Below are 57,671 nucleotides of genomic sequence, written 5' to 3'. Positions count from 1 at the left end.
AACACCCGGAAGCAGCCTGACCTTCGTTTTATCGATTTTGACAGCATCGGCATCTCTCACACCCTCACTTGATATGATGTGAATTCCGGCTTATGCGGTTGTGGAGTTTGCAGCTGAATAAAATTAATCCAACTCATGCAAAATATGTATCACACTTCATTGAAAAAGGTGAGCTGTTTTGCTGAATAAACTTCGGAAAATACATTTATTCACCCATAAGAAAAGGAAAACACCTAAAAGAAAAAATACAATTCCACCGCTTACACCAACCAGCGCTACTCAGCTTGATTCAAATATATCGTTACAACTGACCAGGATTCAGGAGCAATTTGGACAGAGTTCAGATCTGGTTGTGCAAAAACTGGATTATGTGGATGACAACTCTTTTTACATCGGAATCTGTTATCTAGAGGGTCTGACGGATTCGCAAGCGGTACAGCAGGAAATGAAGAACATCAAAGCGGTCATTGCAAAGATGGAAAAAAATGATTATGTCAGTCAACCCAAACGTTTATTAGAGATGACCAATGGGCGGATTGCAACTGTTCTTGAGGAAGAAATATTGATTAGTCATTTATTTGAGGGCTCTATTGCTGTATTAATCAACGGAGCTGCAGAAGCTTTCACAGTACCGGTCCCAGGCGGTGAACGACGATCTGTTCAGGAACCAACATCGCAGACGGTTATACGCGGTCCCAAAGAAGGGTTTGTTGAGGATATTTCAACGAATATTGCGCTTGTGAGGCGTAAAATTAAATCACCTGACTTACATGTAAAAACGCTCTCTGTTGGAAGAAAGACGAATACGAAGATATCGGTTCTCTATATAAAGGGCACTGCTGAACCTGAGGTTGTTAATGAGATCCTTTCGCGGGTCCAATCCATTGATACGGATAGCATTCTGGAGAGTGGATACATTGAGGAATTTATCCAGGATGGGAGATTTTCTCCCTTCCCTACCATGATTAATACAGAACGCCCGGATGCAATCGCCGGAGGTTTGCTTGAGGGGCTGGTGGCTATATTCGTAGATGGTACTTCATTTGTCCTTATTACTCCTGTGACCTTCTCCAGGTTTTTAACATCCAGTGAGGATTATTATCAAAGATATGATATATCAAGTTTTCTACGATTAGTTAGATTGGCTTCATTTTTAATTGCTTTGTTTCTCCCATCCTTTTTTATTGCGATTACAACGTTTCATGCTGAAATGTTACCTACAACACTTCTGATTACGCTGGCTGCACAACGGGAGTCAACACCATTTCCCACGATAATCGAAGCTTTTTTAATGGAATTAACTTTTGAGGTTATCCGGGAAGCAGGTGTCCGAATGCCCAGAGCTATTGGACCAGCTATATCCATTGTGGGCGCTCTGGTTCTCGGTCAAGCTGCAGTTCAAGCAGGACTAGTATCCGCTGCTATGGTCATTGTGGTCTCCTTTACCGCTATAGCCAATTTTGTACTGCCGTACATTAACATGTCTGCAGCAACGCGTCTACTTCGTTTTTTGTTAATGATCCTGGCAGGTACCTTTGGCTTATTTGGCATTCTGATTGGCGTTACTGCGATCGTTGGTCACTTGGTATCCCTTCAGTCTTTTGGTGTCCCTTACCTGAACCCTACAATAAACAAAAGTAATCTAAAAGATATATTTATTCGAGCACCTTGGTGGAAAATGAAAACACGTCCTGCATTGAATACAACGCAACATACTAGAGAGGGGAGCAGTTATGCTGAACAAGCCAAAAATTCGAAGCCAGATCCCTTATCCTAGCAAGAATAGCATCATGCATAAATGGCTCTTAAGTTTAATTTTAATGATATTCGTTCCCCTACTTACAAGTTGTTGGGACAAATCAGAGTTAAATGAATTGCGGATTACAACTGCAACAGGGGTAGATCTTCTGGATAATGGATGGCAACTATCCTTTCAGACGATTATCCCTTCCTCCATGGCCTCTAACTCAGGCGGCGGTTCTGGATCTTCAGGGCAACCGGGAGTTCACACATTTGCAGTTCAAGGCCCCACAATTGGGGAAGCTAGAAATCTAAGTCAGTTGGAATTGTCCCGGAAAATCTTCGTAGGGCACAATAAGGTTATTGTGATTGGCAAAGAAGCCGCAGAAGGAGGGATTTTACCCATTATTGATGCCTATCTGCGAAACACAGAATCACGTGAAACGGTACTCATGCTTGTAGCTGAAGGTAGAGCGAATAATATCCTTCGAAAGCTGATTCCGCCTGAGAAGCTGCCGGGTAACAGTTACAAAGAAATATTGGACAATGAAAGCCGGATCACATCCATATTTGCTAAAACCTCTGTGTATGATTTCGCACTTAGGCTTTTTTCGGATTCGCCAAGCATTGGAGTTCCGGTCATATCCATTTCGGGGGATAAAACAGAAGAAAATGAAACAAAACTGGAGTCCATGGATGTTTTAAAGGAAACCTCCCCTCGTCTAAAAATAAAGCTAACCAGATTGGCGGTATTTAAAAAGGATCGGGTTGTCGGATGGCTCAATCGCAAGGAGAGCCTCGGGCTCTCGTGGCTCACCAATAAAGTCAATCAAACGGAGATTTCGTTTACCTGCACTGACAGTGAAAAGGTGACTAACGCCTTAAGAATCACCGCCTCCAGTACGAAGCTGCGGCCTTTAAAAGTGGATGGCCGATTCGTAATGACAGGTACGATTGACGTGAGAGGTGTTCTGGATAACTATTTGTGCAAAGATAAATTAAACAGTACTCAAACGATCGAGAAGCTGAACAGAAGTGTTGAGGAGCAAATTCTTAACGATATTAATACAGCCTGGAGCAAGCTTAAAAGTATCAATGCAGATGCGGCCGGCTTCGCAGATCAGATTCATCGTAAATATCCAAAGGAATGGAAGGCGCTTCAGCCTAATTGGGAGCAGGAATTCCAGAACATCGGCCTTCAAGTTAAGGTCAAAGTGAATATAAAACACCCTGGACTCATTCAAAACACCATTAACCAGTCAAAGCCGGAATAAGGAGAACGTATGAAAACCCAAACGAGCGCAACCCAGATAGGCATCACCCTCTTCTTATTTCAATTAGGAAGCACCCCTTTATTTCTGCTGGGTGGAACTGCCAAACAGGATGTCTGGATTTCTATGACTTTGGCTTCAGTGGTCGGCTTATTACTTCTCTGTGTGCATCTTCAGATATACCAATTGGATGCGAAACATGATATATATGAAATACTTATTCACGCATTTGGAAAAATAGTTGGTGGTGGAACCGCCTTAGTATACGTTGTTTACTTCTTTTACGATTCTGTCCGCATTGTGCGTGACTTAGGCGAGCTTGTTAGCGTTACATTACTAAATAGAACTCCAATGCCAGTTGTTCTATTTGCAGAACTAGCGGTAATTGCTTTTGTAACCCAATATGGACCAAGAGTGTTTTTTCGATTTTGTGGTGTGTTTTTATATGTTGTTCTATTGGCGTATCTGGTAATCTTCAGTTTAATTCTGGTATCAGGTTTAATACATTTTGAATTTATGCTTCCTGTGATGGAGAACGGATTTAAACCCATTATTGATCCGGTTCCGGATTTAGTTGCATTCCCATTTGGACAGACCATTCTATTTCTAAGCATGTTTAAATATGCTACATCCCAGCAAAAATTAAAAAAAACGATATTATGGAGCTATACGCTTGTATCTATCCTTGTAATCATCATTAATCAAGTAGTTGTCCTTGTCCTGGGACCGGTATTAGCCACAACCGTAACATACCCGCTATATACTGTTGTACAACTAATCCAAGTTGGCTCTGCGATTGAACGCAGTGATGTTTTATTTACACTCATTTTATTCATTGGGTTAGTTATCAAAATAAGTCTCTATTACATAGCCATATCCATTGGACTTCAACGGGTGCTCAAAATCAAATACAAGGTATGGATAAAAATTCTAATGATACCCCTTCTTTTGGTTTCACTTCGATTCTCTTCATATGTAAGCTTCATGTTTGGAGAACCTCTTTACACAATTACGTTATATAGTTACCTTGTTATACAAATAGCAGTTCCAGTGTGCCTCCTTACTGTAATGTTAATTAAAAGAAAATACAGCTAAAGAAAAGGAACCGTTTTAAATGGCTACGCACATCGTTGAATGGTTAGGTGAAAGCGGTTATTTCGCCATTATTATAAGTGTGGTTTTTAATATATTATTAAGCATTTTTGCTGTCATCCCTAGTGTGTTTCTAACAGGAGCTAACATCACTTTTTTCGGTTTTCTTAACGGTATGATTATTTCCTTTATCGGAGAAGTGCTCGGGGCTATTGTAAGTTTTATTCTTTATCGCAGGGGGTTCATGTACTTAACACAGGCTGTTAAAAATGAGAATAAATATTTGAAGAGACTTCAACAAACCTCCGGCTATGAAGCCTTCTTTCTCATTCTCGCTTTAAGAATACTCCCCTTTGTCCCTTCCGGGCTGGTTAATATCTCAAGCGCCATTAGCCGTGTTAGCTGGTTCACCTTTGGATTAGCAAGCATGCTTGGAAAACTGCCGGCTCTGATTATTGAAGCCTATTCTGTTCAGCAATTGCTGATTCTCAGCAAAGAATACCTCAGTGTGGCTTTGATTTTAGTTAGTATTGTACTAATTCTAATCATTATTAAGGTCAGGAAAGGAAGAAATACTTAGCAGTGGGAAAAGCTATTTGATAGTCCATTATAATTAATATAAACATTAACTAAAAGTAAAGCCGATCCTTTGGGGGATCGGCTTATTTCTGGAGCATCGCTTAAGTCAATCTTGTCTGTTCTCAACTGATTTCATACGGTTTTGATCATCAGACGGCCGGTCGTTGCTGAGTTCCTGGCCTGCTTCTGCCTCGCCATGCCCGCTGACACTACGTGCAAAATTGGTGAACTGTCTTTTTTGCTCATCCATTTCGTGTTTTTTCTTTAGAAGCTCCTTGGGATCCTGAGTTGTCATATCTTATCCTCCTGGAAAATCAGATCATACTGCTGTTTGTTCTTTTGAAGTTTTCCATTATATCCAAATGCTTATTCAAGTAATTAAATGTTATTTCAATGGGTCTGTGCCTGTTCCTCCAGGAGTCGTTTCAGCTTTTGACGTTGATGCTTTTCCCTTTGCCGGCGCTCCTTATCCTCAGCCTGCAGAGCCTTTAGCAGGGAGAAGCACATCCCGATCAGGACAATGGCAAAAGGTAAAGCTGCTACAATCGAGGCGGTCTGAAGGCCGCTTAATCCGCCGCTGATCATCAGGACCACAGCTATGGCGGATTGCAGGATTCCCCAGGTTAATTTCACTCTGGCACTGGGATTGAGCCTGCCGTCTGAGGTCAGCATGCCCAGCACAAAGGTAGCCGAGTCAGCTGAAGTAACAAAAAAGATTATGATCAGAAGCGTAGCAATAAAGGCGATTAGGGTACCTAAGGGCAGCTGCTCCAAAGTGATAAAAAGAGCGGTAGTCGTATCTTCTTTAACGGACAACGCTAAATGGGCAGCATCGAACATTTCCAGGTGAAGACCTGTACCGCCAAATACCGAAAACCAGATAAAACCAAACAGGCTCGGAATGATCATGACGCATATCACAAATTCCTTAATGGTTCTTCCCTTGGAGACTCTTGCAATAAAAGTTCCAACGAAGGGAGCCCAGGCGATCCACCAGGCCCAATAGAATAACGTCCACGCACCAACCCAGGTTCCCCTTGAAAATGGGGTCAGCCTCAAACTCATATTAATGATATTTTGCAGGTAGCTGCCTAACGTGGTTGTAAAGGTATCAAATATAAAAGAAGTCGGACCTGTGGCCCACACGAATAGCATTAACAGCACCGCTATAATTAAATTTGTGTTGCTGAGAATTTTTATGCCTTTGTCGAGACCCGTCGTCGCGGAGATGAGGTACAACACGGTCATTACAGCGATAATGACGATTTGTGCTGTTATCGTGTTAGAAACCCCAAATAAATAATGTAATCCTCCGCTGATCTGAAGAGCACCGAGTCCAAGCGAAGTAGCCACGCCAAATACGGTGCAAATAACCGCCAGAATGTCGATTGCCTTGCCCACCCAGCCGGCAGCCAGCCGTTCTCCGATTAGAGGAATAAAGGTTGAACTTATCAAGCCTTTATAACCTTTGCGGAACTGAAAGTATGCAAGTGCCAATCCGATGACCGTATAAATGGCCCACGGATGAAGCCCCCAGTGAAAAAAGGAATAGCGCATTGAAATCCTTGCTGCTTCTGCCGTACCTCCCTCTACACCCTCCGGGGGAGATAAATAGTGGGACAACGGTTCAGCCACGCCCCAGAATACAAGTCCAATCCCCATACCTGCGCTAAAAAGCATCGACAGCCAGGATAGTGTAGAGTATTCCGGTTCATCATCTTCATCTCCAAGCCGGATGCCGCCAAACCTGCTGAAGGCTAAATAGAACGTAAAGATCAGGAAGAACAGTGTGGCCAGCAAATAAAACCAGCCGAAATTGTGAATGGAGAAATTGTAGGCGATGTTAGCCGTACTTGCCAGCCGGTCAGGGGATACTGCTCCCCATATTGCAAAAATCGCAACAATGGTAATTGCAATCGTGAAAACCATAAAAGATCCTCCAAAGTTGTTAAGTTTAAACAGGTTTTCTTCAGTATGTGTTTTTTCAGCTTGTAATATTTCGTGAAAATAAAAAAGACCGCCTCTCATGAATAGAGACGATCTTCTATACTCCGGTTGTAGATGATCCTTGCATTAACGGCTCACCATATCAGAAAAGCTGTTATCACTTACCACCCGGCGAGCGGTTACATACCGGTCCTTATAATACGATTCTGACAAGCTGCTGATTTTTACTCCCTTACTGCTGGAAGAGTGAGCGAACTTGTTGTCTCCTACATAAATGCCCGCATGGGAAACTCCGGAACCCGTTGTGTTAAAAAACACAAGGTCACCCTCACGCAGATCATCTTTGGCTACAGGAATGCCGGTTTTAGCCTGCGATTGAGAAGTGCGCGGTAGGTCATCCACATTGAACTTCTTAAGTACATATAGAATAAATCCGGAACAATCAAAGCCTGATGTTGTGGTTCCTCCATAAAGATAAGGGGTTCCTACGACCTGATTCACAACACTGTCCAGCGATACCTCGCTTGCGTATGTACCTGGTGCTGCAGAAGCAAATATAAATGAGGCTGCCAACATGGATACGATGACTTTCTTCAGAAACTTGTTCTCCCTTCAATGCCTACGGAGTTAGCTGAGGATTCGGTTAAAGGTTCCCTATATTCCCTTTCGTTCAAGAATAATTCACCCAAAAAAATGGTTCCCCCGTTTTCAACGCTGAAATTCGGCAACTTATTAATATTTTGTAACTATTAACACTTTAATAGATGGCAGGCAGCCTGTCAATCCTTTTAAAATTTAATAGAATAAAGAGTAACGTTTTTGTCATTTCTTCAATTTAATGTTTTTTACAGGCTTTGTAGACCCTCGTAAATACGGCACTCAAACCTACGATAAAAAATATACAGGCTGCCATCTTTATGATCCCGCCTATTTGGATTAAGGGATTGCTCTGAAATGATACTGCGGATATCGTCATGCACGTTAAGCCCATACCGATAAACATAGCCGCTATGAGCCATTGTATTTTTTTCATTTGCCTGCCTCCTGACGTCATGGCTGCCGGTCAAACAGAATTTCGAAACGGGTGCCTTTACCTGACTGACTCGTTACTGAAATCTGACCTCCCTGCAGTTCCACCAGCTTTTTCACTATAGACAGTCCTAAGCCCGTTCCTCCAAATTGACGAGACCTGGACTTCTCTACCCGGTAAAAGCGTTCAAAGATGTACGGGAGCTCATCATTCGGAATGCCAATCCCAGTATCTTCGATGACTAACACAAAAGCACTGCTGTAATAAGATACGGAGACCTCGATTTTTCCTTTTTCGGTATAACGGACTGCATTCTCCAACAGATTGATTAGGATTTGCTCCATCCGTTTTTTGTCTGCACGAATATCCTTGATCATACCTTGTTCATGGTATAGCAAGCCGAGATTTTTTTCTCTTGCCTTGAGCTCTACTTTTCGTATCGCTTGCTGCGTCATTTCGGACATATTCACGGAGTCGAGTTCGAGACTGATCTTGCCTTCTTCCATCTTCGCCAGATCAAACAGATCCTCCACTAAATGCTGCAACCGTAATGCCTCATCATAAATGATTTCCAGGTATTTGTTCTTTTCCTCTTCTGTTTCATAAAGCTCCTGCCGGAGCACCTGAGAATAGCCTTCGAGATAGGTAATCGGCGTACGCAGCTCATGAGAAATATTGGCGAAAAACTCTTGTCTGGTATCCCTGTATCGCTGAAGATCCACTGCAAGATCGTTGATCGCATAAGCCAGGCTGCCTATTTCATCTTTGCTGTTGATGTCGAGCCGTGTTTCCAGATCACCTGCTGCGATTTTTCGGGTAGCCTGCTGCATTTTGAGTAATGGCCGTGATAAATACTGAGCGATAATCCATGTAATGCCAAGTGCCAACAAAAAAGCGCCTATTCCTGACAATATCAAAAGATTACGGACAGCCGATAAGGACTGCTCCATTTTCACGGTAGAAGACATTACATAAAGTGCAGAGGTAGCTACCCCATTCTCATAAATCGGCTGGCCGGATACAAAGTAACGAATTCCCGAAGGTTCGGTATATAAGAAATTGACTTTTTTTCCTGTAAAAATGGTTTCCAGATCGGTGTTGTGAATGATCTTCTGATCGGAAGAATCGTGAGTTCCCGAATGCAGAACGACTTCCCCATCAGGTTTGACGTTGAAAATACTAACATTAGAGAATTCGGCAAAGGTTTTCATTGTTTCATCAGACATATTATCCGAATGGGCCATCACTGCAAAGTGGGAGGCCAATTCCTCCGTCTCTGTGCGCATCCGGTCGCTATAAAAGCCCGTAAATAAACGGTCGACTGTAAAGCCCAGAAATACCAATACAATCAGAAACAGCGTAATAATAACAAAGCCTAATTTAAAACCGATACGGTTATTTTTCATTGGTATCACCAGAAATGTTAAATTTATAGCCAACCCCCCATACCGTCTGGATCGGATTATACTTCAGGCCGGAGTTATGCATTTTCTCCCGTATGTTCTTGATATGCGTGTCTACTACCCGGATTTCTCCTTCAAAATCATATCCCCATAAACGTTCCACCAGTTCCTCTCTTGTATAGGCCCGCTGAATGTTTTGCGCCAGAGTGGCCAGAAGATCGAACTCCTTTTGCGTAAATTCGATTGCGTGATCACATATTCGGACTTCTCTGGCTTCCGGCGTGATGATCAAATCAGGAAAATGGAGTCCGCGGGCAGGTTGAACAGGCGTTGTTTGGTTTATGGCAGATCTGCGGATTAAAGAGAACAATCTGGCCAGTAATTCTTCAGAATCAAAGGGTTTGGTTAAGTAATCATCTGCTCCAATATCCAGGCCCTTGATCTTATCCCTGGTTTCTGTACGAGCCGATAAAAATAAAATGGGCGTATTTACTCGTTCTCTGATTTGCCTGCAAATCTGCCATCCATCCATGTCGGGCATCATCACATCGAGAACAATAACGTCAAACATATGGGCATGAACGAGAGCTAAAGCTTCTTTCCCGGTTGATGCTTCCTTAATTTCAAAGCCCTCTTTCATTAAGTAAATCCGGAGCAGGTTTCTCATATTCCATTCATCATCTACAATTAAGACCTTGAGTTTAGACACAGGATATCCCCTCCCCTTCAACTTTATCTTATCGTTAGAATGCCGCAAGCGGATATCGCTTACGGCATTCCCCGGATCTATTTTTTTAAGCTTTGTAATTCTTTACGGATTCGTTCATTTTCAGCTTTCAGATCAAGCAGCTGTTCCTGAACACTTTCAGCAGCAAGCGGCTTGCCGGAGGAACCATGAGAATGTCCCCCTTTCATCGTAAACATCATTACAATCATCATTATCGGACAAACCAGTACAAGAAGTGTAGACCAGTCCATTTGAAATCCTCCTTATATCTATTCCTAAAATTAGTGGCCTGAATGCGGATTGTCTCCGGATGCGGGAGAAATCTCAAGCATATCATCGATTTCACTTTGTGCTCCGGCTGTAATTGCGTTGTTATCCCCTGTGATCCATGCGTGGTTATACGGACCTTCTGCTGGAGAATCCTGAAACTTCGGCTGAATATCAGCTGTGTATCCCATTACCGCCAATCACTACAGCTTGCGGGAGTTCGCCCGCAACGTTGGCATATTAAGCATCAATGGCCCCGGCGACTGCAGCCGGCTCGTCTCCTTCAATTTTATCCAGCTTCATATTAAGCGTATCCAGTTGTTTGATTACTGCATCGGAAGCCGGGCCCACGATAATGACCTGAATCCCGTCATTTCCTTCCGCACCCATAGGCTTCAAACGTTGTAGTTCCCCGAGCGTTGCTTCAGGAACCTTGTCTTTCTCAAAGAATAGGACAGGTCCGTTGCTTGGGTGGTGTATAAGGTCTGTACTTACCGCAGCAATTTGCCAGTTGCTGACGTCTGTAAGCACGACACTTGCAGGCCGGTTACTGCCAAATACGCACGTCCAAAGGGTCCGGGACACCAGCACGGCTGCTTCAACAGGGTCAGAGGTGTTAATACGTGTCGTGTTCTTCGTACCCTATCCAAGGTGTAGATACCGCGGTTGTCACTGAAATATTCTCTGCTCCCTGTTCAGTCCCTTTATCGCCAATTTAGCAGCCTGCAAGAATGGTACTCAGCGCTACTGTTAAGCTGACAATGACTATTCCTTTTCTCATAACATATCCTCCGTAGGTTTTCGTTTGTTTAACTGCTTCATACTTTACTTTAAATTTGTGTGGAATTTGTGTAGTGACAAAATAATTAATCATTATTATCAAATTGGATTGATGTAAATCTATCCTGCTGAACTGCATAAAAAAACCATTTGAAACAAAGATTAACGATTATAAGCAAGTATTTAAGAAGGTGTGGCTCATGTTCATCAAATGGATGAAGCAGATTTTTAAACCAGCCAGAAGTGTCACAAAAAAACAAAAGCAACATCAGGGCGAGACTCCTGAAAAAAAGGACCGGCACGATTTGCCTTCATCTTTTGAGCAGAATGTCGGAATGTTGAAGTCCAAGTTCGGAAAAAGTCCGGATTTTATCCTGAGTGAACTGGTGAAACCTAATGGCCTCACTCTTTCGGCTGCCGTCTGCTATATAGACGGGTTGGTTGATGCAGTCTTGCTTCCTGATTTAATCAGTGCTGTTATCCATGTGCTGGAGAATGAAGATCGCGTGCAGGATGCGACGAGAAGCGCATCAGAATTTAAATCAAGGATACCCATGGGCAATGTTCAATCGCTGTCTACCGAAGAGGAGATTATGCGGGCGATCCTGGCCGGAAACGTGCTGATTCTGCTGGAAAATAATGATTGGATGCTAGGCGTCGGCATTTCGGGAGGTGTCCGCCGTTCAGTTGAAGAACCAACCTCGCAGACGGTTATCCGCGGCCCCAAGGAGGGCTTCACAGAAGAGCTGTCTACTAATCTTTCCCTGCTCAGACGTAAGCTAAAAACCCCGGCCCTGAAGTTTGAACAACATATCATCGGGACCTATACACAGACACGGGTTGTCGTTGCTTATTTGGATGGGATCGCAAGGCCTGAAGTAGTGGAAGAAGTAAATACGCGCCTGAAGGCAATTGATACAGACAGCATTCTGGAAAGTGGTTACATAGAGGAATTTATTCAGGATGCCGCGATAACTCCCTTCCCGACCATACTCAATACGGAACGCCCGGACACCTTAGCCGGCAGCCTGCTGGACGGTATGGTAGGTATTCTGGTTGACGGTACACCGTTTGTATTGATAGCACCGGTCACCTTTTTTAACTTCTTTCATTCGAGTGAAGATTATTATCAGCGGTATGATATCTCGACCTTCCTGCGGGCCATCCGTTTCGTATCTTTTTTTGTAGCCCTGCTTATGCCCTCTCTTTATATAGCTGTAACTACTTTTCAGCAGGAGATGATACCCACTACCCTGCTGATTACGCTTGCAGGGCAACGGGAAGGTACGCCTCTTCCTGCATTATTTGAGGCTCTGGCAATGGAGCTGATTTTTGAGGTTATCCGGGAAGCAGGTGTCCGGATGCCCCGGGTGATCGGGCCTGCGATTTCGATTGTCGGCGCACTGGTACTGGGGCAGGCTGCCGTTCAGGCAGGCTTGGTATCCAGTGCAATGGTTATTGTGGTTTCATTTACGGCAATAGCCAACTTTGTTATTCCTAGCATCAATATGGCCTCTGCGGTGCGGCTAATGCGTTTTGTATTGATGCTCCTTGCCGGTACCTTCGGCCTGTTCGGCATTCTGGCAGGCCTTATACCATTGCTGGCCCATCTAGTCTCTTTACGGTCGTTTGGAGTGAATTATTTTATGCCCTATGCTCCTTACTTCAAATCCAATATGAAGGATTTGCTTCTGCGTGTACCTTGGTGGGCAATGAAGACCCGTCCCAACCAGAAGTCGGGACGCAATACATTTAGGCAGGCTCCGAATCAATACCCGACAAGTTCGGATGAGGCCGGGGTTTATCAAGCGGAGGACAAACCTCAGAACAAGGGGAACTAATCATGTCAGTAACTCTTCGAACAAGCTGGATCCTTCTTGCCGCAATGCTCCTGTTAAATGGCTGCGGCAAGGCTAACGAGCTGAACGATCTTAGTATCGTCACGGGATCGGGTGTAGACGGTACAGAAGGAAACTTTACGGTCACTTACCAGGTCAGCGTCGCATCTGCGAATGCATCGGCAGCCGGAGGAACGTCAGGCGGGGGGCAAAGCGGGGTTCATGTCTTTTCGACCAAAGGAAAAACGATACGGGATACCGTATTTATGAGCGCGGTGGAGCATCCGCGAAAGCTCTATTTTGCCCATAATAATGTACTGGTTATCAGCAAGGAAACAGCAGAGTCGGGGATCAGTCCTATTCTGGATTCCTACTTTCGTAATCCGGAATCCAGGGAGATGGTCGATGTTATGGTGACAAATGGGAAAGCTAGGGACATTCTGACCAAGAACGTCCCTCCTGAGCAGCTGCCCGGACAAGCCATCGCCAAAATTGTTGAAAAACAGCAGATATTAGTCTCTTATTACCCGGCAACAACGGTTTTTGATCTCGCTTTGGGGATCACTTCGGAATCTCAGGCAGCCAGTGTGCCTGAAATAGGGGTAGCCGGAGAAAATCCGGAATCGCTGGAATCGGCCGGGGCTATTACCAGAACGTCTCAGGATGCCAAGGTCAGAATGACGGGACTGGTTATTTTTAAAGGGGATCGGCTTGCAGGAAGAATGAATCTGAAGGAAAGTCTGGGCCTCTCTTGGTTAACCAATCGTGTCAAAGGTACTGTGCTGTCATTCCCGAACCCCGATGCTCGTGAAGAGGCAGAACTGTCCGCCGTGAGGATATTCAAGGCCAAAGTCAAGGTTACTCCCGTGAAAGGACCGGTACACTATACCGTCAAAGTGAAAGCTGAAGTCAATGGTGAACTCACAGAAACCACAACAGATGAGGATCTCACCGATACAGCCGGCATCAATAAGCTCAAACATGCTATAGAAGAGGTTATTTTGGAGCAGATGCAAATGGGCTGGGAAGCAGCCAAAGCAATGAAGGTTGATGTTCTGGGGATTGGCAACCGGATACATGAACGGAACCCGAAGGAATGGGATAAGCTAAAGCCCGTCTGGGATGAAGAATTAGCCAGGATGGATATGCAGGCAGAGGTAACAATGACGGTAGTCCGGACACGGATGTTCCTTGACTCATTCAGGCATTTGTTGAAGATAGCAGAGAAATAGCCCCATCCGTGGAACAGAAAGGAGCCGAAAATGAACAGCAAGTCTCCTACCCGGGCCTCCGAAATAGCAGCTACGTTTGCTTTGTTTGAGATAGGAAGTACAAGCTTATTCCTTATCGGTGGTGAAGTGAGGCAAGACGCGTGGTTGTCCATGCTGATCGCAGCCTCGGCAGGTCTTCTGCTTCTTCTGATTCACTTAACCTTACACAGGATTGAGCCTCAACTAGATTTGTTTCAGATTATACAGCGTTATTCCGGTAAGTTCATCGGAGGTCTTATTAGTCTGGGTTTCATCGGCTATTTCATTTTGGAGGCGTCAAGAAACCTGCGGGATATCGCAGAAGTAACCATATTGACATTGCTTCCGGGTACTCCGCTCTGGTCAGTAATCCTGATTATAGTTCTTGTTGTAACTAACACGGTTCGATACGGTCCGCAAACGTTGTTCCTGATGTGCATCGTATTATTCCCAGTAATAGTCATCGGATATTTCGTCATCCTGATTCTGCTGGCAGCTACCGGCCTGCTGCAATTCCATTTTATGCTGCCCATTCTTGAACATGGATGGAAGCCAGTCTTCAAAGCGGCAATACCTGGTATTCTCTCTTTTCCCTTCGGCCAGGTCGTGGTCTTTCTGGTGTTTTATCCAATGGCGGCTACCAGACGCGGGATGAACAAAATGATTCTGCTGACGTATTGTGGAATCAGTCTGTTTCTTATCCTTTTTAATCAAATCAATATTCTGGTTCTTGGACCTGTTCTGGCCACAAACAGTTCTCTTCCTTTACTTCAAGCCGTTCAGTTGATTCAGATGTCAGAGGTACTTGAGAGAATTGATCCTTTATTTACACTGATCCTGTTTCTGAGCCTTGGGGTTAAATTGGCTACTTTCCTAAACGCAGCGGTAATCGGCATCAGCAGGGTTATAGGATTAAAACACAGACCATCTTCGGCGCTGATTGGGGTGAGCACCTACTTTTTGGCCTTTATGTCGCCGACATATACGGAATTCATCAAAGTAGGCAGAGAAATCGCCGTAAAATATTGGTGGCCGATTTTTCAAATATTGTTGCCTGTCCTGCTGCTGATCGTGATGATTATCCGTAAACAAAGAAAAAAAGGTATTAACTGATGTATTCCATGAACTTGGATTGTTGTTGCATCGAGTCGCCGTAAAATGTCCATACTAAGTGTCTAATATTATTAAGGGAGTCTTGATATGGATCTGCAAAGTGGCAAATTGTACTGGCCGGCAACGGTGGTTAACCCCCCATCATATCCTAAGCTCGAAGAGAACATAACCTGTGATGTACTGATTATTGGTGCTGGCAGCTCCGGAGCTCAATGTGCCGATATTCTTTGTGAACAAGGAATGTCCGTTGTTATAGTTGATAAAAGAAAAGCCGGAGAAGGCAGCACCAGCTCCAATACAGCTCTGATTCAATATGCCGGAGAGAAAAGTTTTGTATCTCTTGCCCACTCTTTTGGTGAAGAAGCTGCCGCGCGTCATCTAAAACTATGTGAGCAGTCCATTAACGATATTGAGCGGATTAGCCGCCAGTTACCCGTTGATCCGGATTTTATCAGACGGGACAGCCTGTATTATGCAAGCGGTAAGGAGGATATTGCCGACTTGACTGAGGAACATGCACTCCTTCGGAAATACGGGTTCAAAGTGGATTTGTGGGATGCCGGGCAGATTGCCGGTCTCTATCCTTTTAAAAAAGAGGCTGCGCTATATTATCATGATGACGCCGAGATGAACCCGCTTAAATTTGTATATGGGCTGCTTGAGAAAGTGAAGTCACACGGAGGATTGATTTTTGAAAATACAGAAATAACAGGCAGACGTTTTGAACAGGATCATGCCCTGTTTTATACAAAAGAACACCGTGAAATCCGGGCCAGATACGTTATTATTGCAGCCGGTTATGAAGACAGTGGCTTTAAAACCGAAAAAAATGCTACGCTGGCCAGCTCCTATGCCGTCATCACAAAGCCGGTCGCTGATTTTACAGGCTGGCATAAAAGAACCTTGATATGGGAAACCGCACGCCCCTATGTCTATATGCGTACGACTCCGGATAACCGGATTATTATTGGAGGCATGGATAAGGATACATCCTTCGCCCAAACAAGAGATTCCAAAATTCTTGCAAGCAAGGATAATCTCCTTACGGCGTTTAACAACCTTTTTCCGGATATTCAGGCCATACCGGAATATTATTTGGGGGCCTTTTACGGAGGAACGCATGACGGAATGCCAATTATCGGCCAGTACGAAGCCTATCCCCATTGTTACATGATTATGGCTTATGGTGATAATGGAACCGTATATAACGGAGTGTTAGCTAAGATTGTTGCTGACCAGATTCTGTCGGGCGCAAGCCCGGATTTAGATCTCTACCTGCAGACCAGGCCGCTTGCTGCAAAATAATAACACGTGAACAAGTCCCCGCATGTTAAAATAAAACAGAATTTACTTTTGGGTGAATTTAACTTCAAACGAAAAGAAGGGATATCCTTATGCGGCTATGCAGAGGTATAGCTCCGTGCAAAGTCTGAAACGGACGTAACTGCACGGAGCGGATCTGAGTTCGTCCGTTTTGGCTTTGCACTTTCATTGAATCATAAGAATTCAATTGAAAGAGGAGCAAAGTCATGATAAAAAAATGCAAAACTACCTTCCGGGAGCTTCGAACCTTCCTGATTTTATGGCTGACACAGTCATTTTCTTCACTGGGCAGCGCAATGACTGCCTTCGCACTGGTGATCTGGTCTTATCAGCAGCACGGCTCAGCGCTTGTCACGTCGCTTTTGACCATCTGTTCCTATGCCCCCTATGTCCTGCTAAGCATCTTCGCAGGTGCACTCAGCGACAGATGGGATAAGAAGAACACTATTCTGCTCAGTGACAGCTTTGCGGCACTTTGTACCGTATCGGTCTTTATTCTGCTCAGCACGGATAAGCTTCAGATTTGGCATCTTTATTTAATCAATACCTTGAACGGACTAATGAACACTGTCCAGCAGCCAGCCTCGGATGTATCCATCAGCCTGTTAGCTCCGGCAAAGCACTATCAGAAGGTTAGCGGAATGCGATCCTTATCCAATTCGCTGGTCACTATTTTAACGCCTGTACTCGCCACTGCACTGCTTTCTTTTACAAGTATACGGGTTGTTATCCTGTTTGATCTCATTACCTTTGGTACGGCATTTGTTGCGTTGTTATGCTTCGTAAAAATCCCTCAAGTTACGAACCGGAGCAGTACCGGAAGCACGACGATATTACAATCCGCAAAAAGCGGTCTGCAGTATCTCTTGGACAACCGAGGAATACTGGATTTGATCCTTTTTTTGGCCGTGATCAATTTTACAGCCTCCATCTTCAATGCTGCCCTGCCCGCAATGATCCTTTCACGTGCCGGCGGCGGAGAGTTCGCACTAGGTATGGTCAATATGGTTACCGGGTTAGCCATGATGGCAGGAAGCATCCTCGTTGCCATCCTCCCGCCGCCAAAGAGCCGGGTCCGGGTCATATGCAATTGCCTGCTATTCTCCATGAGTACCGAGAATTTTATGCTCGCATTCGGCAGGAGTACACCTCTATGGTGTCTAGGTGCTATCCTTGGATGGGTTTTTATCCCGGTTATGAGCGCTAATATGGATGTGCTTTTTCGGACAAAAATCCCTATTGAGATGCAGGGGCGCGTCTATTCTGCCAGAAACACCTTACAGTTTTTCACCATCCCTTTGGGGTACCTGTGCGGCGGATTTCTGGTAGACAAAGTGTTTGAACCGTTTATGGCTGTACAATCCATGGACAGTGTGTATATTGCACTGGTCGGAGCCGGAAAAGGCTCGGGAGCAGCCCTGCTGTTTCTTGTAATCGGAATTTTTGGTGCGCTATCCTGCCTTCCGTTTCGGGCTGACAGGAATATCTGGAAATTAGAAGAATAGCTGTATTTATACAAAAGCGCCGGGAGCCTCAACAGCTACCCGGTGCTTTTTGGTATTCTTTTCCGTCCACTAAAGACTTCACTCCCTCCCGATTGAAGGTGCTTTATCATCCTGTTAAGGTTGCTGGACCAGTATTAACGTGTTAGTTTTATATTGAATAAGTAAAATTTGGAGGTTTAATGGATTGAAGAAACTAGCAGTGATAGGGACACTCCTTCTGCTTATAGCCGTGGCAACCTTTGTGCTTTTGCGTGACTGGAAAACAACTGAGATGGAGGGCGGCGGGGACATTACAAATGTAATTACACCTTATGAGCGTGCAGGCACCTTCTACACAGCCCAAATTACAGGGAACCGCCTTCAGGTTTATGAGAAGAATGCCTGGAAGGATATGCAGATTAAAGGGGTTAATATCGGGATGGCCAAGCCCGGAACGTGGCCCGGAGAAGGCGGAATTACAGAGGAGGAATACTACCGCTGGCTGGAAATGATCTCAGCTATGAACGCCAATGTAATACGGGTCTATACACTGCATCCTCCAGGTTTTTATAACGCGCTGAAACGGTTTAATGACACGCATGAGTCGAAGCTGTATGTGATGCACGGTGTATGGATTGAAGAAGAAACGCTGAGTTCGACAATGGACGCCTTTCAACCGGACAACCGCGAGCCTTTTATGCAGGATATCGAGACCCTGATTAATGTGATTCATGGAAATGCAGAAATTCCGGCCCGGCCCGGTCATGCCAGCGGCAGTTACAAGGCTGATATTTCTCCATATGTGGCCGCCTGGATCCTGGGAATCGAATGGGACCCTGCCATGGTGAATCAGACGAATCTTGTGAATGCAGGCATGGGTGATTATGCGGGAAAATATGTTTTTACGGAGAGCGCAGCCCCTTTTGAAAACTGGCTTGCCGGTATGTTCGACCATACACTGGATTATGAACTGGCACAATATCAATGGCAGCGCCCTATCAGCTTTACCAACTGGGTGACGACGGATCTCCTGGATCATCCGGCCGAGCCCTCCGATACAGAGGATCTGGTGTCAGTCAACCCGAATGTGATTCATTTAAAAGAAGACATTTATACGGGCCAGTTCGCTTCCTATCACGTGTATCCCTATTATCCGGAATTTATGAATTATGAGCCTGCTTATCTGGAATACAAAGATCAGCGCGGGCAACCGAATAATTATGCGGCTTACCTGAACGATCTCAAGAACGCCAACAAGCTGCCCGTTCTTATTGCCGAGTTCGGTGTGCCCAGCTCCAGAGGATTAACGCATGAGAACCCCTTCGGTATGAACCAGGGCTTCCTTTCCGAAGAAGACCAGGGCAAGATCAATGCCGGCTTATATGAGGATATTGTTTACGCAGGCATGATGGGCGGACTGGTGTTCACTTGGCAGGATGAATGGTTCAAGCGCACCTGGAACACGATGGATTTGGATAACCCGGACAGACGGCCCTATTGGTCCAATGCCCAGACTAACGAGCAGCAGTTCGGCCTGTTAAGCTTCGACAGGCTGAAAATCCGTGTGGACGGCAGCACTGAGGATTGGGAAGCAAGTGAAACTCCGCCTCTCTACGAGAAGGAAGCAGGACCGCTTCAGCCAGACGCTGACGGCCAGGATGAACTGCGGACATTAAGCAAGGTATATGCCAATCATGATGAACGTTATCTTTATTTGCGGCTGGACTACAAGAACATGGATACAAGTAATCCCTTTAAGGCGATGAATACATTAATTGCATTTAATACCCTTCAAGGGCAAGGCAATATGGCTCTGCCGAACCAGACCGGAGTCACGGCTCAGGAAGGCATAGACTTCGTGGTTCAGCTTCAAGGGGAGGATACCTCACGGGTCATCGTAGACAGCTACTATGATTTGTTCCAGTTTCAGTACGGAGACCAGCTTGTAGAAGCGCTATCCTACCCAATCGAAAAAAACAGCGGCCGCTTCCACCCTATCCGGCTCGCGCTGAACAGAAAAACAACCATTCCCTCCACAGGAGAAGAATTGCCTTTTACCTACTATGAGACCGGGAAGCTCAAGCACGGCAACGGGAACCCTGAGTCGGAGAATTATAACTCGCTGGCTGATTTCTATGTGAACCCGGATAAGGCTATGATCGAGCTGCGGCTGCCCTGGTCCCTCCTTAATGTGAAGGATCCCAGTACGCTTGAGATTCAAGGAGACGTGTGGAACGGAGGCATGCAGAGCAGCAGCATTATTGATGGCATAGATATAGCCGTGATAACCTATAAACCCGGTGCTGACGGTAACGCTGCGCCTCTGGGGACCGCCTCCGGCACCTTGCGGGTAGCAGACTCTTTTCCGCAGACCGGCAATGACGGCAAGCTCGGCAGTATGTCCCGTTACAGATGGGAATCCTGGGATCTCCCGCAGTCCACGGAAAGACTGAAGAAATCATATGATGTGATACAGGAACTCTTCAAAAAAGAGTAAACAAGAGAGGAGAACGAACCTGCTCATGGACAAGTTTCAACAAATGTTTCTCAGGAAAATGCAAGAAAAGCTTGGGGTTTTAGCCACCGCCTCCTCTGCACCTGAGGGTGAAATCTATCGTCTGATTCATTCCATTAAAGGTACGGCCGGAACAATCGGGCTCTCTGAATGGTCAGCTGCTGCAGAGAACCTGACCGGACAGCTGCGGGATGGATCAGAACAGGAATGGTCAGCTGATGAATTGAACGTGCTGCTCAAGCCACTATATATTCTTCTTCCCCGTGAAGGGGCTGAGGGTGACTTGGCATTAGGAACAGTTGTAGAGCAGCCGGAACCTATACTTCATACAACAGTATCCGGCGACACCCTGAAATTAAGCCTGATTGTGATTATTGACGACGATCCGGACATGCTTAGAGTGCTGAAAGAAACGCTGGAAACGTATGGCTGGATGGTTATGGCCACCTCCCTGCCCTCCAAAGCACTGGAATGGTGTTATGATCTGGAGCCGGATTGTGTCATTCTAGATATCGTTCTGGAGAACAGCAGCGGGTTTGAACTGCTGGACAACATTCGCAGCCGCTGCGAGGAACGATTGATTCCTACCGTACTTATGAGTGCCGGGAACGACAAAGAAACACGGATGCGGAGCTATGCCTCTGGAGCAGATGATTTCATAGCCAAGCCGTTTGAGCTTGATGAGTTCGCGGCCCGGATCGGCAGGCAGCTCGCCAGACGTCTAAGACTGACTTCCATGCTGATGCTTGATGAGCTGACAGGTGCCTATAACAGCCGTTTCTTCAGACAAGAGCTGGAGCGCTGGCGCAGTGCTTCATCAGCTGCAGGTTCACCCCTTAGCCTCACCGTTCTGGATATTGATCAGTTCCGTAAATGGAATGAGGGGGGGAACTATGATGAAGGCGATAAGCTACTCCGTTCCTTCTCTTCTTTTATCCGCTCCCGTCTGCGGGACCAGGATATTTGGGCAAGAGATCGCGCAGACCATTTTTTGCTGCTGCAGCCTGGCTTAACCGTTGAAGAAGCCGAGCATGAGGCCCGGCGTCTGATCCGGGAATTTGCCTCATATCAGCATCAAATGAATCCGCAATTGCCGCTTGCAGCGACATACTCGGCCGGTGTGACGGCAGTCAGCAGCGAATTGCCCGGCGAAAGAATTCTTGAACAGGCTGATATAGCTGTTGCTGCCTCCAAGGCAGCCGGCGGAGGAATCTGCACCCGGTATACCGAGAATCAATCAGGCCTCGTGCAGGAACAGCCTTTGCGTCTTGCTGTGATCGACGATGATGATCTGATCCGCAACCTGCTTGCCAAACAGCTCTCCGATCTCTCGGGGAATTACAATATGGAGATCCGCAAATTCAAGGACGGAGAAGAATTTTTCAGTGATCCGTGGCATTCCATGGGAGGACGGTATCTCCTGGTTCTGGACCGGATGATGCCTCGAATGAATGGCATGGAGGTTCTACGCAAGTTGCGCAGCGGTGCTGGACGCGGCGAATACACGATTCTGATGCTGACCGGAGTCAATGAGGAACGCGAGATTGCGGAAGCGATTCAGGCCGGAACAGATGATTACTTGACCAAACCCTTCAGTCTTGTTGAGCTTGAAGCCCGGGTTGTCAGGCTTTTGCGGGGGATGAACGGATGAACGGCCGTTTCGTATTTCTACTCCAGGTTGTACAAATAACGGGTCTCGTGCTGTTAATCCTGCTTGTCAGTCTCTTGATATACTTATCCGCGCGCAAAGCAATAAATAACAAGCATACCGACCGTTATAACCGCCGTCTCCAGCGGTTACTGGCTACGGACTCTGCATTGCAGGTCTTTCTGGAGACGGGGGAAGTCTCCCGTATCCTTAATGTCCGCAAAGACCGCCGTTCACCTGTTTACGAGGCGCTGCGTGTACGCCTGTCCATAAGCAGAACAGAGCATGAAAGAGCCCTGATTTACGAATATGCACGGAATCATTTTCATGATTACTATGCAAAACAGCTGAAGAATCGCCGGTGGAGTACGCGTGTCAATGCACTCTTGGAGCTGGAACTCTTTCAGATGGATACTATGCGGGCAGAACTGACAGAACTGCTGGGCAAAACGAAGCCCTTAGATACCGAGAGATTTCTGATCCTACGGATTTTTGCCAGCCTTCAGATGAAGGAGATTCTGCCCTATTTACAAGCTGAAGCCTCTTCCTTGTCCGATTCTCAGCTGCTTCAGCTGATATTGCCGCTTCAGCCCGTTTTGCAGGAGGTCATTCTGAATAAATTTCATGTGTACCCCTTAAGAGTTCAGTGCGCTGTGGTGGATGCCCTTCGGCTGCGCAATGAGCGCTCTGCTCTGGTACTGTCCCATCTGGAGTCACTGCTTGGCAGTGAGGAGCCTGACCTTCGGCTGCGTGCGGTCAATGCGATAGCAAACTTCGGATACATCAGTCCTGAAGGTGAAAGCAAGCTGCTTGCGCTCCTTCAGGCACAGACCGGTATTAGCTGGAATGAACGGCAGGCACTGGCCCGGCTGATGGGAAGCATTCGCGAGGAGCATTTTCTTCCGATCCTGCTGGAATTCCTGGGCGATGAATCGTATCCTGTCCGTCAGACCGCCAGTGATTCACTTTCCCGTTACAAATCAGGAGAAGAACAGCTGCAAAGCGCCGCTCTGCATCATCCGGACCGCTTTGCCAGAGAAATGGCGGAAGAAACGCTGGAAAGGAAACGATATGAAGGAGTCTTCCATTGAGCTTATATATAATGTCCTGGACAGTTTATCTTACGTGCTGGTGTTCTATGTTGCTTTTATAACGCTGGTCTACATTTCGCTGTTTATTATAGCAGCTGTAAAGCTGTTCCGGGAGAAGGATGTCAAGCCGATCCAGTATGACAAGATTCTAAGCAGTGAGCTGGCCCCTCCCCTATCCATTCTGGTTCCTGCTTATAACGAAGAATTAAATATAGTCTGGAGTGTACGCTCCCTCTTGGGGATCAATTACAAGCAGTTTGAAATTGTTGTCATTAACGATGGCTCCAAGGATTCAACGGCGCAAAGCTTGGTAACGGAATTTCAAATGGTGGAAATCAAAAGCAAGGTACAGTGGTCAGGCCTCGGAAGGGAAACCAAGCCTATCCGCGGCATCTACCGCTCTCTCCAGCATCATAATCTGGTACTCGTCGACAAGGAAAACGGCGGAAAAGCGGATGCCCTCAACGTGGGTATCAATGTATGCCAATACCCGTATTTTGCCTCGCTGGATGGCGATACCGTGCTCGATACGGATGCCTTCATTAAGGTGATGAAGCCTGTGATGGATGCGCTCCCCGGCGAAGAGATTGTGGCCACCGGAGGCAGCGTCGGCATAGCTAACGGGAGCTATGTCGACAGCGGCCATCTTAGCGGCGAGAATGTCCTGCTCTCCAGAAAACCGCTGGTTATCATGCAGGTTATCGAATATTTGCGGGCTTTTTTAATGGGACGTGTAGGTTTAAGCCGGTTCAATATTCTGCTTATTGTTTCAGGAGCTTTTGGCGTATTCAAGAAAGACTGGGTCATTGAAGCCGGCGGCTATGAGCCGGGAACGATTGGAGAGGACATGGAGCTGATTGTCAGGCTGCACCGGCGGATCAGGGAGAAAAAAAGCAAGGCGAGAATCGTATATGTACCGGATCCCGTCTGCTGGACGGAAGCGCCGGAGACTGTGAAGGTTCTTCACCGGCAGCGTACACGCTGGCACCGGGGCCTATTTGAAAGCCTGTGGAAGCACAAAGTGATGCTTTTAAATCCGCGCTACGGAAGAATCGGGATGGTCGCCATGCCCTATTTTGTATTCGTTGAACTGTTAGGCCCCGTAGTGGAGGTGCTCGGAATACTTACCGTGGTGCTGGGGTTATCACTCCAAGTGGTCAACACACAGCTCAGCCTGGCATTGTTTCTGGTGATGGTGATCTACGGTTCGCTGTTGTCCGTTGGGGCTGTATTGTTTGAGCAGTGGTGTGTTGGACGCTATAATAAGGTCGCCGATTTATTCCGGCTGTTCTTTTATGCGCTCTCGGAGGCCTTTTGGTTCCGTCCGCTCATGACAGCCTGGCGTTGTAAAGGACTCTTTCAAGCAGTGCGCGGCAAACAGCATCAGTGGGGAGATATGGTACGCGGAAATGTCATGAATTCCAAGAAGCCGGGTGCTTAAGATTAGATGCAGCAAAGCTTCATGCAAAAAAACGGCTACAGTTCCTCAAAAGGACTGTAGCCGTTTTTTCACCTCAGATATAAAGAATTCAGCATCGGATTCTATTGTATACGCATAGACCCCGTGTTTTGTATGCAAATAGAGTACGCCATGTCCTTGTCCGAGATCTTTGAATGAAATATCAAAAATCTCGTCAATTGGAAACTCGCGGTAAGCCGAAACAATCCGGTTTGAATAAAGACATAACGAGCGCCTGTGCATGATGATCTCGAGATTGTCTGCAGTGACGATACGTTCTACTTTATAGTAAGGCTGGGTGGCAATAATCATGAATATCCCTCCTGGCTGCCGGATGCGAATTTCAAGAGATCGTCCTGCCCGATGTTCCCGGGATTTCCCCAAAATACGCGGCTTCCCCGCTTTGCAAAAGAAACTCTGCGGCTTGAACTTATTTTACCGGCTTCTCCTGGTTCGGTTCGACTTTGGGAAGTAACTCATTTTGAACGCTGTCCTTCCATAATGGCACGCCTGAACGGTAGGCAGCCCGGCCATTCAAATGGCCTGCGACCGGCGAAGTGATAAATACGAACAAGATGGCGAGCAGCAGCTTTATGCTGACCGTTCCGTCTTTAAACCAAAAGTACAGAAAGCCGCCGCCAAGCAAACATAATACGCCGAAGGTTGCACTTTTGGTGGCAGCATGCGAGCGCAGATAAACATCGGGCAGCCGGACTAATCCGAAAGCGCTGATCGCACAGAAAACGGCACCAATCACCACCAGAATCGAGCTGAACAATTCACCTGTCATGCGGTCTCTCCCCTTCCTCTACAACGACACCCCGTTCAATATATCTGGCGAGAGCAGTTGTTCCAATAAACGTCAGAATACCGATCACCAGTATTACCTCCAGAAAATCCTGAGTATTCAACAGCATACACAGGACGGTTATCATGGCCAGTACATCAATCCCGATCGTATCCAATGCAGCAACCCTATCTGAACGGGTAGGCCCTTTCAGAAGACGGAACAGGCAGGCCAGCATCGCCAAGCCCAGAATAACCAATGACGCAGTTAACAGCGCGGATACCATCAGCGGGTCACCTCCAAAATCACTTGTTCGAAATTGTCTCTAATCTGCTTGGCCATCACCTCGGCATCTTTAATATCAATGGCATGAATGTATAACGTCTTTCCATCGCTTGACACATCCAGCGTCAGCGTTCCTGGAGTCAGGCAAATCAGGCAGGATAGCAGCGTGACTTCCCATTCCGAGGTTAAGGCAGTCTCGTAAGCAAATATACCGGGACGAATGGCCAGCTTCGGACGAAGAATATGACCAATCACCACAAAATTGGATATGGTCAATTCGCGGGCAAAGATCAGCAGAAGCTTCGTTATGGACCATAGACGTCTGATGTAGAACGGCCGGGTCTGTGGTCTGGATTTTCTGAATAACAGCAGCAGTACTATACCGAGCAAGTAACCAATAATGAAGCTGGAGCCAGTGTTATTGTTATTTATCGCCATCCAGAGAAAAGCAATTAACAGGTTAAACAAGAATTGTAAGGCCATCTCATCTACTCCTTCATCATTACGGCTTGAATGTACTCTGCAGGTGAAGCCAGAACATCACCGGCCTGCGATACAAAGGCATATAGAGGATCTGCACCGATTCCCATCGCAATGACAAGCACCAGCAGTCCGGCGGCGACAGCCGTAGCCCCTTTTAAGCTGACTGCGGGCCGATTGTTCCCCGGTTCATTTCCCCAGAATGCCAGCCTGAAGACCTTGATTAAGGAATACAGCACCATAAAGCTTGATCCGAGGCCTACAAGTGCCAGTGTCAGCATACCGGCATCCAAAGCCCCGCGGATAATTAACAGCTTGCCGGCAAAACCGCTTAGCGGCGGAATACCGACCAGGGCAAGAGCCAGTATAAAGAACATCCAGCCGAGGAGCGGATATTTCTTGATCATCCCGCCCATGCCGATTAACTGGTCTGTTCCCGCTGCAGTGATAATCAGTCCGCCAAGGATGAACAAGAGCGCTTTAGCCAGCATGTCGTGAAGCAGATAGAAGACGGCTCCGTCCAGCGCATCCTGCGTTCCGGCAGCAAGTCCAAAGGCCGCAAAACCTACACTGATAATGACGTTATAATTAAAAATACGCGGAATGTCCTTGTAGGCCACTGCCCCCAAGCTGCCCAGAATCATGGTAGCCGCAGCCATCCAGGCTATCAGGTTATGAGTAAGGTCCGTATCGTTTACAAACAGCAGCGTAAAAGTGCGGATGATCGCATAAAGTCCCACTTTAGTCAGCAATGCACCAAATAATGCCCTGATCGCCGGCGGAGGTGCGCTGTACGATCCCGGAAGCCAAAAGAACAGAAACAGACCGGCTTTCAGGGAAAACACAATTAAAAATAATACGGCGATGACGTTAATTACGCCGCCTTGGCCCGCTTCGGTAATACGCTGGGACAAATGTGCCATGTTGAGTGTGCCTACAGCGGCATAGAGATAGGCTACTGCCGCTACAAACAAGGTTGAGGATACTATATTGATAAGCAGGTATTTGGCCGTTTCTCTTAGCTGAAGCTTGGTCCCTCCCAGCGAAATGAGCGCATAAGAGGAAATCAGCATGACCTCAAAGAAGACGAACAGGTTGAAAATATCTCCTGTGAGGAACGAACCGTATACCCCAACCAGCAGAAAATGAAAAAACGTATAGTAATAATACTTTTCCCGCTTCTCTCCAATGCTGCTGAAGGAATAGAGCAATATGGCAAAGCTGACAAGCGAAGCCATCATCACAAGCAGTAAAGCGAACATATCCCCTACGAATATAATGCCGTAAGGAGGCGCCCAGCCCCCCATCTGTAAGGTCAGGATGCCGTCAGCATGTACACGGGTAACCAGAAGAACTGTAACAAGCATAGTAAGCAGACCGCTAACCACACTAACCCCCCGCTGAAGGCGTATCTTATCTTTGAAGAAAATCAGTATAACCGCCGTGCTCAAGGGAATAAGGATTGGCAGCACCAGCATATTGTTCATTCCTTTGCCTCCTTGATACTGTCGATATCTTCTGTACCCAGGGACTGATAAGAACGGTAAGCAAGTACGAAATAAAAGGCCGTTACCCCAAAGCTGATCACAATAGAAGTCAGAATCAGAGCCTGAGGCAGAGGATCAACGTAAGTATCCTCTTTTCCCAGTACGGGAGCTGCCCCCTTTTTGAGTCCGGCCATGGTGAGAAGCAGCAGGTGAACACCATGTGTCAGCAGGGAGGTTCCCAGTACGATTCGCAGCAGCGTTTTTGACAAAATCAGATAGACGCCTATACTAAAGAGAATCCCTATGGCCAGTGCCATTACGAGTTCCATCGTTTATCCCCTCCGATCGTTAAGATAATGTTCATCGCCACGCCTACCACTGCCAGATAGACGCCGAGGTCAAATAGCACGGCAGTCGCCAGCTCGACATCCCCAAGAATGGGCAGATGGAAGTGGCCGAAGGCATGACTTAAAAAAGGAGCGTTAAAAAGGAATGACCCTGAGGCTGTCAGAATAGCCAGCAGAAGTCCAGCTGCAGTAAGAACCCGGTAATTCACAGGAAATGCCTTGCGGACCTGATCCATGCCAAAAGCAATCATCATCAGAACAAGCGCAGCCGAAGTCATAAGTGCCCCTATAAAGCCTCCACCCGGATGGTTATGTCCGGCAAAAAACAGGTAAAAAGAGAACACCAGAATAATAATGATAATCCCCTTGGACATGGTCTTCAGGATGACATCGTTACTCCGCAATGGAACAGCCAGACGGGCTTCCCCCTGCCGCGGCTGCGTCTGATCCTCTTCCATTCTCAGGTTGATCAAACCGTAGATGCCCAGCGAGGCGATGCCGAGAACCATGATTTCAAACAAAGTATCAAATCCGCGGAAATCTACAAGGATGACGTTGACAACATTTTTCCCTCCTGCGAGGTTGTAGCTTTCCTTTAAGAAAAACTCGGAGATGGGTTGGAACGGACTGCTGCCCATTGCCGCCAGAGCAACAAGTGTTACCGTGACACCGACACCTATAGCAATTATCAGATTCGGCAGTTTAAAGCCTGCTCCTTCCTTCTGCTGCTTCAGCTTGGGCAAATAACGGAAACATAACAGGAACAGGATTACCGACACGGTTTCAATAATCATTTGAGTAAGTGCAAGATCCGGTGCCCGGAAAAGAACGAACAGCAGTGTCACCATGTATCCGACTCCGCCGGTGAACAGAATGGCGTTGACCCGTGACTTGGCAAAAGGAACGGCAAAGGCTGCCATAAGCATTACTGCTATAACGGCCAATTCATAAAAGGACAAATCCGCATAGTGTTCCATGCCAAAGCTGATTCCCGGTTCCCGCAGGAGGACAGCTAGCAGAGCGATAATAATAAAACTGAATATATAGAGCAGATAATGGCGGTTCGAGCCGGTCATATATGCATCAGTAATGCGTCTTGATCCCCGTTCCAATAGCTTGAGTGAAGCATCATACACCCTGTTAAGGGTATTACGTCCTCTGGCTTCGCGGTCCAGCACCCGCAACCGGGAATAGCCTTTGTACAGCAGCAAGCCGGCAACTATCACACCAAGAGTCATGAAGATCTCCGGTGTCCAGCCATGCCAGAAATGAATGGAGACCTCATATGCTTCCTCCGGAGCGAGAAGCCCGGTGTGAATGGATGCCATTGCCGGTTCAATAAGCGTGACAGAGACCAGTTCCGGGAAAAGGGCAAATACCAGTGTAAGAGAAACAAGGATCACCGGAGACAGTAAAAGACCAAGCGGTGCTTCATGCGGAACTTTGTCCAGCTTGTCTTTTTGAAGCTTACCGCCAAAGGTTTTGAATACGAGAATCATGCTGTATACAAAGGTGAACACACTGGCGATCCAGGCCATTACAGGAAATAGCTGCAGCCAGAACCCGGCGTTCAGAATATCAAATTCACGGATATTCAGTACGGAAGTAAGGAACATTTCTTTGCTGAGAAATCCGCTGAACGGCGGCAATCCTGCCATCGAGAACGCCCCCATCAGGGCAACTGAGAAGGTAACCGGCATGAGAGACATGAGTCCACCCAGCTTGCGGAGATCGCGGGTCCCCGTCTCATGGTCAATGATGCCTACCACCATGAACAGGCTGCCCTTGAATACGGCATGATTGATAAGGTGAAAAAGAGCGGCTGCGGTCGCCATGGTATAAAAAACCGCATCCTGCTTTCCTGCAAAAAAGCCGGCTGCAGACCCGAGCCCGAGCAAAGACATGATCAACCCCAGCTGGCTGATCGTCGAGTATGCGAGCAAGGCTTTAAGATCTGTCTGCCTTATAGCTTTAAATGACCCGTAAATGAGGGTAAGCAGTCCTGTTGCCGACACCAGCCAGAACCACTCCGACTGTCCCGCAAAGACAGGAGTAAGCCGGGCCACCAGGTAAATCCCTGCTTTAACCATTGTCGCCGAGTGAAGATATGCACTTACCGGAGTCGGAGCCTCCATCGCATCCGGCAGCCAGATATGAAACGGAAACTGGGCGGATTTCGTAAAGGCTCCCAGCAGAATAAGCAGCATAGCAGGAATAAACATAGCATTATCTGTCAAGGTCCCCGCTAGTAGAATAATCTCCCGGATACTGTAAGTGCCAGTCATTACATACAGCAGATTAAATCCGGCAAACATGGCCAGCCCGCCAAACACCGTGATCAGCATAGACTTCACTGCACCATAACCGGAGCGTTCCCGGCCGTACCAGAAGGCAATGAGTAAAAATGATGATATGCTCGTGAGTTCCCAGAACCCGTAGAGGACGATCAGATTATCTGAGAGCACAACCCCCAGCATTGCACCCATAAACATGAGCAGGTACACATAAAATCGCCGGATCCCCTCGGTCTGTTTATCCAGATAATAAATGGAGTACAGCACAACAAGGGCCCCCACACCGGTAATCAGCAGGACAAATATCAGGCTGAGGCCATCCAGAATCAGGGTAATATCGACTCCAAAGGACGGCATCCAGGAGATCGTGTTGATAATAGGCTCCCCCGCTCTGACAGCTGTAATCTTCAACAGGAAATACAGGAACAGAACCGCCGGAAGGGGCAGTACAAACCATCCCGGATGGAACCGCGTAGTTTGTCTAATTAATAGCATTAATACTGACAGCAAAAATGGAAGCAGAATCACAATATGCAGCACGGCTTAGTACCCCTTTCTATTACTCATCTATTGTTCTCACTGGGGCTTAACCCATTCATTTTGTACGATTTTCAAGTATTGTGCCTCTCCGTTGTTCACAATTTTAAAGAGACCCGTATTAAAATCAGTATCAAATTCCCGGAAGAAGGTTCCTTTCGTTACATCGCTGCCGGAAGGCTCTTCCATAAGAATATAACGGTCACCTTTCTTGACCAGATACGCAGTAAAGCCACGCTCGTGCGTTTGCTCGAGCAACTCAGGATATCGCTGTACTGCAACAATATGCAGATCAATGGTGCCGACCAGCTCCATCAAATCATTGATGAAGCTGCCGCGCGTAATCTCCTGCCACCGTGTTTGGCTTGACTGTCCCAGCACAATTTGGGTCACCTTGTTCTCCCGGGCGGTTTCTACGATAACCTGTGCTGTCTTTTTACCGTGGCATTTGCGGTACAGGAATAGTCCCCCTGCATCCTTCGTCTGCTTCTCCCAGCCTGAAAGATACAGCTGGTTCTCCGGGTTGTATTCATTCTCTCCGGTGGAATCAACAGTAAGGACAACAAGTGGAGCCTGAAGCTTTCTGGCCAGCTCGCTCCCTCTCTGAATTAACCGTTGTCCATGCGGGCCATAATGCACACAGACCATAATACTCTCCTTGATCATCCCCATTCGAAACCCTCCATAAGTAAATTATTTCCAGAAAACAACGCAAAAAGAGCCCGCTGTTGGCAGGCTCCTCCGGTTAAAGCGATATACAATTGGCTTTATTATATAGTCCTCTTGAGAGAAAGTAAAGCAAACTTATTTACTGCATTAACCAGCCATCCAACGCCTGAACGACACTCTGCAGCTGTTCATCTTCCGTAATCCCGGGCGTACGGTCACCCTTTTGCATGCCGTACGATCCGAACTGCCCGTGGTTGCCTCCTTCTATGCTGACAAATGTCGTATCCTCGGGAAGGTTGGCTTTGGTCTTCTCCCATTCCTCCCAGTTTAATACGCCGTCATCGGTTCCTGTAATTTGCAATGCGGATAATCCGGCTGCGTCTAAGCTTCCGCCATCATCGGCGTAAGAAGCCAAGTAGAAAATTCCTTCAAGCTTCTCTGCATGTTCCGATGCATAACGGGATGCAAAAGCGCCGCCCAGTGAGTGGCCGCCAATTACAAAAGCTTCATCAGGATGTTCTGCAATGAAGGCATCCGCCCTGTTTTGGCCAAAAATAGCTAAATTGAGTGGCATCTTGGCAATGTATACCCGGTGACCGCGCTCTGCCATTGCTCTGGCGAGAGGCGAGTAGCTTGCAGGTTTAACCAGCCCCCCGGGATAGAATATAATATTGGGCTCCACAGCCTCTACTGCCTGCGGCTCAAACCGGTATCCCTCTTTTACTTTGGTAACACGGACTTGACTGTCGCTTTGCATGGCAGCTTCAGCAAGTTTGGACGGGCTGTATGTAACGGATGATAGATAGACCAGCACTCCTGCCACAAGGGCAACGGCGATTACGCTTGTCCATATCAGTATCTTTTTCCATCTGCTCCTGCGTTTCACCGTATTCAATAGTTAACCACCTTTACTCATAATAATTTTAAATATAAAATTAATTATATTTACCGGTAAGTAAAATTACAAGCAGGTTTTGCTTAATGACGGGTTTTTGTCATAATATATTCATGAAGGAGCGTGTGCAATGCCAGAGAAATCAGCAAAACGCTTACCGGGGAGACCCAGACAGGCGGACACGGATACCACTATGTATCAGACAATTATTTTGGCTGCTGCCGCATTATTCAAGGAATATGGCTATGAATCGGTCTCGCTGCAGCAAATCGGAAAACAATGCGGCGTATCGAAACAAACCATTTATTATCATTTCGCGAGTAAACCCGAATTATTCAAGGTTGCCATGACAACCATGCTTCATAATATCCGGACAGTCACTGCCCGGTTGCTGGATGAAGCTGATCATCTTGAACAAGGTTTGTTGCGCTTGGCAGAAGCCAGATTGGCTAATCCCCATGCCGAGATTGTAACGATGATGAGAGAAGCTGAGAAGTTTCTTGAAGAAGGGCAAATTCTGGCTATCCGTGAAGCTGAGCAGGATATTCATGATTTGCTGGCAGACTATTTCAGGCTTGGCATGAACCGGCAGCTGCTTCGTGAGGAGGACCCGCTGTTTCTAGCCGAGACCTTTTCAACCCTGATGCTGATGGGTAATCGCGAAGATGCCTCCCGGAAGTATGAATCTCCTCTCATCCTCGGTCATAAGCTGGTATCCCTCTTTCTTCAGGGAGCAAAGGCAACTTGATCTGATATCTGTAAGAAGACGCTCCCGTCTCCACAATAATCTGCGGATGGAAGCGTCTTTTCTCAATGGAACTATAGACTATGAATCCATGGCTTAAATTACGCCTTCGCCGCCAATAGCAGCTGCTGTGAATGATATAGGTCCAAACAGACTTAAAGGCAGGATGCTGTCATTTTGAATGACCAGTTCATAGTTGTGGATTCCCAGATAGGGGCCGTCTACCCACTGAACATTCAGTTGAATATCCGTTACCGTCGTAAAGCGGAAAAAGGAACGATAAATGTCGACTCCGGCACGCCGGATTAAAACATAAAATTGACTATCAGCAAGTGCGGTAACACTAAAGCTGCCATTTAACTCGACTCTGCTAGAGAAGGAAGCTGGATTTGACGGAGTAATATTTACCTGTGCTGTGGCTAGTCCCGCCCCGGCCCCAATGATTCCGGCAATCCTTACAACATCGTTAAGAGGGTCTAGCGGGATCAGTGCCTGAGAGCCATAGCTTATAATTGTCGCCATCTATTGATCACTCCATTTCAGGTTTATACGTTATCATATTAGGAATCTTCAATGTTAGCTTGGACTTGTTCACCTTAAATGCTTATGATAGTTTGTCAGCAGGAAGCCGGCCATAAAAAAAATCAACCCATATCAGAATGAGTTGATTACTTATTAGTCAGTTATTTAGATTATCATTTTTGTAACTTTTCAGGGTCTTTTACTTTAATAGAAACAACTTCTCCGCAGTTTGAACAAATCGTATAAATCTTCTCAGAGCCCACCGCCATTTTTTTGTCCAGCGGCCGAAGATTTATGTAATCCGTGGCTTGTACAAACGAACTTCCTCCGCAGCTGGTACATTTCTTTTCAGCAATATCCATATTAACTGTTCCTCCTTATTTATCGATTTCCATCCTCAACTTATGTATGGACGCAAAGCTTACCGCTATAAATATGTAACATTATAAGAGGTTTTTGAAACAATCTATGACTACTGGATCCGTTATAATCAGGCTCCCGGACTCTGGTAAGTCTGCAATCCCTTCTTCCATACGAGCCTGCTAAGGAGAATGAGGATCAGCGCCACAACGGGAATGCACAAAATATATACGATGTTATCCTCAAAGCTGAAGAAATACTGGGAAGGATAAAAGCTGATAAATCCAAACGGCAAAATGGTGGTCAGAATGATTTTGATAGTCAGATTATAAATGTTCAGCGGATACTCAATCAGTCGTTCGATGCTTCCTACCAGTTCATGCAGGGCATTGCTCTTGATGATCCAGAAGGAGGCCGCAGATAAGAGAAACATAATGCAGGTATAGATCATGGTGCAAAAGATCAGGGCAAAAACCAGATAGAGCAGGCCCGCTACTCCGGGAATAATATCAATGTGACTCTCGGCGACTATCATCAGCCCAAGCCCGATCAGATATTCGTCCAGGGGAAGTTCGGTGTTATACCGGCCCGTGGACAGCAGCTGAAAGAAAGTACCCAGCGGACGGGTGATGTAAATATCCAGGCTCCCTTGCCTTATCCAGTATCCAAGATTCAATGTGTTAATGAAGAAGGTGTTATAAAGCGCTCTGATCAGATAAAAGTAACCGAGCATCCAGAAAACCTGATATTTATTCCAGCCTGCAATATGCTCTACTTGGGCGAAAATAATCTCCAGACTCACGACCCCCATAATCAGAATCAGGGCACTGGCAATATTAATTGCTATGAAATCCGTTTTGTATTCTGCATATACAAGCATGTTGGTCCTGAAATAAGACCGGTAACAGCGCAGGTATTTTTTAAAGCCTTCCACCCTTTATCCCCCCTGAATGGTCAGTTTTTTGAAGGCGGCCTTTTGAAGTGGCATGCACACTACGAAAAGAAATATGACCCAAGCCAACTGCTGAAGGATCAGCAGCAAACCTTCCTCTAAGCTGTAGCTCTTCATCATAACGGAGGCCGGCAGATAATAAATAGCCCGGAACGGAAAGAAATAACATAGTTTCAGGAGCCAGCCGGGGTAAAATTCCAGCGGAATGTAGAGGCCGGACAGAATGCTCATGCATGCCATTTTTAGCATATAGATACCGATAATGGACCCTGTCCAGAAGCTGATCAGTCCAAGGATGAAATTCAGGATAAAAAAGATCAGGTAGGCAAAGCCAGCCATAACGATAAACAGCATCACTTGCTTAAAGGATATGGCATCACCGTCTTTGAACAGAAACACGGAAACAAGCGGTATGCTGATAACAGCAGCCTGAAGCAGCCCTCTGCCCAGATCATCGAACAGGTACTTGAACGGAAGCAGCACAGGCTTAACTTTGTCCAGGACAATAGAACCGTCACGGTAGTTTTCCCCAATCCGTTCATCGACTCCATCCCCCAGCAGCTTACGCAGGATATTACCGAACAGGATGTAACAGAAGACGCTGAAAAAGCTTAATTGGGCCAGCTCAGTTTTTCCGCTTCCAGAATAGATCGCGTTCCATAAGAAATACTCTACAAAGAAAATAACGAGTGCAGCAAACAGGGAAGACAAGAAATTAAACTTATAAAAAATCTCCAGCCGGATTCTGGTTTTACTGAAGGCCAAATATTTCATCATCTTCATCATCACTTCTTATCCGGATTTTCATAGAGATAGAGCAGTACACTTTCCAGATCCGGTTTGTCGATGCTGATGCCGGAAAGCTCATTGCTGGACATCACAAACGTAATGATTTCCTTCGCCGGATCGCCTTTTTCATTGATTTTGATCATCCATTGATTGCGGTCCCTGTTCAGTACCTCAATCATATCCCGGTAGGGCCCGAAATCAATATCCGTATCCTCATCCCTGGCAGTCAGGCTGGCGAATGTGGCCGGGTAGTGATCAACGACCTCCGTTGTGGCATTATCCAGCAGAACCTCGCCGTTATTAATGACAATGATCCTCTTGCAGGACTTCTCCACTACACCGATATCGTGGGTGGTCAGAAAGATCGTAGCCTGAAATTGATGATTGAGATAAGACAAAAAACGGTTAATCTGCTTCTTCGTAACAATGTCAAGTCCGATCGTCGGCTCGTCGAGTATGTACAGCTCCGGCTGGTGCAGTAAAATGGCCGTAAATTCGCATTTCATCCGTTGTCCCAGGCTCATCGTGCGCACCGGAACATACAGCAGGCTCTTGATGCCAAAGAATTGATCCGCCAGTTGAAGCGATTCTTCATATTGGTTATCCGATACGGAATACACATCCTTAAGCAGTTCGAGGGAATGGATAAAGGGCAAATCCCATACAAGGCTGCTGCGCTGCCCGAACAAAATGCCAATTTTAGGGGAAATCTTCTTGATGTTCGAGTATGTATTCATGCCATTGATTGCAGCAGTGCCTTCGTCCGGCGGCATAATACCCGCAAGCAGTTTGATGGTAGTTGATTTGCCTGCGCCGTTAATGCCCAGAAATCCGACGAACTCTCCCCTGTTGATGCGTATGTTGATTCCCTTTAGTGCATAGACCTGCTCGTAATCGTTCTTCTGAAAAATGGACCGGAGACCGGTCTTCTTGTCGATCTTCCGCCTATAGGTTTTGGTTAAATTACGGATTTCAACAATGGTATCCATTTGCGGGTTGCTCCTCGCCACAATAGGTTATAATTTCATGTTTCAAACTGTTTTCTGTATACCATATTTATCCTTTTATGTATATGAAAAAAAGTAACTGATTCAAGAATCAGCTGCACGGCTACCCCATCGTTTACCTCACCTTTTCCCCGCACAAAAAAGACAACAGGTCATAAGCCCTGCTGCCTTCTATGTTCCTGATTCTTACATTAACCCGACTTTTCTACATACATTTCATTCATGATGTGCTGGACACGGTATGCACCCTTTGGCAATTCCGAGTCAATAAAGGCTTCTACTTTATCTTCGGCAAGTCCATACATCACTTCAATCTCTTTTGAGAAAAGCTTGTGTCCGCTCTTTAAAAGCTGGGATAAGCCCGGTTTCAGCCTTGGTGTAACCGGATGAGCAATAATTTGCTGAAGCGCTTGTACGTAAGTATCCAAAGGACGGGCTCCGACAACCTTCACACCTTTATTCTCTTCATTGATTATAACAAGGCTAGGAAATCCCCGTACCCCTAAACGCGCTGACAACCGGAAATCCTCATCCAGCAGATCCTGGGCGGATTCAAGCGCTGCTTCATCAAAGATTTGCCGTCCGTCCAGCCCCAACTGGTCAACGATGGTGATCAGTACCTCTTCTTCCCCAATGTTCAGGTTGGATACGAATACTGCCTCCCGGGCGATTCTGAGAAAATCACCTTCTCTGCCTTCATGCTTGCTCTGTATCACCTTGAATACTCTTGACGGCGGATAGGACGAAAGAATAGGATTGGTATGCCACAGCGACCCGTCGATAGGCATACGTGAATGCTCCCCTACTTCTCTCCAGTGCCCGGCAACATCTGCCGGCTTCTGAATTCCGTTACCTCCATCGGAAAAACCATTCCAGCTTGGCAGTAATCCGCCCATTACGATTTTCAGATCAAAATATTGCCCGTACTCCTGAATAAAACGGTTGAGTACAGGCTCTAAAGCCCAGCAATGGGAACAAATCGGATCGGTCACATAATAGAGCGTCACTTTGGTCTCGACCTTATTCAGATCAATAACTTCCATCGGATCTTCACCGGCAACGCCGCACACTCCTGTCTCCAGGTCACACATCATATTGGAATCAGTCATTTCTGCGTCCACACCCTTCATTTACATTTTAGAAAATATCGTTTACTATCGTTTCCATAGTATGATTATATTTTGTATAAATATTTTAACAAGTACTATTATTTATAATACCTAGTATAAAATATATACTAATGGAGGATATCTTATGAAATATGAAATGAATATGGACCAGCTCTGTCCGGCAACCTTTGCTTTTCAGGTAATCGGCGGCAAGTGGAATCTGCCCATTCTCGCTTGTTTAAGTGAGGAAGAAAGTATACGGTACAATGAACTGAAAAGAAGGCTTAGCGGGATTACTGGCACGACGCTGACCAACTGTCTCAAAGACCTCATCGATAACGGAATTGTGAACCGTCAGCAATACAATGAAATCCCTCCGCGGGTAGAATATTCCCTTACTTCCTCCGGCAAGGAGTTAGTTCCCCTTATTCAGTCAATCGTAGCCTGGGGAGAAAGGAACATCCATACGCCGAGAAGTGAGTCATAACATCACAGCCTTTATTGCTCAGAATTCTATATACTGTAAAAGGAAATTATTGTGAGGAGGCTGTGTATTTGGACAAGCAAGCTAATTACAGGACCAATGTTATAGGCGGCAGCGAAGCTGGTATCGCGGTTACGGTTGAGATGGATAAGGAAGCTATACATCAAACGAACAGCTTATTCTGGGATACAAAAGGAAACGAGGTTTTAGGAGCAACAGCACTTCCCTTATATGGAGCCTTCGTCTCAGAAGAAAATCACCAGCTGTTTGGCGAAGTCCGCGGCAAGAAAATTCTGGAGATCGGCTGTGGAAGCGGACAATCCCTTCAATATTTGGGTGAACGCCAGGCAGCAGAGCTGTGGGGTATGGATATTTCTGAGAACCAGATTGATAAAACCCGGCAGCTGCTGGCAGCGCGCGGTATGTCGGCAGAATTGATCTGTTCGCCTATGGAGGACAAATGCGGCTTGCCCGAGGATTATTTTGACATCATCTATTCGGTTTATGCTATAGGCTGGACTACCGATCTTGAGGGGACCTTTGCCCGGATCGCATCTTACCTGAATAAAGACGGCGTATTCATCTTCAGCTGGTCCCACCCGATACATAAATGTGTTGCAGCCGAACAGAATACGCTCGCTTTCAAAAAGAGTTATTTCGATGAATCCTGGTATACGGTAGCACTCGGCGACGATACATTATCCTTATCCGACCGCAAAATGTCCACCTATATTAATGCGCTCGCCAAAGCAGGTTTTATCATTGAGCAGATGGTTGAGGAGTCGGATGATTCTTTGCTCGAGGCTCAGGGTGATAACAGTGATTTTGCGAAAAAAGCAAAAGTGCTGCCTGTAACGTTTGTAATTAAGGCAAGAAAGCTGTAGTCAAAATAAGGCTATGCTCTTACCCTCGGCGGGGAGCATAGCCTCTTTAAGCTGTCCGTCTGCCTTTATAAAAAAGCTCCGGTCATATGAATGTCTCCTGCTCGCCTAAATTTCTTCGAGAATCATAAAACCCCAGGGCTCAAGCTCAACTGTTGCCCCCGTAGCTATTGGCTGGTTGCTGAGCAGTTCAGTTCCATCACTATATGGATAGGTGAAAGACTGCTTGCCTTCTGAATAGTTAAAATAATAACGGATCGTGTGTCCAGCCTGATTCTTGCCTGACTTAACAATCAGCGGGAAACGGATATTCTGATCTTCCCCCCACAGTCCTGCCTCTTTACTTGCCCGTTCCAGCACCTTGCCTGTAACCTCTGGAGTGGTGAGACAACCGATATAAGTGGCAATCCCTTTACCGTAGCGGTTCTCCGTTATAGCTGCATACTTACCCCAGTGAGGATGATCGTACCAGGCCAAAACTTCAGCTGTAGTTGGAGTGATTAACTCCATCCATGTGTCCACGGCATTAGTCTCTTCGCCGGTGCCAAACGGATCATCTTTCAATTTGACCGCACTCGGCGTAACAAACTGACTGTATTGGATGCCGCAGGCTTTTCCGATGATCCCCGGCTGTACCGTGTTTCTGACTTGGATATGCTCGTTCGCGAACCCGCTTTTGAATGTATAGACGATGTGGCCCCCATTTTCCACGTAACGGTTTAACCGTTCCAGAAGCTCATCTGAAGCCGCATATAGAGCCGGGACAACAATCAGCTTGTATTTGGCCAAATCGTTAGCCGAACCGGGATGCAGCAGATCACAGCCGATGTTCAGCTCATACAGACGGTCATACAGCAAGCGGACAATATCATTGTAGTCAGTCTGGCCGCCGGGGAGTTTGAACCATTCCATTGAGGTCAGCGCTTCGTTGCTTACAAGAATGGCGGCTTCATTCGTGATCTGTAAATCGATTAATCGCGGCGACAGCCGGGCAAAATCTTTGCCGATGGTCATAGCTTCCTCGTAGGTTGGATTGGTGTCCAGATCGTGGCTGAGTAAGCCTTTCCAATACGTCTCGATCGAATTGTGAATGGAGTGCCAGTGCCAGTATTCCACCATATTCGCTCCTGACGCCAGATGGCTGAATGCCTGCAGCCTGAGCTGCCCCGGGTAAGGAGTCCATTCCGGAAAAGCTTGGGCCTGTGTCTCGAGTACAAAGTAATTTTGCTGCTTGAGCGAGCGCGTCAAGTCTCCGCCAAACGATATTTCCTTGCCGGTCAGCTCATCGCGTGAAGGATGATAGATATCCACCCCGGCAATATCCAGCGCCGCAGCTGCTGCAAAATGATCGACATCAGGCTGTACGCCGAAGGAATGGCCTTTCCAGGCAAAGTCAAAATTGTGAGTGACAAACTGGCCCGCCTGTTTGTATTCATTTACAATCGAAACCTGCCAGGCCAGAAAATCAGTAACCAGCTGCCGCTGGAATCCCGCGAATTCTGCACCAAGACTCCCGTTGATCGTGCCGACGACAGACGGAAAGTCTTCCCAGCTGTTGATCCGGTTGCTCCAGTAGCTTAGTCCAAACTCCTCGTTCAAACGTTCGATGGTTCCGAATTTCTCTTTGATGTATTTTACAAATTTGAACTGGACGTTGTGGCCGCTGGTCCCGTAATGCTTCGTTTCATTATCTACCTGATAACCGATAACGGCCGGATGCCTGCTGACCCGGCTCATTAACCGGCGGATGATCCGCTCCGCATAGAAAAGATATGCAGGGCTGGTAATGTCCATTATCTGACGGGAGCCATAGCGGCCCGGGCCGCGTGAGGTTTCAGCCAGCACCTCGGGATGCTCCTTGACCATCCAGGTGGGAACGGCATACGTAGGTGTCCCTACAATTACATGAATTCCTGCTTCGTGCATGGCATCCAATACACGATCGACGCTGGTAAAATCGAATACGCCGTTTTGGGGCTCATGGGTGCTCCAGGTGGATTCGGCAATCCGTACCAGATTAATGCCGGCAGCTTTCATCATCCGGATATCCTCTTCCAGCCGTTCATAAGGCATGTACTCGTCATAATAGGCTACGCCATACAATAATTCCTGCACACTGAACATCTCCCTTTATTAATTAAGTAATAATTATATTAATATAATGAGTTACTCTTCTATATTAGAATTAGGCTTGTCATCCTTCAATGATAAAATCCTGCGATTATATGATTATCATGCCATGAGAGCGGGTTTGCTTTTTGCGCATATAAAAAACCCGCAATCCTTGTGATTGCGGGAAATCAGGTTCAAATGTGATTTAAGCCAGCTCTAATGCAATTTCCATCATTTTGGTGAAGGAGGTCTGGCGTTCTTCAGAGGTTGTTTCCTCTGCGCGGAAAATGTGGTCACTGATTGTCAGGATGCACAGGGCATTAACGCCGGCTTGGGCAGCATTTAAATACAGCGCTGCTGCTTCCATCTCGATACACAGGACCCCCATATCCTTCCACTTTCCTGCGGCAGACTTGTCCGCATTATAGAAAGTGTCACTGGTCAGAATATTGCCGATGTGAACCTTCTGTCCTTTTTCATCAGCCGTTTTCTTGGCCTTTTCTAACAATTCATAGGAAGCAGTAACGGCATATTGTCCCGGCAGATTAAATTGGGAAGCGTAGTTCGAGTTGGTCGATGCTCCCAGCCCAAAGACGATGTCATACAGATTCAGGTTGTCCTGTAACGCACCAGCCGAGCCGATACGGATCAGGTTCTTCACGCCGAATACATTAATTAACTCCCATGAATAAATACCGATACTCGGAACGCCCATGCCTGTACCCATGACAGAGATTTTCTTACCCTTATAGGTTCCGGTATATCCGAGCATGCCACGAACCTCGTTGAATTGTACCGGATTCTCCAGATAGGTCTCGGCAATGAATTTTGCACGCAGCGGATCTCCCGGCAGCAAAATCGTCTCGGCAATTTCAGCTCCGTTTGGCTTGATGTGCGGGGTTTCTTTAAATTGGGATGAACTCATGCTTACACAGCTCCTTCAATGATGTTTGTTTACTTAATTGAAACGTCAATATGAGAAAAGGATGCAAATTCAAATAATCCTTTATCCGTTAATTTTAGCTCAGGTATAACGGGTAGTGTCAAGAAGGACAACATTAAAAAAGGATTGAATGCTGTCGTTGCTCCGATTTCCGCAAGCGCTCTGTTTAATGTCTTTATTGACTTATAAACGGACTTATATTCGAGATTGGACATTAAACCTGCAACAGGAAGCTTCAAACTAGCCAATACCTCCCCGCCGTTCACAACCACCAGCCCGCCGTTCATTGCTGTTACCTGTTCTATGGCAGTGAGTATTTCCTGATCGGACGTGCCGACGGCTACAATGTTATGTGAATCATGAGCGATGGTAGTTGCTATAGCGCCCCGTTTCAGCTGAAATCCTTTTACGATCGCAGTCCCGACATTCCCTGTTGCTTTATGCCTTTCAACAACGGTCAATTTCAATTGATCTCTCTCAACCGAAATGGAAAACATCCCGTTATGCATATCAACATGCTCTCTCCGGTGACGGGTAACCAGACTGTCAGGAATCGCTTCGATAACATTGCACAAGGTGGATCCAAGAGGAATCTCCAGATCTTTTAAGGACACCGGTTCTGCGTTAATATCGGGAAGTGAAGCGACTTGCCCTGCAGCTGAAAAGGATTCACGGAAGGTTCCTTCAATGGTTGTTCCCTTATCAACAATACATTTCCCTTTTTTGTATACCTGATGGATGGAGATACTGCTCAGGTCATCCAGCAAAAGAAAATCCGCCTGATAGCCGGGGGCTACAGCTCCAATATGCCGCAGTCCAAAGCATTCAGCTGCATTTAATGTAGCCATCTGTATGGCTGTAACCGGATCTAACCCCTTCTGTATGGCCAGCCTTACGATATGATCTATACTGCCTTCCTCTATTAAATCGTCCAGAAGCATATCATCTGTAACGAACAGGCATCTCCGGGAATTCTGTGCATTGACAACCGGCAGTAATGCCTCGAGGTCTTTGGCAACTGTACCTTCTCTTATCATTAGATACATGCCAAGATCAAGGCGGTCTTTTGCTTCCCGGCTAGTGATGCTTTCATGATCGGTCCGGATACCTGCAGACAGGTAGATGTTCAATTCTTCCCGGCTAATTCCGGCTGCATGACCATCAATACATCCGCCATTCACTTGTGTCATTACCAGTTTGTCTACCATTCCCTTTGCTGCGTTGGAGACCGAAGGGAAATCCATCACCTCGGCAAGACCCAGAACCTGCGGATCATCCATAAAAGGCAGCAATTGCTCCGCCTCCAGAGTGGCTCCGTTGCTCTCGACAGTTGTCGCCGGAACACACGAAGGAAGCATGACAAAGATGTCTAACGGCACTCCCTTGGCATTATCCAGCATAAATTGAATACCTTCAGCCCCGGCTACATTTGCGATTTCATGAGGATCAGTTATGACGGTTGTTACGCCATGCTGAAGCACAACCTTCGCAAATTCTTTTGGCAGCAGCATGGTACTTTCAATATGAACATGCCCGTCAATAAACCCTGGAACTATGGTTTTCCCTGTAGCATCAATTACGGTCTTGCCTTCATAGGAACCGATTCCTGCAATCATCCCATCAACGACTGCGATATCACCTCCCATCAGTTCCCCGGTGAAGACATTGACCAGGGTGCCATTTTTAATGACCAAATCTGCGGGAAGCTGTTTACCGGCTACCAGAATACGTTTTGTTAATGCTGAAGTGTTCAGTGACATCATGTTTGCTCCTTACATCGTTTGATGATAAACAAAAAAATCCTGATCACAAATAAATGTACGCTGTACATTTCCTTGTAATCAGGATTTTACGGTTCCTGGTAGAGACCCTTATACCATATCTATAAGGTTATACGATGAAATTATAAAAGGATTATAACCAGAACGAAGAGGTTTTGTAAACCAAATCTGTTTAACTTGGAACTAACCGTTATCAAACAAATGCTTATGCTTGTCAAAAAACTGCTGAAAGAACCGGACATTGTCCAGTTCATACCATTCCGCTGTCTGAAGCGGCCGGGCATCCAGATTATAAATTTTGGCATGCAGCGTGCCTAATACAAAGGGAGAATGAGTAGCAATAATAAATTGGCTGTCAAAATGCCGGGCCAGCTCATTTATCCGCTCCGCCATCCGGATCTGGTTGGGTGGAGATAGCGAGGTTTCCGGCTCGTCCAGCAGATACAATTGCCCGGGCATTAAAGAATCCTCGAACACCTGCAGAGAGGTTTCCCCGTTGGAGTATTTTTCCTGCGAAAACTGAATATTTGCCAGCTTCTGCTTAAACTTGTACGAAGTCTCGTACTCCTGTACCTGAGCCTCGTTCATCCCCTTGCTCCTGTGCTCATGCAGCAGTCCCTCACGCAGCACGGAAGCCTGCTGGATCTTCTTGATCTCATACAGAATATCCTCGGATTTCAGGTATCGGCTGCCCTCCGGAAGCCGGCTGATTTCATGCTCCCGCTCATTAAGGCCAAGCTGGAAGCTGCTTAAGTCAAGAAACTGCTGGGCAAACAGACTAAACTGGCTTGCCAATTTTTCGGCTCCGTTAATTCCAAGCTTGTTGGAGATGACATTCAGCAGAGTGGATTTACCGCTGCCGTTACTGCCATACAATACAGTAATCCGGTCAAACACAAACACCTCACCGGCCATATGCCTGAACACATGATCAGGATAGATGTTAGGATTCCGGCTCGTATGGTCAGACAGTGTGAAGGATCTCAAATAAATCATTGCTGTGCTCCTTTTGCATATTGAATCAGCTCACGGTTCTATCATACTTTCCGAACCCGTTCTCACAGGTGATATCTGTTTGCAGGAGTCCGTAGAGCGTTTGTTTGGCATTCTCCAGATTTAGCTGGGCTGCTTCTATCTCTGTTATTTTTTCTTTAATTATGCGTGCTTGCTCTTCCTTGGATATTCCCTTTAACGAGATCATAGATTTAATGTCGTTGATTGTAAAACCGACCGCTAAACAATTTTTCACAACCTGCAGGTAGTCAATGATTTCAGAGGAATAATTCCGGTAGTTGTTCTGTTCCCGCAAGATGTACTCATCAGTAATAATACCCATTTTCTCATAGTAACGGATAGTGGATATTGGCAGTTCAACCCTTTGTGCTACTTCACTAATTTTCATAAAAATCACCTCATCTAAACTCTTGCTATAAAGTATACTTCATAGTTTACAATCCTTCTAGTGAGCATAAGTCACATTCACACACCTCACAAATCCAATCCTGAAGGAGCTTGTTTATATGAATACAATTACCGGGAAATACCATGAGACAAATGATTTTAATGAAATCGTCTTGGAGCGCCGGTCCGTTAAAGTGTATGATCCTGAAGTAAAAATCAGCCGGGAGGAAATGACCGAAATACTGGCAGAAGCCTCCCGTGCTCCTTCCGCAATAAATATGCAGCCATGGCGTTTTCTTGTCATTGACACACCTGAAGGGAAAGAGAAGCTTGCGCCGCTGGCCTCATTCAACCAGACGCAAGTGCTGACTTCCTCAGCTGTAATTGCAGTATTTTACGATGCTAACAATACCGAATACATGGATGAAATCTTCGGCAAATCCGTTGAGCTTGGATATATGCCTCAGGAAGTTATGGACATGCAGCTGCAGCAAGTGAAGCCTTATTATGCCAGCATGTCTGCAGCCGAACTGCGTGATGTGAACCTCATTGACACTGGCCTTATCTCGATGCAGCTAATGCTTGTTGCACGTGCTCACGGCTATGATACTAACGCAATGGCTGGTTATGCCAAGGAACAGATTGCTGAAGCATTTGGCCTGGACAAGGCACGCTTTCAGCCGGTAATGCTAATTTCAATAGGTAAAGCAGCCAAAATGGGCTATCCGTCCTACCGTTTGACGGTTGATACAATTACAACCTGGGCATAAACCGCAGTTGCACCTAAATGGAAAAGACCCGTAGTAAATACGGGTCTTTTTAAATATAGAATTACTCTTCCGGAGCAACCGACATCTTTTCACTTTTCACAGATAAGATTAATCAGCTTACAATACCCGATCCATAGGCAAAAGCGCCAACCGTTACCGGAAGTACACCGCGGGTGATGCTTTGTCCTGCCAGCACCTTGGCCACAGACTGCATTGCCAGTGGTTTGTTCTCATATGAAGCAATATAGGTGCGTATCCCGGTAACAGCGGTAAAATCATAAGGGTTGCGCACTGCCACAACTATCAGCCTGCATCCTGTCCGTGCTGTAAGCTCCAGCAGAATCTGGCGTTGACCGGGCGAAAAATCGGCGTTGTAGGTCGCTGCCACAATCTGAGTAAAAGAACGGCTCTCCTCCAGCACCATTGCGATCTCTTCAACCGAAGGGTCAACGTCGATAATTCGTTCAGTGACCCCGTCATAATAAGGCTTCAATGCCTTTCCGAGTGTCATTTCCTCCTGCAGCGCTTCGACTACCTCATGATTGACCCGGACCTCCGGCCAGATGACATAGATGCCTTCATGTTCTGCCAGCGGAAGCTGGCCGTCGTCACATAATAAGGTAATGCTCTGTTCGCTGAGGGCGCGCGCGGTTTCAACCGATGCTTTGGAAGCCAGCTGCTGCTGAATAGCCGGGAAGGGTTCCGGCTCTGCTCCGGTAATTCCCCGTTTAGCCTTTAGGCTTGTCAGCCGATGCACCGATGCATCGATTCTCTCCTCGGAAATTTCTCCCTTCATAACCGCCTGTATTACGGCTTCGATTGCTTCTACCTGCCAGTTAAATGTATGACTGACCAGAATCAGGTCAGCCCCGGCTTGGACGGCCTGCACCGCTCCAGGCCCGACTCCGACGGTCTGCGAAATAGCGTTCATTTCCAGACAATCCGTAACGATAACGCCATCGAAGGCCAGTTCTCCGCGCAGCAGTCCGGTAAGGATATTGCTGGAGAGGGTTGCCGGTATGGATTCATCTTCATAGGCTTTGAATACAACATGTGCGGTCATGACCGCATCGACACCTGCTTCAATGATCTGCTGAAAGGGGAGCAATTCTACTTCTGCCAGCCGTTCACGGTTGTGGCTGATGGCGGGAAGGGCGAGGTGGGAATCGGTATCGGTATCGCCATGTCCCGGAAAATGCTTGATCGTCGCCGCCACGCCCGCTTCCTGATAACCGGCTGCAGCCGCATTCCCCATCTCGCTGACTAATAACGGCGATTCCCCATAGGAGCGTACTCCAATGACGGGATTAGCCGGATTGTTGTTCACATCTACGCAAGGTGCAAAATTCATGTTAATGCCCAAATGACGCAGCTCTGCCCCTGCAATTAATGCAGCCTGCCGCACGCCTTTGGTATTGCGGGTAGCACCGAGTGCCATATTGCCCGGCATCAGAGTGATGCCGTCCTCGATTCTGGCGACCATGCCTCCCTCCTGGTCAATTGCAATCAGCAGCGGCTCTGCGGCAGCCCGCTGCAGCGCAGCTGAACAGGAATAGACCTGCTCAGCCGTCCCTATATTGCGCCGGAAATAGATGATACCGCCAATATGATAATCCCGGATCAGCGTCAGAATATCCGCATTTGGTGTTTTGTCCATAAATCCGCACATGAACATCTGTCCGACCTTTTGACGGAGGCGGATGCTTGCTGCTTCCATTTGATCTTCAGCCCCTTTGATCTTGAGTTATGGCTCTGTTACTCCGGTTGCCAGGATATCAGCCAGTGCCTCCAGCGAATAGGCTGAGGTTCCGCATACCAGGATGACCGACGCTGCGTCCGGCAGCTGTCCGGCATCATACGGATTACGCAGTACGGCGGCAATGAGGGGCTTGGTTCGGGCAATGGCTTCCGCCAGATCCAGCTGCCCGCGGAAGATGTGGGCGTTCCACGTGCCCATGATAACCGCATCATATTCCTCAAGCTCAGCTGCAATTTCCAGGATGGCTCCGGATTCGGGGTTGTTCGGGATGGTTTTTGCTGTAAGCTCAACCCCCCGCCCGCTTAGCAGCGCATCCAGCCCCAGTCTGCCGCTGTCGGTATTGTCTGCCAAGGTCAGCTTCTCCGGCCGGGGCAGCAGCAGCAGATAACGGAGGCCCGCTGTCAGCGGCAGCTGCTGCCGGGGGTCGCGCTGCAGCTTCACGGTTCTGCGGGTCAGTTCTGCTGTCCTGTTCTCCCACTCCCCTCGCGGCAGAGGATTAGCATGGCGGCTGAAGTAGAGCATGCGCTGCTCAAGCCGGGCAATCCGCTGCAGCGATTCATCAATTCCGGATTCGGCAAGCCGGCCTTTACGCACCGCATCAGCAATCCCGCGGATCACGCGGTCCTGGAACTCCGGCGTATGGCACATCAGAATCAGGTCATTACCGGCAGCGACTGCAAGCTCACCAATCCTTTCCGGCTCATATGTGTTCCGGATGGCCCCCATTTCAACATCATCGGTGCAGATTACGCCCTGAAACCCCAGCTCATTACGCAGCAGCTGTGTGACGAAATAGCGGCTCAAAGAAGCAGGCAACCCCTCTGCCTGAGGAATATCCTTGAATACGATATGCGCCATCATGATGGCATCGCATCCTGCGGCTATAGCGGCAGCGAACGGTTGCATCGGAACGTCCCTCAGCTCCTCCAGGGTCAGACCGCATACGGGCAGCTCAATATGCGAATCGCCATCGACCTGTCCATGACCGGGAAAATGCTTGGCGGTTACGGCGATTCCCGATTCATGCATCCCCCGGATATATGCAGCGCCAAGCTCCGCTACTGCCGCAGGCTCTTCCCCGTAGGAGCGGACGCCGACCACGGGATTCGCGATGTTGGTATTCACATCCAGCACCGGCGCCCAGTTCATCGGGAGGCCTAGCGCAGCCAGCTGGCTGCCGATGAGCCTGCCCTGCAGGAAGGCTGCTTCGGGATCACCGGTCAAGCCGACTGCCCGGTTGCCCGGCACATGCGGGTAAAACGCCTTGAGGTTGGCAAGGCTTCCCCCCTCTTCATCTATGGAGAGATAATAGGAGGAACTAATCCCCAGTCTCCCGGCAGTGTCTTTTATACCCCGGATAAGACCGCGCAGCTGGTCTTCGTGCTCTATGTTGTGCGGAAATAACCCCATTCCGCCCGCTGGGAAGGCTTCAAGCCTTGCCTCAAGCTGCGGGTTTGCTTGCCGGGAAGGCAGCCCGGTGACGCACATCCGGGCAATTTTTTGTTCCAGTGTCAGGGAAGCTGTTGCGGCTGGCTTCATAAATAGAACCCTGGAAGATACGCCTTGTTCTGCTCCAGCATCTCATCCAGCATTGCCTCTGCCGCATTGACTGAAGGCACAAGCGGATGATGGGCAAGCGCCAGCAAGGCAGTAGCACGGCTGCCGGTTACAGCAGCTTCAATTGCCAAGCCTTCATAGGTTTTGACCGCATGAATCAGGCCTTTGGCCGCTTCCGGTACAACAGTAACCGGCATGGCGACAGGTCCATCCTTGTGCACTTTGCAATTGACCTCAATACAGGCATCATCCGGCAGAAAATCAAGAATGCCCCGGTTAGGAACATTCAGTGTCTGAATATCACCGGAATCATTATACAGCGAGTTCATCAGCCGGACTGCGGCTTCCGAGTAATAGGCTCCTCCGCGCTGCTCCAGCTGCTTAGGCTTTTCGGCCAGCTCCTCGTCCTTGTACAGCTCGAACAGCTCATCCTCCAGTCGCTGCACCGTTTCTGCCCGTGTCTCTCCCCGGGCTGCAGCTTCCTGCTGCTCCGCCAGAATTTCACGGTGCAGATAGAAATATTTCAGATAATAGGAAGGAATCGCCTTAAGTGCTGACAGCAGCGTCGCATTCCAGTCATACTGCGGAACATTGCGGGCAGAATAGCCGTCCCGGTTCGCCAGCAGCTCAGGCAGCTTGGATTCACCGTCAATGGTAATGGTGCTGATCCAGTGCAAATGGTTCAGGCCGGCAAATTCACAATATATCCGTTCAATCGGCACCTGATACAGCTCCGACAGCCACTTATAGGCGGCTATCGGAGAGTTGCACAGGCCGATGGATTTGATGCGGGAATGCTTATGAATAGCCTCGGTCACCATGCCTGCAGGATTTGTGAAGTTTAGCAGCCATGCGTCCGGGCAAAGCTCCTCCATGTCCCTGGCAACCGCCAGCAGCACCGGAATCGTGCGCAGTGCCTTCATCATCCCTCCCGGGCCAGTCGTTTCCTGACCGATCATCCCGTATTTCAGCGGAATGGTCTCATCCCAGCCGCGGGCTTCCAGCCTGCCAACACGCATCTGTGTAGTGACAAAGCTGGCATCCGCCAATGCTGAGCGCCGGTCAAGTGTGAGACTGAGCTCAATCGGCAGCCCGGATCTGGCAATCATCCGCCGGGCCAGCTCTCCGACGATGGACAGCTTGTGGAAGCCCTCCTGTATATCAACGAGAACAATTTCTGTTACCGGAAAAGTAGCGTAGTTCAGGATAAACCCCTCAATTAATTCCGGAGTATAGGAGGAGCCCCCCCCGATTACCGCCACTTTCAGTCGCTCTGCCATACTGCATTCGCCGCCTTTACAGATAAGGTATGTTGTAACTGCTCATAGACCGCTTCTTCCACCTGAATCCCCGATTTCTCCATTGCCATAAGCAGCGCACCTGCTACCGGCTCTTGTGTCAGCATTTGCAGGGTACAGCCGGGAGCAACAAGGGATACTGTCTCTGCAATATAAGGGACAACATACTTGCTCTCCCCGCGGGTCAAAATACTGCCGGCAAGCACCAGATCGAAGGTGTCCTGCTGCATGCCGAGCCTGCGGATCACTGCACTGGCCGCAAGCCCCAGCTCTTTTCCTTGCCTCTGCAGAATATTACGTGAGGTTTCATCCTCTGCAGCGACCTCGAAGAGCAGCTTGGCGATCTCATGCGGTACACGCAGCCCGTGATCGAGATAATAATGAAACATCGCTTCTTCAGAAGCGTAGCCAAGCTTGCTCAAGACCGCCTGGGCCAGCCGTGTAGGCCGGCCGCGTCCCTCCCAGGCACGGATCACACTGCGGAAGGCTTCCACTGCCAGATCCGAGCCTCCGCCGAAATCGCCGAAGGTATACCCGAAGCCGCCAACCTGCAGCTCCTGCCCACTGCGGTTGATACCGTAGCAGTTGGTTCCGGTCCCGCAGATAACCACGGCGCCATAGGACTGCCGGGTCCCGGCCCGAAGGCCGATAACGGTATCGCATACGATGGAATGGGGTTCCATGCCCATTCCCGCTATCATCGGACGCAGAATTTTAAAGTCAGCTTCCCGGTCAGCTCCAGCCAGTCCGAATACTGAATATGTGACTTGCTCTTTGCGGAGGCCCGCGTGGAGGAGAGCTTCCTCCACCGCCTCCCGGATGTTGATTTCGGCCCTTTCGGCCCCTGTCTGATGGTTGCCGCATCCGCTTGCGCCGCGTCCGGTAATCCGGCCTGCGGCGTCGGATATGACGGCCAGTGTTTTGCTGCCTCCGCCGTCAACGCCCAAGTAATAGTTCAAGGTCTCCCGCTCCTGTATGTCAGTTTCATTTGCCCAGCTTGCTCAGGTTCTCCTGCCATGTTCCTGTCTTGAATTTCAGCAGCTCACTGTATCCGACCTGCTGTGCATCTGCTTCAGCCTTATCGAGGATAGCCAGTACCTCAGCTTCGCTTTTGGCGTTGAGCACAGCCTGCGCTCTGGCTTTTTCGTAAATTTCGCCAACGCTTTGCGAGATGATCCCTTCCTGGGAATCGCCTGCCGGAGCCAGATTTACGAATTCCGTAGTATCATATTGCGTTTTCCACGTAATCTCGGACTGCCATTTGGTCTCCCAGCTCTTCTGGTCTTCCGGCAGTGTAGATTCAAATTTCATCTTGGAATTGTCCACGTACACTGTGTTGCCGTTCCATTGCAGATTGACAGTAGCATTCATCAGCTCATCGCGGCCTTTTGTATCCGTTGTGAAAGCCTCAGTGAACAGCGGAGCCCCTTCTTCATCTGTTCCGTTCCAGTACTTGCCTTCAGGTCCCCACATAATAATCCGCTGTCCTTCAGGTCCGGTAAACCAGTCGAGGAAAGCAAAGACAGCTTCCGGATCCTTGGCCGCGGTGGTAATGACACTCACATTCCAGCCAAGCTGATTATAGGCGCCCGGGAAGATCTTGTTCTTATCCAGACCCGACTTATGAATAGGCCAGACCATGATGTAGCCGGCTTCCGGGTCCTGCTCCTTCAGCAGCGAGTTGCCGATTGCGCCGTATTCAGTCGGACTGGAAGCGGCGTATACCGCAATGTTGCCTGTAATAATCTTCTGCTCCACCTGCTCAAGATTCTGGGTGAAGGCGTCCTGGCTGATCAGCTTATCCCGGTAGAGCTGATTCGCATACACCAGCGAGGAACGGAAGGCATCATCTTTAAAGACCGAGGTCATTTCATTACCGTTCGGAATCGCCATCATACTGAGAGCGCTATATACATACGGGCGGTTCTCGGCAAAGGCAGACGATAGGACATCAATACCTTCTGCGCCTTGTCCTACCTCAAACGGAACCACATCCGGATACTTTTCCTTCACCAGCTTCAGGTAAGCATACAAGTCGTCGGTAGTCTCCAGCGGCGGCGTGCCCAGCTCATTATAGATTTTTTTGTTAACCAGATATCCGGAGTTGCCGTTCGGCTGTGTCGTATACCAGTTCGGGAACTGATAGAGCTTGCCGTCGGAGGAGCGCAGCATATCCAGCGTCTCTTCGCCTGCCCATTCCTTCAGGTTCGGATATTTATCGAGATAATCATCAAACGGTACCAGTGCTCCGGCAGCCCGCAGCTGCTCGACATCCGCACCGCGTTCCATCCAGATTACATCGGGAAGCTCGCCGGAGACGATCATCGTGCTGAGCTTTTGCTTGGCATTGCCCCCAGAGCTGACGGGCAAGACATTCACCTTTTTATTATCCTTAATCCATTTGGAGGAGAGATCCTCGCCCCAGTTAGGCATTGTATACCAGTCATAATGGCCGTAGAAGGAGAATTCCAGCGGCTGCTCACCAAGCACATATCCCCCGCCTCCGGCAGCATCCGGATTACTGTTTTCTGCTGCATTACCGTTGTTTTCTGAATTTGAAGAATTGGCAGGAGCGTTGTTTCCCCCTGTACAGCCCGTTAAACCAATCATAAGACTAAGAACAGCCGCCAGAGCGGACACCTTTGTTTTGCCTGAGATCATTGGTTAATTCCCCCTTGAGTTCCTTTATTCTTTTAGTGAACCGACCATAACGCCTTTAACGAAGTACTTTTGCAGGAATGGATACACGCATAAAATCGGAATCGTAGCGACCATCATGGTAGCCATGGAGAGGGATTTGGTTGTGACGGCGCGCATTTTGTTCATACGTCCCTGTGCAGCCGCGTCCAGCTGGGCCATCTGCTCGGACATGATGTTAGAGTTGAGGATCTGCTGCAGCTTGGTCTGAATCGGCATTAAATCCACATTGCTGAGGTAAATGCTGGGTGTGAACCAGTCATTCCAGTGATAGACAGCGGTAAACAGCGACAAAGTAGCCAGTACCGGCCCTGACAGCGGAAGCACAATACGAATCAGCACTCCCCAGTTGGAGCAGCCGTCGATTCTCGCGGATTCCTCCAGCCCTGCAGGTATTCCTTTGAAGAAGGTCCGGAAAATAATCATGTTCCACACACTGATCAGACCCGGGATGACCATAACCCAGAAGGAGTTGAACATGCCCAGCTCGCGGATCAGCAGAAAGCTCGGAATCAGTCCGCCGCTGAAATACATGGTGATGATACAGAAAACCATATAAAACTTGCGCCCCATCAGCTCTGATTTGCTCATTCCGTATGCAAAAATCGCTGTGGCGGCAATCGAGGTGAAGGTGCCGATTACGGTCCGCAATACGGAGATCACGAAGCCGTTAATCAGGCGGCTGTCCTGAAATACTACCGAGTAATTTTCCAGGGAAAACTGCCTCGGCCAGAAGGTTACCCCGCCGCGCATTGTATCGGTACCGTTGTTAAAGGAAATGACAGCAGCGTTCCAGAAAGGATAAAAGGACAGAAAGGCTAGTATTGCTAGTAAAATGTAAATTACCGTTACGAGTACCCGGTCCCCGGCCGACAGCTTCATCTATATCTGCCCCCTTTCATGCTTCACCATAGGCTGTTTCCGGATTTGCGTGCGGCATAGTTCGCCCCGACCAGGAGGAACACGCCGATCAGCGATTTGAACAGGCCGGCTGCCGTGGCGTAAGAGTAACGGTTGTTCTGGATACCGATCCGGTATACATAGGTGTCAAGGACATCGCCGACATCGCGCAGCACGGGATTGGAGCCAAGGAGCAGGATGTCCTCAAAGCCTGCGCTGAGCAGATTGCCGATTGCAAGAATCAGAAAGACAATTATGACCGGCAAAATCGACGGCAGTGTAATGGCAAACATCTGTCTCAGCTTGCCTGCACCGTCTATCGAAGCCGCCTCGTGCATATGCGGATCAATTCCGGCAATCGCTGCGAGGTAGACGATGGAGGAAAAACCGATTTCCTTCCATACCCCGGTAGTGACGAGGATGGTCCAGAAATATTCCGGCAGCGACAGGAAGTTAACCGGGTCCTTGATCAGGTTCAGCTGCTGAAGCAGCATATTCACGCTTCCGTTCTCTGTGGAGAGCATGGACATTACGAAGCCGGAGACAATGACCCAGGACAGAAAATGCGGCAGATAGCTGATGGTCTGCACGGTTCTTTTGAATACTCTGCTGCGAACCTCATTCAGCATCAGTGCCAGCAGAACCGGTGCCGGAAAGCCGACTAGCAGCTTAAGCAGACTGATAACAATCGTATTGCGCATGACCGTCCAGAATTCAGGTGCGGCAAAAAACATCTCAAAATGCTTGAGCCCTACCCAGGGACTGCCTGTAAACCCCTTGAACAGGTTGTAATCCTGAAATGCCATCAGCACACCGTACATCGGAATGTAACTGAATACAAGAATAAAGAATAGGGCCGGCAGCACCATCAGCTGAAGATCCCACTGCCGGGCAAAGCGTTTGAAGGCATTTGGCTTCCGGGTCTCCTCTTTTGTCTCAATGTGATAGGCGATCTTCTGCATTTTAACCTCCTTTTCCATATACTTCTTGTTAATCCTAATAACTAATGTTGTTATATTTACTGACTTGATCATAACCCTAATCTGTTTCAGGCACTCCGCCTAATCGCTCAAATACTGATACTATCTTACTGTCGGGTAGGGTTTTCTGTGTGCGGACGTTCCGCGGCTCTGTTCCAATATGCCGTTTGAACAGCCGGTTGAAATTGGACAGGGTGCGGAAACCGCACTCCATGGCGATATCGAGGATTTTACGGTCCGTGGTCTGTAACAGGGTATAAGCGTTCTCCAGGCGCAACTGGATTAAATACAGCAGCGGGGACATGCCGGCTGTGCGGCGGAAGATATCACTGAAGCGCGAAGGGCTCAAATAGACCAGAGCCGCGAGCTCTTCAAGCGTCCAGGGGTAAGCGGGCTGCTCTTCCATGATGCGGGTGACCTGCCATATTTTTTCGAGCTGCGTGGTAGTTACTGTGGATTTGCCGGGCTGCAAGGAGTCCATCCGGAAATAGCGGTTCACATAGACAAAAAATTGCAGCAGAAGGGCATACACAACCGAGGTGTAAGACCTGCTTTCTGCCTCATGCTCCTCCTGCATCTGCAGCAGCAGCGCGCGGAGAGCGCCGATCTGCCCGTTCTCCCGGTCCAGCAGATTGCTGAAATGCAAGCCCATATCCTTGAAGGGGGCCAGCACATCCGGATCACAGCGCACCGTGCCCATGAACCAGGCAGCATCGAACGTAATGACCTGCATAATCAGATTTTCGGTTTCATAAGCACAGTGAAGATCATTGGAGTTAATCAGCAGAATGTCCCCCTCACGGAAATCATACCGCTCCCCGTTAATTATGTAATATCCGGTCCCTGATTTAATCATATTGATCTCAAGCGCATCATGGGCGTGCAGTCTTTGATAAGTTGAGGTGACTCCGACGGTATCGCCCAGGATGACAGGATATTGCCGGGAAAATACAACCTTTTCCCTGAGACTGTTCTGAACGCGAGGCTGCATCAGCTGGCTCCCCCTTTATATAAGCTGTGTGAATCCGGTGAAAACTTACTGTATCTTGCTGGAACATAGGCGAAATTAACTTATATTTATCCTAGTAGAACTAAATTTATGTGTCAATAATACTAACATCAATAACCTGATTTATAATAAAAAAAGGTGCAGTTCAGGCTGACAAGCCCGGACTGCGCCTTCGGTTCGAATATAATATTTATGCAAAAAGACATCGTCAACCTTAAAGCTTAAGCTCGCGCTTTCCGTACAAGAAATATGCCGATGCCGCCAATCCTGCGGCCAGCAGGACAGACAGGAGCAGAATCACTGCGTTTAGCCCGTCCCCTTCCACAATCCGGTTATAGCTGAAATATTTGAAGGGTGACAGTACATTCAGCACAGACAGCTGATCCGCCAGATCTGTTATTTTGGATATGACAAAGGAGCCGACCAATATACCTGCAGCGGCTGCCCCCGAGCTTTTCGGATTGCTCAATCCGGCCGCGAGCAAAGCGCCAAGCATGAGAAAGAGCAGCTGCACGACAAACATGCTAAGCAGGAACAGTGCGATTTCACCTGAGATACTCTTTCCCTCGTTATACGCGGAGACCATAATAATTGAAGAAACTAGCGTAACGAGATTAAGGACTATAATTTGGACGAGGGCAGCAAGCAGTTTAGCTGTTATTATAGCGGACCGTGAGACTGGCTTGGCAATCAGAAACTCGGCGGTCTTCTCCTTCTCCTCTTTGGAGAGGATGCCGCTGCCCAGCAGAACGGCGTGTATAGCAGCAGTAAGCTCTAAATACAGAAACAGCATGGCAAAAAATCCGCTCATAACCGTAACATCCAGTGTGCCGATTCCCAGCAGTGCTTTTACAGAAGACGGCATCTGGTTAAAGATGTCGCTGCCTGCTCCTCCAGAGGAGTAGGCGGTGTATTTGCCCATACCGCTGACAACGAGCAGAAGCATACATATACTCCAGATGATTAATGCTTTACGGCCCGCCGTAAGCTCTCTCCAGAACATATTCATATACTGGCCTCCTTGGCATCGAATCCATAATTCGCCCAACTACACTGCATGGACATCTTTTTTGATATACACCCGGTAGCTTACGGATACCGCAGCTGCAACAATAAGCGCGCCGGCAATCAGGTACTGTAGTTCAAATGCGTGATGTTCAATAATATAGATACTGTCAAAATACTGAAACGGAAAGAAATAACGTGCTATATCCCCTTCTGAGCCAGCAGCAAGCAGTGCACCGGCCATATATAGCCCGAAAACGACACCTAGCGTA

The 57,671-nt window shown here is 47.7% G+C and carries 55 protein-coding genes and 2 riboswitches (1 of these 57 only partly in view); of the genes, 17 read left to right on the top strand and 38 right to left on the bottom strand.

The genetic code is table 11. The annotated features are described in order from the left end of the window. Window positions 1-178: 178 nt before the first annotated feature. Genes AC4G46_RS16865 through AC4G46_RS16850 form a run of 4 tightly spaced genes read left to right on the top strand, consistent with a single transcriptional unit; the run spans window position 179 to window position 4,683 of the window. Window positions 179-1,777, top strand: coding sequence for a spore germination protein (locus AC4G46_RS16865; protein WP_491123750.1), 1,599 nt, complete (start codon window positions 179-181; stop codon window positions 1,775-1,777). After that, a complete protein-coding gene (locus tag AC4G46_RS16860) occupies window positions 1,734-3,014 on the top strand; it encodes a Ger(x)C family spore germination protein (RefSeq protein WP_491123749.1) in 1,281 nt (426 codons plus the stop codon). Before AC4G46_RS16865 ends, AC4G46_RS16860 begins: the two co-directional genes overlap by 44 nt. 9 nt (window positions 3,015-3,023) lie before the next feature. Further along, complete coding sequence (locus AC4G46_RS16855) at window positions 3,024-4,106, top strand: GerAB/ArcD/ProY family transporter (protein WP_491123748.1); 1,083 nt, start codon at window positions 3,024-3,026, stop codon at window positions 4,104-4,106. Between the two features lie 19 nt (window positions 4,107-4,125). Further along, window positions 4,126-4,683, top strand: coding sequence for a TVP38/TMEM64 family protein (locus tag AC4G46_RS16850; RefSeq protein WP_491123747.1), 558 nt, complete (start codon window positions 4,126-4,128; stop codon window positions 4,681-4,683). A gap of 105 nt (window positions 4,684-4,788) precedes the next feature. Here the strand turns inward: AC4G46_RS16850 and AC4G46_RS16845 are convergent, their stop codons facing one another. From AC4G46_RS16845 to AC4G46_RS16810, 8 genes are all read right to left on the bottom strand, one after another. Then, window positions 4,789-4,977, bottom strand: coding sequence for a hypothetical protein (locus AC4G46_RS16845; protein WP_491123746.1), 189 nt, complete (start codon window positions 4,975-4,977; stop codon window positions 4,789-4,791). A 95-nt stretch (window positions 4,978-5,072) separates the two neighbouring features. Next, a complete protein-coding gene (locus AC4G46_RS16840; RefSeq protein WP_491123745.1) occupies window positions 5,073-6,611 on the bottom strand; it encodes a glycine betaine uptake BCCT transporter in 1,539 nt (512 codons plus the stop codon). Window positions 6,612-6,755: 144 nt separating this feature from the next. Continuing rightward, on the bottom strand, window positions 6,756-7,226 hold the full coding sequence (locus AC4G46_RS16835) for a C40 family peptidase (protein WP_491128905.1): 471 nt from the start codon (window positions 7,224-7,226) through the stop codon (window positions 6,756-6,758). Window positions 7,227-7,230: 4 nt separating this feature from the next. After that, window positions 7,231-7,366: riboswitch (cyclic di-AMP (ydaO/yuaA leader) on the bottom strand. A 313-nt stretch (window positions 7,367-7,679) separates the two neighbouring features. Further along, the gene (locus AC4G46_RS16830; RefSeq protein ID WP_491123744.1) at window positions 7,680-9,065 is read right to left on the bottom strand and encodes a sensor histidine kinase; all 1,386 of its coding nucleotides are present in this window, start codon (window positions 9,063-9,065) and stop codon (window positions 7,680-7,682) included. After that, window positions 9,055-9,771 carry a response regulator transcription factor gene (locus AC4G46_RS16825; protein WP_491123743.1) on the bottom strand — a complete coding sequence of 239 codons (717 nt, stop codon included), beginning with the start codon at window positions 9,769-9,771 and terminating at the stop codon, window positions 9,055-9,057. The genes AC4G46_RS16830 and AC4G46_RS16825 overlap by 11 nt, the downstream gene beginning before the upstream one ends. A gap of 77 nt (window positions 9,772-9,848) precedes the next feature. Beyond that, entirely contained in the window at window positions 9,849-10,040 is a 192-nt protein-coding gene (locus AC4G46_RS16820) for a DUF2933 domain-containing protein (protein WP_491123742.1), read from the bottom strand. Window positions 10,041-10,070: 30 nt separating this feature from the next. Beyond that, on the bottom strand, window positions 10,071-10,247 hold the full coding sequence (locus AC4G46_RS16815; RefSeq protein ID WP_491123741.1) for a hypothetical protein: 177 nt from the start codon (window positions 10,245-10,247) through the stop codon (window positions 10,071-10,073). Window positions 10,248-10,296: 49 nt separating this feature from the next. Next, window positions 10,297-10,587: a hypothetical protein gene (locus AC4G46_RS16810; RefSeq protein WP_491123740.1), complete on the bottom strand. Its 291-nt coding sequence runs from the start codon at window positions 10,585-10,587 to the stop codon at window positions 10,297-10,299. Between the two features lie 449 nt (window positions 10,588-11,036). On the opposite strand from AC4G46_RS16810, the gene AC4G46_RS16805 reads away from it, so the two are divergent. The 9 genes from AC4G46_RS16805 (at window position 11,037) to AC4G46_RS16765 (ending at window position 24,539) form a co-directional block, all read left to right on the top strand. Further along, window positions 11,037-12,677 (top strand): spore germination protein, encoded by a 1,641-nt coding sequence (locus AC4G46_RS16805; protein WP_491123739.1) that lies wholly within the window; start codon window positions 11,037-11,039, stop codon window positions 12,675-12,677. A 2-nt stretch (window positions 12,678-12,679) separates the two neighbouring features. Beyond that, window positions 12,680-13,906 carry a Ger(x)C family spore germination protein gene (locus AC4G46_RS16800; RefSeq protein WP_491123738.1) on the top strand — a complete coding sequence of 409 codons (1,227 nt, stop codon included), beginning with the start codon at window positions 12,680-12,682 and terminating at the stop codon, window positions 13,904-13,906. Between the two features lie 30 nt (window positions 13,907-13,936). Then, a complete protein-coding gene (locus AC4G46_RS16795) occupies window positions 13,937-15,037 on the top strand; it encodes a GerAB/ArcD/ProY family transporter (RefSeq protein WP_491123737.1) in 1,101 nt (366 codons plus the stop codon). 87 nt (window positions 15,038-15,124) lie between these two features. After that, the gene (locus AC4G46_RS16790; RefSeq protein WP_491123736.1) at window positions 15,125-16,342 is read left to right on the top strand and encodes an NAD(P)/FAD-dependent oxidoreductase; all 1,218 of its coding nucleotides are present in this window, start codon (window positions 15,125-15,127) and stop codon (window positions 16,340-16,342) included. A 224-nt stretch (window positions 16,343-16,566) separates the two neighbouring features. Further along, on the top strand, window positions 16,567-17,865 hold the full coding sequence (locus tag AC4G46_RS16785) for an MFS transporter (RefSeq protein ID WP_491123735.1): 1,299 nt from the start codon (window positions 16,567-16,569) through the stop codon (window positions 17,863-17,865). 184 nt (window positions 17,866-18,049) lie between these two features. Further along, the gene (locus AC4G46_RS16780; protein WP_491123734.1) at window positions 18,050-20,341 is read left to right on the top strand and encodes a hypothetical protein; all 2,292 of its coding nucleotides are present in this window, start codon (window positions 18,050-18,052) and stop codon (window positions 20,339-20,341) included. Window positions 20,342-20,366: 25 nt separating this feature from the next. Beyond that, window positions 20,367-22,010 carry a response regulator gene (locus AC4G46_RS16775; protein ID WP_491123733.1) on the top strand — a complete coding sequence of 548 codons (1,644 nt, stop codon included), beginning with the start codon at window positions 20,367-20,369 and terminating at the stop codon, window positions 22,008-22,010. A gap of 74 nt (window positions 22,011-22,084) precedes the next feature. Further along, window positions 22,085-23,098, top strand: a complete 1,014-nt coding sequence (locus AC4G46_RS16770) for a HEAT repeat domain-containing protein (protein ID WP_491123732.1) — start codon at window positions 22,085-22,087, stop codon at window positions 23,096-23,098. Then, complete coding sequence (locus tag AC4G46_RS16765; RefSeq protein ID WP_491123731.1) at window positions 23,079-24,539, top strand: glycosyltransferase family 2 protein; 1,461 nt, start codon at window positions 23,079-23,081, stop codon at window positions 24,537-24,539. The genes AC4G46_RS16770 and AC4G46_RS16765 overlap by 20 nt, the downstream gene beginning before the upstream one ends. A gap of 45 nt (window positions 24,540-24,584) precedes the next feature. Here AC4G46_RS16765 and AC4G46_RS16760 read toward each other — a convergent pair whose 3' ends face one another. The 9 genes from AC4G46_RS16760 to AC4G46_RS16720 all read right to left on the bottom strand — a co-directional run bounded on the left by AC4G46_RS16760 (window position 24,585) and on the right by AC4G46_RS16720 (window position 32,329). After that, window positions 24,585-24,869 (bottom strand): hypothetical protein, encoded by a 285-nt coding sequence (locus tag AC4G46_RS16760; RefSeq protein ID WP_491123730.1) that lies wholly within the window; start codon window positions 24,867-24,869, stop codon window positions 24,585-24,587. A 118-nt stretch (window positions 24,870-24,987) separates the two neighbouring features. Continuing rightward, window positions 24,988-25,347, bottom strand: a complete 360-nt coding sequence (gene mnhG / locus AC4G46_RS16755; protein ID WP_491123729.1) for a monovalent cation/H(+) antiporter subunit G — start codon at window positions 25,345-25,347, stop codon at window positions 24,988-24,990. Further along, complete coding sequence (locus tag AC4G46_RS16750) at window positions 25,337-25,630, bottom strand: Na(+)/H(+) antiporter subunit F1 (RefSeq protein ID WP_491123728.1); 294 nt, start codon at window positions 25,628-25,630, stop codon at window positions 25,337-25,339. Before AC4G46_RS16750 ends, mnhG begins: the two co-directional genes overlap by 11 nt. Further along, the gene (locus AC4G46_RS16745) at window positions 25,630-26,112 is read right to left on the bottom strand and encodes a Na+/H+ antiporter subunit E (protein WP_491123727.1); all 483 of its coding nucleotides are present in this window, start codon (window positions 26,110-26,112) and stop codon (window positions 25,630-25,632) included. The genes AC4G46_RS16750 and AC4G46_RS16745 overlap by 1 nt, the downstream gene beginning before the upstream one ends. Window positions 26,113-26,117: 5 nt before the next feature. Next, window positions 26,118-27,596, bottom strand: coding sequence for a Na+/H+ antiporter subunit D (locus AC4G46_RS16740; RefSeq protein WP_491123726.1), 1,479 nt, complete (start codon window positions 27,594-27,596; stop codon window positions 26,118-26,120). After that, a complete protein-coding gene (locus AC4G46_RS16735) occupies window positions 27,593-27,925 on the bottom strand; it encodes a Na(+)/H(+) antiporter subunit C (RefSeq protein ID WP_491123725.1) in 333 nt (110 codons plus the stop codon). Before AC4G46_RS16735 ends, AC4G46_RS16740 begins: the two co-directional genes overlap by 4 nt. Then, a complete protein-coding gene (locus AC4G46_RS16730; RefSeq protein ID WP_491123724.1) occupies window positions 27,913-30,777 on the bottom strand; it encodes a Na+/H+ antiporter subunit A in 2,865 nt (954 codons plus the stop codon). Before AC4G46_RS16730 ends, AC4G46_RS16735 begins: the two co-directional genes overlap by 13 nt. A 36-nt stretch (window positions 30,778-30,813) precedes the next feature. Beyond that, window positions 30,814-31,446 carry a universal stress protein gene (locus AC4G46_RS16725; protein ID WP_491123723.1) on the bottom strand — a complete coding sequence of 211 codons (633 nt, stop codon included), beginning with the start codon at window positions 31,444-31,446 and terminating at the stop codon, window positions 30,814-30,816. Window positions 31,447-31,582: 136 nt separating this feature from the next. Further along, complete coding sequence (locus AC4G46_RS16720; RefSeq protein WP_491128904.1) at window positions 31,583-32,329, bottom strand: alpha/beta hydrolase; 747 nt, start codon at window positions 32,327-32,329, stop codon at window positions 31,583-31,585. A gap of 220 nt (window positions 32,330-32,549) precedes the next feature. Here AC4G46_RS16720 and AC4G46_RS16715 point away from each other — a divergent pair, with 220 nt between their 5' ends. After that, window positions 32,550-33,086 (top strand): TetR/AcrR family transcriptional regulator, encoded by a 537-nt coding sequence (locus tag AC4G46_RS16715; protein ID WP_491123722.1) that lies wholly within the window; start codon window positions 32,550-32,552, stop codon window positions 33,084-33,086. Between the two features lie 93 nt (window positions 33,087-33,179). Here the strand turns inward: AC4G46_RS16715 and AC4G46_RS16710 are convergent, their stop codons facing one another. The 6 genes from AC4G46_RS16710 to AC4G46_RS16685 form a co-directional block, all read right to left on the bottom strand. Continuing rightward, entirely contained in the window at window positions 33,180-33,605 is a 426-nt protein-coding gene (locus tag AC4G46_RS16710; protein ID WP_491123721.1) for a hypothetical protein, read from the bottom strand. Window positions 33,606-33,778: 173 nt separating this feature from the next. After that, entirely contained in the window at window positions 33,779-33,967 is a 189-nt protein-coding gene (locus AC4G46_RS16705) for a hypothetical protein (RefSeq protein WP_491123720.1), read from the bottom strand. Between the two features lie 128 nt (window positions 33,968-34,095). Further along, the gene (locus AC4G46_RS16700; protein WP_491123719.1) at window positions 34,096-34,899 is read right to left on the bottom strand and encodes an ABC transporter permease; all 804 of its coding nucleotides are present in this window, start codon (window positions 34,897-34,899) and stop codon (window positions 34,096-34,098) included. 3 nt (window positions 34,900-34,902) lie between these two features. After that, window positions 34,903-35,682 (bottom strand): ABC transporter permease, encoded by a 780-nt coding sequence (locus tag AC4G46_RS16695; RefSeq protein WP_491123718.1) that lies wholly within the window; start codon window positions 35,680-35,682, stop codon window positions 34,903-34,905. A gap of 20 nt (window positions 35,683-35,702) precedes the next feature. Then, a complete protein-coding gene (locus AC4G46_RS16690; RefSeq protein ID WP_491123717.1) occupies window positions 35,703-36,695 on the bottom strand; it encodes an ABC transporter ATP-binding protein in 993 nt (330 codons plus the stop codon). Between the two features lie 209 nt (window positions 36,696-36,904). Then, window positions 36,905-37,843: a DsbA family oxidoreductase gene (locus AC4G46_RS16685; RefSeq protein WP_491123716.1), complete on the bottom strand. Its 939-nt coding sequence runs from the start codon at window positions 37,841-37,843 to the stop codon at window positions 36,905-36,907. A 124-nt stretch (window positions 37,844-37,967) separates the two neighbouring features. On the opposite strand from AC4G46_RS16685, the gene AC4G46_RS16680 reads away from it, so the two are divergent. Together AC4G46_RS16680 and AC4G46_RS16675 are read left to right on the top strand one after the other, a co-directional pair. Beyond that, entirely contained in the window at window positions 37,968-38,309 is a 342-nt protein-coding gene (locus AC4G46_RS16680) for a winged helix-turn-helix transcriptional regulator (RefSeq protein WP_491123715.1), read from the top strand. A gap of 68 nt (window positions 38,310-38,377) precedes the next feature. After that, window positions 38,378-39,190 carry a class I SAM-dependent methyltransferase gene (locus AC4G46_RS16675; RefSeq protein WP_491123714.1) on the top strand — a complete coding sequence of 271 codons (813 nt, stop codon included), beginning with the start codon at window positions 38,378-38,380 and terminating at the stop codon, window positions 39,188-39,190. A gap of 105 nt (window positions 39,191-39,295) precedes the next feature. On the opposite strand, the gene AC4G46_RS16670 is transcribed toward AC4G46_RS16675, so the two are convergent. The 5 genes from AC4G46_RS16670 to AC4G46_RS16650 form a co-directional block, all read right to left on the bottom strand. Then, window positions 39,296-41,302, bottom strand: a complete 2,007-nt coding sequence (locus AC4G46_RS16670) for a beta-galactosidase (protein ID WP_491123713.1) — start codon at window positions 41,300-41,302, stop codon at window positions 39,296-39,298. A 202-nt stretch (window positions 41,303-41,504) separates the two neighbouring features. Further along, entirely contained in the window at window positions 41,505-42,224 is a 720-nt protein-coding gene (gene deoD / locus AC4G46_RS16665) for a purine-nucleoside phosphorylase (RefSeq protein WP_491123712.1), read from the bottom strand. Between the two features lie 29 nt (window positions 42,225-42,253). Further along, window positions 42,254-44,002 carry an adenine deaminase gene (gene ade, locus AC4G46_RS16660; protein WP_491128903.1) on the bottom strand — a complete coding sequence of 583 codons (1,749 nt, stop codon included), beginning with the start codon at window positions 44,000-44,002 and terminating at the stop codon, window positions 42,254-42,256. Between the two features lie 58 nt (window positions 44,003-44,060). Then, window positions 44,061-44,160, bottom strand: a riboswitch (purine riboswitch). A gap of 46 nt (window positions 44,161-44,206) precedes the next feature. Further along, window positions 44,207-45,019 carry an AAA family ATPase gene (locus AC4G46_RS16655; RefSeq protein WP_491123711.1) on the bottom strand — a complete coding sequence of 271 codons (813 nt, stop codon included), beginning with the start codon at window positions 45,017-45,019 and terminating at the stop codon, window positions 44,207-44,209. Between the two features lie 25 nt (window positions 45,020-45,044). Continuing rightward, entirely contained in the window at window positions 45,045-45,425 is a 381-nt protein-coding gene (locus AC4G46_RS16650) for a MerR family transcriptional regulator (RefSeq protein WP_491123710.1), read from the bottom strand. A gap of 118 nt (window positions 45,426-45,543) precedes the next feature. Between AC4G46_RS16650 and AC4G46_RS16645 the strand changes: the two genes are divergently transcribed. Beyond that, the gene (locus AC4G46_RS16645) at window positions 45,544-46,194 is read left to right on the top strand and encodes a nitroreductase family protein (RefSeq protein ID WP_491123709.1); all 651 of its coding nucleotides are present in this window, start codon (window positions 45,544-45,546) and stop codon (window positions 46,192-46,194) included. Window positions 46,195-46,306: 112 nt separating this feature from the next. Here AC4G46_RS16645 and nagZ read toward each other — a convergent pair whose 3' ends face one another. The 10 genes from nagZ to AC4G46_RS16595 form a co-directional block, all read right to left on the bottom strand. Then, window positions 46,307-47,911 carry a beta-N-acetylhexosaminidase gene (gene nagZ / locus AC4G46_RS16640; RefSeq protein WP_491123708.1) on the bottom strand — a complete coding sequence of 535 codons (1,605 nt, stop codon included), beginning with the start codon at window positions 47,909-47,911 and terminating at the stop codon, window positions 46,307-46,309. 27 nt (window positions 47,912-47,938) lie between these two features. After that, window positions 47,939-49,492, bottom strand: coding sequence for a glycoside hydrolase family 3 protein (locus tag AC4G46_RS16635; protein ID WP_491123707.1), 1,554 nt, complete (start codon window positions 49,490-49,492; stop codon window positions 47,939-47,941). Continuing rightward, window positions 49,489-50,790, bottom strand: coding sequence for a 6-phospho-beta-glucosidase (locus AC4G46_RS16630; protein ID WP_491123706.1), 1,302 nt, complete (start codon window positions 50,788-50,790; stop codon window positions 49,489-49,491). Before AC4G46_RS16630 ends, AC4G46_RS16635 begins: the two co-directional genes overlap by 4 nt. Beyond that, the gene (locus tag AC4G46_RS16625; protein WP_491123705.1) at window positions 50,775-51,767 is read right to left on the bottom strand and encodes an N-acetylglucosamine kinase; all 993 of its coding nucleotides are present in this window, start codon (window positions 51,765-51,767) and stop codon (window positions 50,775-50,777) included. The genes AC4G46_RS16630 and AC4G46_RS16625 overlap by 16 nt, the downstream gene beginning before the upstream one ends. Window positions 51,768-51,792: 25 nt before the next feature. Then, window positions 51,793-53,469, bottom strand: a complete 1,677-nt coding sequence (locus AC4G46_RS16620; RefSeq protein WP_491123704.1) for an extracellular solute-binding protein — start codon at window positions 53,467-53,469, stop codon at window positions 51,793-51,795. 24 nt (window positions 53,470-53,493) lie between these two features. Then, window positions 53,494-54,387: a carbohydrate ABC transporter permease gene (locus AC4G46_RS16615; RefSeq protein ID WP_491123703.1), complete on the bottom strand. Its 894-nt coding sequence runs from the start codon at window positions 54,385-54,387 to the stop codon at window positions 53,494-53,496. A 23-nt stretch (window positions 54,388-54,410) separates the two neighbouring features. Then, entirely contained in the window at window positions 54,411-55,274 is an 864-nt protein-coding gene (locus AC4G46_RS16610; RefSeq protein ID WP_491128902.1) for an ABC transporter permease, read from the bottom strand. Window positions 55,275-55,443: 169 nt separating this feature from the next. Next, the gene (locus AC4G46_RS16605; RefSeq protein WP_491123702.1) at window positions 55,444-56,376 is read right to left on the bottom strand and encodes an AraC family transcriptional regulator; all 933 of its coding nucleotides are present in this window, start codon (window positions 56,374-56,376) and stop codon (window positions 55,444-55,446) included. Between the two features lie 232 nt (window positions 56,377-56,608). Beyond that, entirely contained in the window at window positions 56,609-57,403 is a 795-nt protein-coding gene (locus AC4G46_RS16600; protein WP_491123701.1) for an ABC transporter permease subunit, read from the bottom strand. A gap of 39 nt (window positions 57,404-57,442) precedes the next feature. Further along, window positions 57,443-57,671: the end of an ABC transporter permease subunit gene (locus AC4G46_RS16595; RefSeq protein ID WP_491123700.1), read on the bottom strand. 572 nt of this gene lie beyond the right edge of the window; 229 of the gene's 801 nt are visible here — the last part of the coding sequence; its start codon lies beyond the right edge, outside the window; the stop codon is at window positions 57,443-57,445.

The organism is Paenibacillus sp. fava2, from assembly GCF_058313675.1.
The sequence above is the reverse complement of the archived record's forward strand: the minus strand, read 5'-3'. Positions and strand labels throughout refer to the sequence as shown.

What these genes read in the sequence shown, in the direction of transcription:
- AC4G46_RS16860 (WP_491123749.1), top strand. Translation starts at nt 1,734, where the DNA reads ATGCTGAACAAGCCAAAAATTCGAAGCCAGATCCCTTATCCTAGCAAG.
- AC4G46_RS16855 (WP_491123748.1), top strand. Translation starts at nt 3,024, where the DNA reads ATGAAAACCCAAACGAGCGCAACCCAGATAGGCATCACCCTCTTCTTA.
- AC4G46_RS16850 (WP_491123747.1), top strand. Translation starts at nt 4,126, where the DNA reads ATGGCTACGCACATCGTTGAATGGTTAGGTGAAAGCGGTTATTTCGCC.
- AC4G46_RS16845 (WP_491123746.1), bottom strand. Translation starts at nt 4,977, where the DNA reads ATGACAACTCAGGATCCCAAGGAGCTTCTAAAGAAAAAACACGAAATG.
- AC4G46_RS16840 (WP_491123745.1), bottom strand. Translation starts at nt 6,611, where the DNA reads ATGGTTTTCACGATTGCAATTACCATTGTTGCGATTTTTGCAATATGG.
- AC4G46_RS16830 (WP_491123744.1), bottom strand. Translation starts at nt 9,065, where the DNA reads ATGAAAAATAACCGTATCGGTTTTAAATTAGGCTTTGTTATTATTACG.
- AC4G46_RS16820 (WP_491123742.1), bottom strand. Translation starts at nt 10,040, where the DNA reads ATGGACTGGTCTACACTTCTTGTACTGGTTTGTCCGATAATGATGATT.
- AC4G46_RS16815 (WP_491123741.1), bottom strand. Translation starts at nt 10,247, where the DNA reads ATGGGATACACAGCTGATATTCAGCCGAAGTTTCAGGATTCTCCAGCA.
- AC4G46_RS16805 (WP_491123739.1), top strand. Translation starts at nt 11,037, where the DNA reads ATGTTCATCAAATGGATGAAGCAGATTTTTAAACCAGCCAGAAGTGTC.
- AC4G46_RS16800 (WP_491123738.1), top strand. Translation starts at nt 12,680, where the DNA reads ATGTCAGTAACTCTTCGAACAAGCTGGATCCTTCTTGCCGCAATGCTC.
- AC4G46_RS16795 (WP_491123737.1), top strand. Translation starts at nt 13,937, where the DNA reads ATGAACAGCAAGTCTCCTACCCGGGCCTCCGAAATAGCAGCTACGTTT.
- AC4G46_RS16790 (WP_491123736.1), top strand. Translation starts at nt 15,125, where the DNA reads ATGGATCTGCAAAGTGGCAAATTGTACTGGCCGGCAACGGTGGTTAAC.
- AC4G46_RS16785 (WP_491123735.1), top strand. Translation starts at nt 16,567, where the DNA reads ATGATAAAAAAATGCAAAACTACCTTCCGGGAGCTTCGAACCTTCCTG.
- AC4G46_RS16775 (WP_491123733.1), top strand. Translation starts at nt 20,367, where the DNA reads ATGGACAAGTTTCAACAAATGTTTCTCAGGAAAATGCAAGAAAAGCTT.
- AC4G46_RS16765 (WP_491123731.1), top strand. Translation starts at nt 23,079, where the DNA reads ATGAAGGAGTCTTCCATTGAGCTTATATATAATGTCCTGGACAGTTTA.
- AC4G46_RS16760 (WP_491123730.1), bottom strand. Translation starts at nt 24,869, where the DNA reads ATGATTATTGCCACCCAGCCTTACTATAAAGTAGAACGTATCGTCACT.
- mnhG (WP_491123729.1), bottom strand. Translation starts at nt 25,347, where the DNA reads ATGACAGGTGAATTGTTCAGCTCGATTCTGGTGGTGATTGGTGCCGTT.
- AC4G46_RS16750 (WP_491123728.1), bottom strand. Translation starts at nt 25,630, where the DNA reads ATGGTATCCGCGCTGTTAACTGCGTCATTGGTTATTCTGGGCTTGGCG.
- AC4G46_RS16745 (WP_491123727.1), bottom strand. Translation starts at nt 26,112, where the DNA reads ATGGCCTTACAATTCTTGTTTAACCTGTTAATTGCTTTTCTCTGGATG.
- AC4G46_RS16740 (WP_491123726.1), bottom strand. Translation starts at nt 27,596, where the DNA reads ATGAACAATATGCTGGTGCTGCCAATCCTTATTCCCTTGAGCACGGCG.
- AC4G46_RS16735 (WP_491123725.1), bottom strand. Translation starts at nt 27,925, where the DNA reads ATGGAACTCGTAATGGCACTGGCCATAGGGATTCTCTTTAGTATAGGC.
- AC4G46_RS16725 (WP_491123723.1), bottom strand. Translation starts at nt 31,446, where the DNA reads ATGGGGATGATCAAGGAGAGTATTATGGTCTGTGTGCATTATGGCCCG.
- AC4G46_RS16710 (WP_491123721.1), bottom strand. Translation starts at nt 33,605, where the DNA reads ATGGCGACAATTATAAGCTATGGCTCTCAGGCACTGATCCCGCTAGAC.
- AC4G46_RS16705 (WP_491123720.1), bottom strand. Translation starts at nt 33,967, where the DNA reads ATGGATATTGCTGAAAAGAAATGTACCAGCTGCGGAGGAAGTTCGTTT.
- AC4G46_RS16690 (WP_491123717.1), bottom strand. Translation starts at nt 36,695, where the DNA reads ATGGATACCATTGTTGAAATCCGTAATTTAACCAAAACCTATAGGCGG.
- AC4G46_RS16685 (WP_491123716.1), bottom strand. Translation starts at nt 37,843, where the DNA reads ATGAAGGGTGTGGACGCAGAAATGACTGATTCCAATATGATGTGTGAC.
- AC4G46_RS16680 (WP_491123715.1), top strand. Translation starts at nt 37,968, where the DNA reads ATGAAATATGAAATGAATATGGACCAGCTCTGTCCGGCAACCTTTGCT.
- deoD (WP_491123712.1), bottom strand. Translation starts at nt 42,224, where the DNA reads ATGAGTTCATCCCAATTTAAAGAAACCCCGCACATCAAGCCAAACGGA.
- ade (WP_491128903.1), bottom strand. Translation starts at nt 44,002, where the DNA reads ATGTCACTGAACACTTCAGCATTAACAAAACGTATTCTGGTAGCCGGT.
- AC4G46_RS16655 (WP_491123711.1), bottom strand. Translation starts at nt 45,019, where the DNA reads ATGATTTATTTGAGATCCTTCACACTGTCTGACCATACGAGCCGGAAT.
- AC4G46_RS16650 (WP_491123710.1), bottom strand. Translation starts at nt 45,425, where the DNA reads ATGAAAATTAGTGAAGTAGCACAAAGGGTTGAACTGCCAATATCCACT.
- AC4G46_RS16645 (WP_491123709.1), top strand. Translation starts at nt 45,544, where the DNA reads ATGAATACAATTACCGGGAAATACCATGAGACAAATGATTTTAATGAA.
- nagZ (WP_491123708.1), bottom strand. Translation starts at nt 47,911, where the DNA reads ATGGAAGCAGCAAGCATCCGCCTCCGTCAAAAGGTCGGACAGATGTTC.
- AC4G46_RS16635 (WP_491123707.1), bottom strand. Translation starts at nt 49,492, where the DNA reads ATGAAGCCAGCCGCAACAGCTTCCCTGACACTGGAACAAAAAATTGCC.
- AC4G46_RS16630 (WP_491123706.1), bottom strand. Translation starts at nt 50,790, where the DNA reads ATGGCAGAGCGACTGAAAGTGGCGGTAATCGGGGGGGGCTCCTCCTAT.
- AC4G46_RS16620 (WP_491123704.1), bottom strand. Translation starts at nt 53,469, where the DNA reads ATGATCTCAGGCAAAACAAAGGTGTCCGCTCTGGCGGCTGTTCTTAGT.
- AC4G46_RS16615 (WP_491123703.1), bottom strand. Translation starts at nt 54,387, where the DNA reads ATGAAGCTGTCGGCCGGGGACCGGGTACTCGTAACGGTAATTTACATT.
- AC4G46_RS16610 (WP_491128902.1), bottom strand. Translation starts at nt 55,274, where the DNA reads ATGGTGCTGCCGGCCCTATTCTTTATTCTTGTATTCAGTTACATTCCG.
- AC4G46_RS16605 (WP_491123702.1), bottom strand. Translation starts at nt 56,376, where the DNA reads ATGCAGCCTCGCGTTCAGAACAGTCTCAGGGAAAAGGTTGTATTTTCC.
- AC4G46_RS16600 (WP_491123701.1), bottom strand. Translation starts at nt 57,403, where the DNA reads ATGAATATGTTCTGGAGAGAGCTTACGGCGGGCCGTAAAGCATTAATC.